Here is a 57671-nt window from a genome sequence, read left to right as displayed (position 1 = left end):
TTGCACAAGGTAATAATCAACAGATTTCACAGCTAATACTGTGGTTAGAGCATGGTGGACCGCGATCTGCTCGCATTACCCAAATTAATATGAGTGAATTACCACTCCAAGAAAATTTAACTTCTTTTAATGTCAGATATTAATTTAATGAAAAATGCAGTAAAATATCTTAAATTTCTGGCTTAATTAAATAATATTTTTTCCTAACTTGTGAATAACTTTATGAGCGTAATTGACTTCTGTTATGAATAAAAAAAACTTAATCTGTATTTTACTTCTCATTATTGTGATTGGCGTTTACTATAATTATCAGAAAGATAATGATGTTGTCACTCAACCTGTTACAGATTTATCTAATACGCCTATTTATCAAAGTGATGAAATGATAACTAAAATTTATGATTTGTCAGGAGAAATTATTTATAAAATTGAATCAGCACATGTCCGTTATTTTGATGATACGGATAATACCGAATTTGATTTACCTAATTTTACCCTTTATGATGCCGATCATGTTGCCACTTGGCATATTAAAGCAAAAAAAGCAACCTTGACTGATGATAAATTGATTTATCTTTATCAGGATGTTCAGTTAGATAATCTTGTGCCAGATGCTCAATTGCAACAAGTAAAAACGGATAAAGCGGTGGTTGATTTAAATACACAACATGTCACATCTAAAGACCCTGTAATACTCAAAGGCATTGGATTTTACTCAACAGGCATTGGGTTAGATGGTGATTTACAAGCCAAAACGGCTAATATCCTTGAAAATATAAAAACGTATTATAATACTGAGGCAAAATAAAAAATGAGTTCGCAAAAAAAAGTTATTCTTCCATTATTTTTACTATTATCTGTGTCATTTTGTTGTTTTGCGGATCAATCCAATATTCAAATTTCAAATGAAAATCAAGAACAAACGCCAAAAACAACAATTAACAATAAACCGATTGCTATTGATGCCGATAATCAACAAATTGATATTGAAAAAAATACCATTACTTTTAGTGGTAATGTGAATATTGTTCAAGATGAATTAACTATTATTGCAGATAAAGTTGTTATTACAGATATGCAAGATTCATCAAAACAAAAAATCACTGCTTATGGCAAACCAGTAAAGTTTAAGCAAATCTTACCTGAAAAAAATAAAATTGTAACAGGTCACGCTTCACAAGTAATCTACAGTGTTAAAGACAATAAGGTAACATTGCAAGGTAATGCCCACATGTATCAACAAGATAATCATGTTAGCAGTGAACTCATTACTTATGATGTCAAAAAACAATACATTACTGCACATTCAAATAATAACGCACGAGTTAAGAGCACTATCTTACCTAATCAAGTAAAAGAGATGAATAAATAAAATGTCAATATTAAAGGCAGAAAATTTAGCCAAAGTTTATAAAAAACGGCGCGTTGTGGAAGATGTGAGCTTAACAGTCAATTCGGGCGAAATAGTCGGATTGCTAGGGCCTAATGGCGCAGGTAAAACAACCACATTTTATATGGTCGTTGGTATAGTGGCGTTAGATGCGGGTAAAATCTATCTGGATGACGATGATATTAGTATTTTACCATTACATGAACGTGCTCAAAAAGGAATAGGTTACTTACCTCAAGAAGCCTCAATTTTCAGAAAACTATCTGTTATTGATAATATCATGTCGATTTTAGAAACTCGCCGAGACATAGATAAAAATGAAAAATTAGAAAGAGCAGAAGAACTGCTTGAAGAATTTCATATTACGCATATTCGGGATAGTATTGGTCAATCTTTATCGGGTGGTGAACGGCGACGAGTTGAAATTGCCAGAGCTTTAGCGGCTAATCCAAAATTTATTTTGTTGGATGAACCTTTTGCTGGCGTTGACCCGATTTCAGTAATTGATATTAAAAATATAATAAAACATCTACGTGATCGTGGACTTGGTGTTTTAATCACTGATCACAATGTACGTGAAACTTTAGATGTCTGCGAAAGAGCTTATATCGTCAATAAAGGTCATTTGATTGCCGATGGAACACCAAGTAGTATCTTAAGTAACGAATATGTCAAACGCGTTTACTTAGGAAATGAATTTAGACTATGATAAAACCTAGTTTTCAGCTGAAAGTATCCCAACAATTATCGATGACGCCACAATTACAACTTGCTATTCGATTACTTCAGTTGTCAACTTTGGAATTACAACAAGAAATTCAAACCGCACTTGAAAATAATCCTTTATTAGAAATTGCTGAACACTATGACGAAATTAACGTTGACGAAAGTGCGGTGACTGAAAATTTAGATACCCGTGAAGCATTAGATAGCCCAGAAATACCTGAGGATATACCATTAGATGCATCCTTAGATGATATTTATTCAGCTGGGACACCGTCTGGTACTTATTCGGATTATCGTAACGATGAATTACCTATCTATCAGGGTGAAACTCATGAAACGCTATACGATTATCTAAAATGGCAACTTGATCTTACCCCTTTTAGCGAGACTGATCGCGCCATTGCAATTTCAATCATTCAAGCCATTGATGATCGCGGTTATTTAACGGCGACAACTCAAGAACTGCTTGAAGCGCAAGGTAATGCTGAAATAGAGCTTGATGAAATTGAGGCTGTTTTAAAGCGGATTTGGCATTTTGACCCAATTGGCGTGGGAGCCAGAACGCTACAAGAGTGTCTGTCAATTCAAATTCAATATTTAGATGCCCCAAAATTAGTTAAACAGATAATTGATAATCATTTGGAATTATTGGCAAGCCGTGATTATCGAACATTGAAAAAATTACTCAATGTGAGTGAGGAACAACTTAAAGCATCGATTGAATTTATCAAGCATTTACATCCTTATCCTGGTGACCTGCTGAATACGACGCAACCTGATTATGTTGTTCCCGATGTACTAGTTAAAAAAGTGGCGGGTAAATGGCAGGTTGAGTTGAATACTGATACCATACCCAACCTACGCATTAATCAACACTATGCGAAAATGGCAAAATCGGCTAATGATAGCGATAGTCAATATATTCGTGCAAATTTGCAAGAAGCGAATTGGTTTATAAAAAGTATTGAAAGTCGCAATGAAACTTTATTCAAAGTGAGTCAATTTATTGTTGAACATCAACAAGCTTTTTTTGAGCATGGAACAGAGCAGATGAAACCGTTGATTTTATCTGATGTTGCCACGGCAATTGATATGCATGAATCCACTGTTTCGAGAGTAACATCGCAAAAATATTTGCAATGTCCGAGGGGAATATTTGAACTCAAGTTCTTTTTCTCCAGCCATGTTAATACGGAATCAGGTGGCGAAGCCTCATCTACTGCAATTCGAGCTTTAATCAAAAAATATATTTCAGCAGAAGACCGAAAAAAACCATTAAGTGATAGTAAGTTAGTCTCAATATTTGAAGATCAGGGTATTATTATTGCACGCCGTACCGTCGCCAAATATCGAGAAGCGTTATCTATTCCACCGTCAAATCAGCGTAAACAACTTTAGTTATACCGTTAATTTTATTCAATCATCATTTAGGGGGGATAACTTTACTGACTGGTGATGAAGCAAAAACTATCAACCATTGAAAATGATCGCTAGATTGTTTAATTGAATTCACTCATCTTGATGATTTATTGTCATATTCTTTGTTACTTTTTATTCCTTATGAACAATTTATGGTCATAATTTTCTGATGTAAAAATAAGTTGCGGAAATATATATTATATTGGTCATCTAAGTGAAGTGTTATTGGTTGACTTATTTTAAAAAAAGGTGATATACCATCGCTTAAATAGTAATAAGCGATGATATCTTCATTAAGAGCTTATGCTAAAAAAGAAGGGATTTTATATTCAAATGCACTGATTGCATCTTCATGTTGTAGCGTTAAACCAATATTATCTAATCCATTTAATAAACAATGGCGTTTAAATGCATCAATTTTAAAAGGATATTGCTTATCGCCTGCAATCACGACTTCGTTAACCAGATCGATAGTAAATTCGATTCCTTCATTGGCTTCAACAATTTTGAAAAGTTGATCAATATCTTCTTCTGACAGATTCACTAACAATAGTTGATTGTTAAACGAGTTGTTATAAAAAATATCGGCAAAACTCGATCCGATAATCGTTTTAAACCCATAATCTGCTAATGCCCATGGTGCATGCTCACGAGAAGATCCACAACCAAAGTTTTCACGAGCTAATAAAATACTTGCCCCCTTATAACGAGGTTTATTTAACACAAATTCTGGATTTGGTTGTTCGCCAATATCATCTAAAAAACGCCATTCATGAAAAGCATGTTTACCAAATCCAGTACGAGTTACTTTTTGTAAAAATTGTTTTGGAATAATCGCATCGGTATCAACATTAGCCGCATCTAAAGGAACGACTAGTCCTGTGTGTGTTGTAAATTTTGCCATGACCGTCTCCTTAAAATGGTTTGCGAATATCTGTAAAATAGCCAGTGATTGCTGCTGCGGCAGCCATAGCAGGACTGACTAAATGCGTTCTGGCGTCTCGACCTTGTCGCCCTTCAAAATTACGATTACTGGTCGATGCACAGCGATCCCCCGGTGCTAATTTATCATCATTCATGGCTAAACACATTGAACACCCAGGTAGACGCCACTCAAAACCCGCATCGATAAAAATCTTATCTAAACCTTCGGCTTCAGCTTGTTGCTTCACAGGCCCCGAACCAGGCACCACCAAAGCTTGCACCCCGTTAGCGACTTTACGTCCTTGAGCAATTTTTGCCGCGGCACGGAGATCTTCAATTCGAGAATTAGTACAGGATCCAATAAAGACTTTATTAATCTTGATATCACTCATTTTTGTCCCTGCGGTTAATCCCATATAGGTTAATGCACGCTGAGCAGACTGTTTTTCAATGGGATCGGCAAAATCATTTGGGTTTGGCACGGCGGCATCAATGGATGTGACCTGTCCGGGATTGGTTCCCCAAGTGACTTGTGGGGCAATATCTTTGGCTTCAAGAGTAACAACACGATCAAAATGTGCACCGTCATCGGTTTTTAAGGTTTTCCAATAATCTACCGCTTTGTCAAAATCGTCCCCTTTTGGTGAAAATTGGCGACCTTTTAAGTATGCAAAGGTGACTTCATCGGGTGCTACCAGACCAGCCTTAGCTCCCATTTCAATTGCCATATTACATAGTGTCATACGGCCTTCCATTGATAAGGCTTTAATGGCCTCACCGCAAAACTCAACGACATGCCCTGTGCCACCAGCACTGGTTGTCTTACCGATAATGGCTAAAATAATATCTTTAGCGGTAATGCCGTCGGCCACTTGACCTTTCACTTCGATTCTCATGGTTTTAGCACGACCTTGTTTTAAGGTTTGCGTTGCTAATACATGTTCAACTTCTGATGTGCCAATACCAAAAGCGAGTGCGCCAAATGCGCCATGTGTTGCAGTATGTGAATCCCCACAAACTATTGTCATACCGGGTAATGTCATCCCTTGTTCTGGGCCGACAACATGGACGATACCTCGCAATGGACTGTGTAGCCCATAAAGTGAAACACCAAATTCTTCAGCATTTTTGGCAAGTTCAGTTAATTGAATTTGAGCCATTTCGCTACATGCATTTAAATCATTACTTTTGGTTGAGGTATTATGATCCATGGTTGCAAAGGTTTTATGGGGTTGTCTCACTTTTCGATTCATCGCTCGTAAACCATCAAAAGCTTGAGGTGAGGTCACTTCATGAACTAAGTGACGGTCGATATATAAAATAGGTGTTTCATTTGGCGCTTCATACACAACATGCGCATCATATAATTTTTGATACAATGTTTTTGGGTTTGTTGACATTGCTTTATTCCTTTATTGTTATCCTGAAGATTAACCGAATTTTTTCAACTTAAGCATATTAAATTTTGTTAGATAAAACGGCAGATAGCATCGCCCATTTCATCGGTTGAAACATACTGACCGCCTCGAGCTAAATCAATTGTTCTGATGCCTTGTTCCAGCGCTTGATTAACTGCATTTTCAATTGCTTTAGCAATATCATCACGTTTTAAGCTATAACGGACTAATAATGCTAAAGAGAGTATTTGGGCGGCTGGATTGGCAATATTTTTTCCTGCTATATCGGGCGCACTACCACCAGCAGGTTCATATAACCCAAAACCTTGCTCATTTAGACTCGCAGAAGGTAGCATTCCCATTGAACCGGTTATCATGGCACATTCATCCGATAAAATGTCGCCAAATAGGTTTGAACATAAAATCACGTCAAATTGTGAAGGGTCTTTCACCAGTTGCATAGTGGCATTATCAATATACATATGTTCAAGCGTGACATCGGGATAATCTTTAGCAATTTCAGTGACAACTTCTCGCCATAATATTGATGTTTGTAAAACATTGGCTTTATCTACCGAGGTGACTTTTTTACGTCTAATTTTAGCTGCTTCAAAAGCCATTTTTGCGATACGTTCAATTTCAAATCGATGATAGACTTCGGTATCATAAGCTCTTTCTTGGGCACCTGTGCCTTCACGTCCTTTGGGTAAACCAAAATAGATTCCGCCAGTTAATTCCCGCATACATAAAATATCAAAGCCACGTTTAGCAATGTCTTCACGTAAAGGACAAAGTTCTTCTAAACCTTGATAAAGACTTGCTGGTCGCATATTAGCAAATAATTTGAAATGTTTACGTAGTGGTAATAATGCACCACGTTCTGGCTGTTGATCAGGGGGTAAATGTGTCCATTTAGGCCCGCCAACAGATCCAAACAATATGGCATCGGCTTTTTCACAACCTTCCAGTGTGTCATTAGGTAGTGGACAGCCATGAATATCAATCGCTGCGCCACCCACATCGTATTCACTTGTGGTAATAGAAAGTTGATATTTTTGACGGATAATATCAAGCACTTTATAGGCTTGTTTCATGACTTCTGGCCCAATTCCATCCCCAGGTAATACTGCAATATGGTAATTTTGTGACATGTTTTTATTCCTTAACAATCTCATTAAAATTGGTTATTTTGTTCCTGATGAACAAAACAAGATTCGTTCTCAATCATGATGTAATTTTTGTTTTTCCTCGGCAACTTGGTTTGCTCGATAAACATTATTCAAGACATTTATCAATGCTAAAGCTGACGAATGCACAATATCGGTAGCTAGCCCAACGCCGTGAAATTTTCGACCTTTATATTCAGCAACAATATCAACCTGACCTAGCGCATTTTCGCCTTGACCTTTTGATGCCAATTGATATTTAACAATTGAAATAGGTTCGCCAGTAATACGATTTATTGCTTGATAAACGGCATCGACGGGGCCATTACCAGTTGCTGCATCAGAGAATTTTTGATCACCAATAATTAAGCTTACTGATGCAGTCGATACGACCGTGGAACCTGATTGAACATTAAAGTAATCTAATTTGTAATGATCTTGTTCATCTTTCAATTGATTAATGAATATTAATGCTTCAAGATCATAATCAAAAACTTGTCCTTTTTTGTCTGCCAATTCAAGAAAAGCTTCATAAACTTGATCTAAATTATAGTCTGTATCATGGTAGCCTAATTCTTCTAAGCGATGCTTAACCGCTGCACGCCCTGAACGTGAAGTAAGATTCAATTGAATTTGGTTTAACCCAATTGATTCGGGGGTCATGATTTCGTAGGTTTCTCGGTTTTTTAGAATACCATCTTGATGAATACCGGATGAGTGCGCAAAAGCATTACTGCCAATAACGGCTTTATTCGCCGGTATTGGCATATTGGTAATTTGACTGACAATTTGACTGGTACGATAAATTTCTTGATGATTGATGTTAGTATGAACATTTAGGATATTTTGACGAACTTTGATCGCCATAATCACTTCTTCCAAAGCGGTGTTTCCTGCTCGTTCACCTAAACCATTCATCGCCCCTTCAATTTGCCGAGCACCTTCTTGAATCGCGCTAATCGAGTTAGCCACCGACATACCCAAGTCATCATGACAATGAACAGAGATAATCGCTTTATCAATGTTCGGGACACGTTCAAATAAGGTACGAATAATGCCACCAAATTGATAAGGAACAGTATAACCGACAGTATCTGGGATATTGATCGTCGTTGCCCCGGCTTTAATTGCCGCTTCAACGATCCGACATAAGTTATCAATTGGGGTACGACCTGCATCTTCACAAGAAAACTCCACATCATTAGTATAATTACGTGCACGCTTAATGCAGTGCACAGCCCTGTCAACGACATCATCAAATGTCATTTTTAATTTATCTTGTACATGTAACGTCGATGTTGCCATAAATGTATGAATGCGAAACTGATCCGCAACTTTCAATGCTTCAGCTGCAACATCAATATCCTTATCAATACAGCGTGATAGCGCACAAACCCGACTATCTTTGATGGTTTTTGCAATGGTTTGTACCGATTCAAAATCACCGGGAGAAGAAACAGGAAAACCAACCTCCATAACATCAACTCGCATACGTTCTAAAGCTAATGCAATTTGCAATTTTTCTTTTACACTTAGACTTGCTTGTAATGCCTGTTCGCCATCACGTAATGTTGTATCAAAAATAATGACTTGGTTGCTCATTGTTTTTTTCCTTTTCTTATTTGCGCTATCTCGGTGTTTAGCGTTATAAAACAAAAAACCCGCACTTTAGCGCGGGTTATTGTTAATTTGTCGAGTATTTTATATTTAAAACTTTTACTCCAAACACAAGCTATCCGCGCAAGATGATGCGAGGAGGAGGCTGAGGTTGTAAGTTAAAAAGTTAATAAACATAAAAATCTCTAAATTCAACAGTTATACAAAATAAATTGGTGTTATTTTTACCAAATGCTGATGAATGTGTCAACGATTATTTGTCAATGAATAAAAAATATTCTAAACTAAAATTGTCTATGCCTTATTCTAACTATTATTCTCGACTAATTTTCAAAGTTCGTCCTATCAAAATAATATATTGAGCGTCTTATCATTCTGGTTATACTATTTCTTATGGTATTAATTATTTAAATCATTAATTAAGGACATTAAAATGAACATAGTTGAAATTTCAGAAAAACGTTATACCACAAAACATTATGATCCAACTAAAAAAATTCCGGCTGAGGTGATTGAACAACTTTTAACAGTATTAAGAAACAGTCCATCTTCGGTTAACTCTCAACCGTGGCATTTTTATGTTATTGATAACGAAGCCACTAAAAATAAAATTTTGCCAGCAATAGCTGATTTTAATCAACCACGTGTCACCGGCTCATCACATACTATTGTTTTTTGCATTAAAACCCCGTTGGATGAAGCCCATTTAGTCAATCTCCTTAATCAAGAAGAGAAAGACGGACGTTTGCCTTCGGCGGAATTAAAGGCGTCTCAAGATCAGGGTCGACGTTATTTTGTAAATTTAAACAGCAAGACACCTGAATCGCAACAGTGTTGGGAAGGTAAACAAGCCTATATTGCGTTAGGGCAATTGCTTTTTGCCGCTGCGGCAATTGGTGTGGATTCTACTGCAATAGAGGGTTACGATTCTGCAAAAATGGATGAAATTTTAGATCTTAAAAACAAAGGATTGAAAAGCATTGTGGTTGCAACATTAGGTTATCGTGCTCAAGATGATGGTAATGCGCATCGTCCTAAATCACGTCTGCCGAAAGATCAAATCTTCACCTTCTTATAATCTGATTAACATCCCACCTCGTATTAGGTGGGATGAGTAAAAAGGGTATGGTATTACTTCTCTGAATAATTGCTATAGTGTTTCAGTTTCTCTTCCAGCACTTGTTGTTGTTTAAAAGAAAACTCTTCATAAAAAAAGAAATAACCCATATCTTGCTGTATAAAAAACGCATAACCTTTTGGTGTTTTCTCGATTTTGAAAAATTCAGCATAGTTAATATTAAAATAATTTTCTACTCTTTTTTGGTAATTGAATGCTATATGATCATTATAAAAAATACAGGTCATACTGCGAAAGCGTTCATTTAATGTTAAAACCTGTTTTCTTGCTTGCTGTTTAAGACTAAAATTAAGTATCGTAGGTAATAAAATAATAGCTAATATGAAAGCTAATACAGACAGTGGCAAATTTTTTATAATTGCCGCCAACAAACCTAAAACGGAAAAGAAAATAGATAAAGTCAACGTAGTTTTGTAATGATTGCGAGATATATGACGAAATAAAACATATAATCGTTGATAGTCAAATTGATAATTTATCGTTGCTATTTCGGGTTGTTGATTTTTGCTTAAATAAGGAGCCAGATAATCTTTTAGCAGCAGTAACTCATCCTGTTGAAACAGATCATAACGAACAAATTCAAAAATTATCTTATTATAAAAAAAAAATAACCCAGTTGTGGTTTCTTTTATTTGATATAGATCAGAGTAATAGAAAGTACTGACTTCGTTTTTATCGTTATTTAGCTTCACTATTTTTTCATTATCGAAGGTGAAGGTAAAATTACGCATATTATCAGCAATTGAATCATCTATTTTTTGTGTAAACTCATCATCCAAACAATCTTGCAGCGCGTAATAAGTATCGACAATATATTGTCGATCAATATGGCAATTAACTGTGATGTTACTCATTCTTGCTCCTAAAATGGTCTTTATCACTCATACTGTCAATTTAATAGGTTATTAATTATATATAAAACCAATTATATTGCATGTTAAACATAAAAGAGAGTGAATAAATCTAATCAATTCGACAAATAACCCTAGACCCCATTGACAGAATCGTTACAATATACGGCATGACTTTTATAGTAAGTAAAATTAACTTGGCTATGATTAATTTAACAAACGGATGATGTTTTATGGCGCAATATGTTTATACCATGAATCGTGTTGGGAAGATTGTTCCTCCTAAACGTTATATTTTAAAAGATATCTCTTTAAGTTTTTTCCCTGGTGCTAAAATTGGTGTTCTTGGCTTAAATGGGGCAGGTAAATCGACATTACTACGAATTATGGCAGGAGTGGATACCGAAATTGAAGGTGAAGCTCGTCCACAGCCGGACATAAAAATAGGTTATTTACCGCAAGAACCTAAACTTGATCCTAAGCAAACTGTACGTGAAGCAATTGAACAAGCTGTTGGTGATGCCAAAAAAGCATTGGCTCGTTTAGATGAAGTTTATGCGGCTTATGCTGATCCAGATGCTGATTTTGACAAATTAGCCAAAGAACAAGCTGAACTTGAAGCAATTATTCAATCGCAAGATGCGCATAATCTGGATAATCAATTAGAACGAGCTGCCGATGCGCTACGCCTGCCTGATTGGGATGCAAAAATCGAAAATTTATCGGGTGGTGAGCGTCGCCGTGTTGCTATTTGCCAGTTATTGCTGGAAAAACCGGACATGTTATTAATTGACGAACCGACTAACCATTTAGATGCTGAATCTGTGGCATGGTTAGAACGCTTTTTACATGACTATGAAGGCACTGTAGTCGCTGTAACCCATGACCGTTACTTCTTAGACAATGTTGCTGGTTGGATTTTAGAGCTAGACCGTGGCGAAGGTATTCCATGGGAAGGTAATTACTCATCTTGGCTTGAACAGAAAGATCAGCGATTAGCGCAAGAAGCAGCAACCGAATCTGCTCGCCGTAAATCGATTGAAAAAGAGCTTGAATGGGTACGCCAAAATCCAAAAGGTCGCCAAGCAAAAAGCAAAGCCCGTCTAGCCCGTTTTGAAGAGCTTAATAGCAACGATTACCAAAAACGTAATGAAACTAATGAACTCTTTATTCCGCCTGGGCAACGTTTAGGTGATAAAGTTATCGAAGTGCAAAACTTAACTAAATCCTATGGTGATCGAGTATTAATCGATAATCTGTCATTTAGTATTCCTAAAGGGGCGATTGTTGGGATCATTGGTCCAAATGGTGCGGGTAAATCGACGCTATTTAGAATGCTATCGGGTAAAGAACAACCAGATTCAGGAACTATCACATTAGGTGATACCGTACAACTTGCCTCTGTCGATCAATTCCGTGACAGTATGGATGATAATAAGACTGTTTGGGATGAAATTTCAAATGGGCAAGATATTATGCGTATTGGTAACTTCGAAATTCCAAGCCGTGCCTATGTTGGTCGTTTTAATTTTAAAGGCGTTGATCAGCAAAAAAGAGTTGGTGAGTTGTCTGGTGGTGAACGTGGTCGGGTGCATTTAGCTAAGTTATTACAAGTTGGTGGTAATGTACTATTACTCGATGAGCCAACCAATGACCTAGATGTTGAAACACTGCGAGCGCTTGAAAATGCGTTATTAGAGTTTCCGGGCTGTGCATTAGTTATTTCGCATGACCGTTGGTTCTTAGATCGTATTGCAACCCATATTTTAGACTACCAAGATGAAGGGCATGTGGAGTTCTTTGAAGGTAACTTTACCGAATATGAAGAGTGGAAAAAACGGACTTTAGGGGCAGAAGCCTTAGAGCCGAAACGTGCCAAATACAAACGTATAGCAAAATAGGTTGTATCGACTTCCGCCGATAACCACGGCGGAATATGACAGGGACTTAACTGGCTATAATGTTGGATCGAGATTATTTGAGGCTTTAATTATTTTCGAAAAAGCGTCAATTAAAAGAGGAGGAATCGATTTTACTCCTCTTGATTTTGCATCATCACAAACTGCAATCGCTAAATCAGGTTTTGAGCTATTATGGATCGCTTTTTGAATAATTTTATGGACGGGCAAATCAATATATTCAACAGTATGATAGGCCGCTAATTTATACACATGGCTAAAACCATTTTTAAAAAGAAAATTCTCGATGTCTCGAGCGGGCAAAATAGTTAAATACTCATTCGGGTCTTTATCCGAAGGACACAAAGATTTTAACGTTTCAGCATATTTTTTACCTGCCATATCGCCGTCGGTAATGACATACCAGTGAATCCCCATTTTATTGGCATACTTAATTAATGGTTTTAAACCACATTGAGCAAATTCCAGTAACTGCACGCCTTCAGAACTAAGATGATATCCGCTTTGTTCTGCGAGTTCTCGTAGTAACCAGACTTCCGTTTCACCCTCCACTAATAGCCAGCAACGTGCAAAGATAGCACTTGCCCGTCGATAGAGAACATGAAATAAGATTCGACGGTTATCATCAACACTTAATGAATTTGGTGCAATATATTTTGTCACTATCTGATCAGGTAGACGAATCAACCGATAAATATTTTCTAATGGAAAGAGAGAAACGAGATCACTTGAATTGGAGGTGATGATTTTTTGTGTAGGTAGATTTTTTAGTAATCGGAAACCAATTGATAAAATAATTGGATGAAGTTGGCTTTCTGGCTCTTCTAAAATTAAAATTGGTACTGCGTTTTGCGTTAAAGGATTATCACTTTTGGCAATCATAATAGAGCCGAAAATATCTAACAAAGCTGTCCGTAAATAGCGATTATCAAGCTCATCTAAAATATTATTAATGCGTTCAAGTGAATTCCAATCTTCACTACGAGGGCTATTTTTCTTTGCGACATTTTGATAACGTTGTTCAGGATTGCCAAAATAGTATTCTAATAAAGCACGTCCAGCTTTTAAGCCTTGTTGCAATTCATCTTGACTTAACTGTGCTGAGTGTTCGTGTAACTGTTTAGAAAGTTGATCTATAAAATATTCTGATAAAGGTTGATTGGTGACAGGTAGGTTAGGCGTATTCGTTGCATTTTTAAGGGCGACTACTGGATTAAGTTCAATAAGGGTTGCAATGAATGAATCTGGATCGGAAAGCGTATAGCGCTTGTTGTGATAATCAACTAAATTATGTTGGCTAATAATATTTGTATTGTGTTTATTAGCCGTGAGTTGATAAGTAATTCGTCTAAAATTATCTTGTTCTATTTGATAAGCAACAGCTTGTAAAGGTTGATGACTTTGGTTATTCAGCTCATTTTCATAAGATTCGCAATAAGTTGCAGTAATACTAATTTTATTGCCATAATTTTCATGTTTATCGTGATAAAAATCGGAATCAACAAATTGATAAAATTTTTTATCCAGTGATAAAAGGGTTAGTGCACGGATTAAGCTTGAACGTCCCCAACGGTTTTCACCAATCAGAACACTGGCTTGTGAATTTAATTTTAATGATAATCGGCTTATTCCTTGAAATCCTTCAATATCGATTTGTTCAATAAACATAGTATCTCCTTATTGCTAAAGATGATATTTTTCCGTACGTTTACGAATTCTTTCTGCTTTTTGTTGAGTGTGACTAATCAACTTGTGTTCATCTCGTAAAATTGTTTTTAACGGCTTATTAAAATAAACTTTTAAAAATAGCCAAATATCTCGCGTTGTTAAGCCAATATTGCGGGATGAAAAATAGAGTCCAATCAGATCTTTATCACGCCAGCGGGTGGGTACTTGCTGACGAATTTGTGCTCGATGTAAGTCAATAACCGACAATTTTAGTTGTTGATGATTTTCAAACAGTGGTAAATCAAGTAAAAAATGGCACAGATAACAATCACGATGATTAACACCTGCTGCATGCATATTGGCGATCATTTTTGCCAGATAAATAATTAATGAACGCTTTAAGTGATAACTAGGCGGTGTTGTCGCCCATGATTGTGTGAAATCTTCTAAACTAATAGCAGGATTAAGATCATGGGTAATAATAAAGGAGTGACGGGTAAAAGGATTGAAACCTTTACGCCCAAAAGCGCGTCCATCCATCGTATTGACACCCACTTGCTCTAAACGATGTATTGCATCCCATTCTTGTTTGGCATCTAAAACGGGCAATCTGAATGATAACAGATTTTTTAAGATCTCTTTTATTGTTGTACCACGATGAATTTTAATAAAATATGATTGTCCATCTTGTTCAAAATTTAATGTTTTTCGTTGATTAACTGCTCGATAGATAGTGCCCGAAATCAATTCAACTTCAGTAAACGGATCTTTATTTTTCCATATCTGATCGAACGGTGATTTAAGTTTGATTTCATTCATAATGTCTACAACCTAAAATAATGTCTGTGGCACGTTCAGCCAAATGATATAAATCCGCTGTTTCGCCATAGTGGATGGCATTATTATGCCAAGTTAACAATTGTTGTTTATCCGTGATGGCATGATAGACGGCTTGATTGAGTTCAGATTGAACAAACGGTTCGTTAAGTACAACGCCAGCATTAGCATCGTGGATATGATAGGCATAACCTGAAATGCCAGATACAATGACCGGTACACCTGCTGCTAATGCTTCAACTAATACCATACCTGCGGCTTCTTGTCTTGCCGGATGCAGCAGTAAATCGGCTGAAAATAGAAAATCAGGAATATCATCACGACCCGAAAAAAAGCGAACTCGCGGTAAAATACCAAGCTGTTTAGCTAATTTTTGATAATCATCAGCTTTGTCTTGTCCTACAACTAAGTAAACCAATTTTTGTTTTAAGTCTTCAGGCAATGCAGCAATCGCATATAATGTACGGTCAACCCCTTTACGTTTAAAGTCTGAACCAATTTGTACTATGACAAAATCATCCTGATTTATCTGATTGGTTTGTCTAAATAGTTGACGTTTTATTGGTGAATCAGAATTATATTGACGATTTTGTGCAATACCAGGTGGTAGTAATGAAAAACGTGAAGGTTGGGTGTAATAATACTTTTCAAAGTCATGTATTTGCTGTTTAGTAAGAGCCATTATTTGTGTGTGGTGATGTGGATTAAATACCGCATCTTCAAATGCCAAGTAATGCTTACAGCGTGGTAATAATTGATAAAAAAAGCCCTTATGTGACACTTTTTCTGCAAAACAAGTATCGCCTGCAAAATAGACATCCAAATTAGGCATTTTATTAAAACCAACAACACAATCAGCAGGATGCGTTTGTAAATGTGTTTTTACCCAATAATAATAATTTTGGTTTCGATGATGGTTTGAAAGCCCTTTTTTGGGTACTAAGATGATATCAAAATTGACAGGTTTATCGCCTTGCCAGTCCATCACATAGACACGAACTTTATGTCCACGAGCTAAGCAAGCATTAGCAATCTGCAAAAAATCACGTTGCAGACCACCAAAAGGAAAATATTTATAGATACAAAAAGCGAGTTGCATGCACATTGCCTCAAGTGTGAAAGGCATATTATATACTTGTTGCTAGACAAGGTACAAAAAATAGATTTTATCGTTAGTTTTTAGCGAAAAAATAGGTCGTTTTTTGCTTGCGCTTTTAATTTAAAAATATGATGAATTTTATTGTTTGAATGATTTTTAAATGATAATATTCTGCGCCCATAAAGTTAACTCTTTATTTTTATCTAAAAATTATAACAAGGAAAAAAATGGTCGTACATCAATTCAAACAATCACTGCTAACGCCTTGGCAGAAAACTAAAATTGAAATTAATGATGATGTTGTCAACATTGATGAATTAACTAATTCTTTTAGCAAGAATCCTTTATCCAATCTTGCCGGTAAAAAAAGAGAAATTCCAATAAAAAGTATTCATTCTCTTTCCATTACTCGTACATATAATCTTAAAGGCGGATTGATCGGCGCAATAATAGTCTGTTTAGGAATAAAAGAAATTATCGATTTGTTTTCACATTTTGGGGATATTGGGCAAATCATTCTATCTATTTTACTACTGCCATTAGGATTATTAGTATTATTTTGTAGTGTTAATGAAACATTATGCATTAAGTATGATAACAAAGAGTGTGAAATTGATATTTCTCTTTTAGAGCGTGAAACATTATCTAAAATTGTCAGCGATATAAATGAACGTTTAGACAATCATTCAAAAGTTTAGATTTGAATCATTTTTATTGAAAATCCCCCTAAATCTTAATGAACCAAAGCGATGTTAAATGATTTTAAATCGGTAATTTCGCTTTGGTTATTCTTTATTTCGGTTCCACAATCTAACGATCTTTACACTTTTATTTTAATTCATACTAATACGTTAACATGCATTGTTGTGGGCAATTCTATCAACGTTGATATTGATTCTTAATGCCGTTTTAGATCCTTTTTAATAGCATAAAGGATCTAATTTTCACAAAATTGTACTCCAAAGCTTTATTAGCAAAATTAAACCTTAATGGGGCTGTTAAAAACAAATTATCTAAACAGACTTTTTAATTTTACCTTTAGCACCAATTGAAACGCAAATAAAAAGACCACAAAAGATAGATAAGCACAATTAACATATATGTGTATCGGATCATTTTATTTTTGAGTAAAAATAAAATAAGAAAGCAGGGAATTAAAACAATGATGGGTTCAGTTGTTAATCGTCCACCTACTGGTAATTGACATAGATTATTGAACACGCCTGAATCGACCAACCATTCATATTTATCTGCTGAAAAAATCTTTATTAAAAAAAATAAAAAAATACAGTATATAAATGGAAGAATATTAACTTTAACAACGCTTGCAAATCTTTTAGATGCAATGTTAACTCTTGATGTTTTCATCCTTAAAAAATAGAATCCTTAAATTATGTTGTTTTTTTAAAATCTTTGTTAGGAATTAAACCGCTAACTGCCTAAATTGTCAATTGAATCTTTAGATTGCTTACAATGATATGTGTCGTTAATCGCGCTACCTTGAGCACCAAATTTCCTTAAATTTTGGTCTACAGCATTCATTGATTGCCAGTGATTTTCGCACCAATCAGGGGCAAGTAAGGTAGGTTTACGAGCATTGGCAGAGATGCGGTGATACAAAATATGGGCTGGTGTTTGCCTAATAATATCGCCAGCAATATCGACATACTGCTCTAAAGAGAGTATGTCAAGCCGACCTGCACGCCACACTTTAGCCATAATACTGCCTTCAACGATATGTAACGGATGCAGTTTTAAACCATCTACACCACTATTTAACACTTTATCAAGCGTCATTAAATTATCCTGCTTGGTTTCTTTAGGCAGACCAATGATCAAGTGAGTACAAACTTTTATACCAAGACGACGAGCCTTTTGCACCGTTTGATGATAGACATCAAATGTATGTCCACGATTAATATTGTGTAACGTTTTATCGTGAGCCGTTTGTAAGCCAAGCTCAAGCCAAACTTCGAAGCCTTTTGCTTGATAACTGGCAAGTAAATTCAGCGCTTCATCTGGCACACAATCTGGGCGAGTACCGACACAAAGACCGACAATATCCGCACTATTGAGTGCTTCTTCATACATATTTTTGAGTATTTCAACTTCGGCATAAGTGCTGGTATAGGCTTGAAAATAGGCAAGATAGCGCTTGGATTTTTTCATCTGATGCGCTTGTTGGGCAAGCTGCTGTGAAATCGTTTTTACTTGAATGGACTCATCAATGATCGAGGCGACATTACAAAAGGTACAACCACCAACACCGATAGTTCCGTCACGATTAGGACAACTAAAACCACCATGTAAAGTCAGTTTATAAATTTTTTCGCCGTAACGGCGTTGCAGGTCAGAACCAAATGTATTAACGACTAAATGAAGTTGCATAATCAGCCAAAAATAAAATTTTGGCTATTTTACGAAGCAAATGAATTAAATTCAACTTGTGGCAAATTTTTTCTATTCTTGTACGCATTTGCTAATAAAAATCTACCTTTCAAAAGGACTTTTATCAATGTCCCTAGCCTGCAAACAAAGATTTCGAGAAGAAGCATTTAATTTTGAATTAAAAATTGTGTAAATGATAACAAAGTGTCTATAACATTTCAGTAATAAATAAGATTAAAGTTAGTTATAAAAAAATTTAAGTAAAGGTAATTTAATCGGATTAAAGGTATTAACGTTTTTTTAAAAAATAGGTGATTACAAATCAATACGTTAAAAAATTATCGCTAATTTTCTTATTACTTTAATGATAAAAATGATAGTTTGTATTGATAATTGGAATTATTAGCAATAAGATAGCACCTCCATTAGATTACAAAAATGTCAGAGGTAATTATGCAGTATATTGTGCGAAAAATAGTTGTCATTTTATTCTCATCATTATTTTCTATCTCTCTATGTTATGCCGATATTACTTTACCTGCTCCTCAAACAAAAGATGGCATGAGTTTATTTGAAAGTTTAACAAAACGGTCATCAACACCTGGTCCTGGTTTTCCTAATGGACAAATTTCGGATGAAGAGCTTTCTACTGTGCTTTGGGCTGCAAGTGGCTTGAATCGAGGAACAACGGGATGGACTGTTCCAATGGGTACGGGTAAACAACCTTATGTAAGAATCTATGTTGCAAGTGAAAAAGGAACCTTTTTGTATGAGTGGGAAGGGCACTATCTAAAAGAAATAAACAATAAAGATATTCGTGCCGATGTTGGTTTACAAAATTTTGTAAAACGAGCTAATTATGTGCTGATTTTCGTTACTGATTCAGCCGCATTTAATAATATCAAAGAAGAAAAAGCTAATAATTTTGGCAATATTGCTGTAGGTGCGATGAGTCAAAACGTCTACTTGGCTTCAGCGGCTTTGGATTTAAGTGCACGTTATATTCATGCCATCAAACCAGACGTTATTAGTCAAGAATTGCAGTTACCTTCAGACAATAAACCAATAGGTTTAATGTTATTAGGAAAATAAGAGATTATGGCTGTGAAAAAATATTTAACGCTAACATTGCTATTTTTTGTTAGCGTAGTTGCTTTTGTTTCTTCATCTTATGCAGCTGAAAAAAAATATGAAACATGGAATGCGATTATTGACGAAATGGATGTCATTCTTAATGATGCCTATGATCTCTATTTTATGAAAGATCCTGAAAAGGCTAAAGCACGTGTTAATAATGCTTATTTTGGTTTTTATGAAAAACACGGTGTTGAACGCGCAGTTATGTCTTATATTTCGGGTAAGCGTGGAACCGATACTGAATATCAATTCGCAAAAATTAAGCGTTTAATGTCAGATGGTGCTTCAAATAAAACTGTTCGTGCCGAGATCGATGTCATTTTGAAAATGCTTCATGAAGATGCTAACGAATTAGACGGCAAAAAAGAGAGCGGTTGGAGTGTGTTGTTAGCTTCATTTATCATTATCTTCCGGGAAGGTTTAGAAGCAATATTAGTGATAGCTGCTATCTCGGCCTACTTAGTGCGTTCAGGAAATATTCAAATGGTGAAAGTTGTCTATATGAGTTCACTTTTCGCCGTTTTTGCTAGTGTCCTTGCTGCAATTGCACTTAATTCCATTGTCAATCTTAGCGGGGCAAATCAAGAGATTATTGAAGGTGTCGCAATGTTATTAGCGACAGTGGTCTTATTTTTCATAAGTAATTGGATGTTTTCAAAAGCTGAAGCAGAAGCTTGGAAAAATTATGTAGAAGGCAAGGTGAAAAGTGCTATATCTTCAGGCAGTAGTATTGCATTAGGATTTGCTGCCTTTTTAGCGGTTTTCCGCGAAGGTGCAGAAACAATCTTATTCTATCAAGCTATGTTGAGTGAAAGTAAAGAACACATGGACATGGTTTGGTATGGGCTAGCAATCGGAACGCTAGTATTAGCCGTAATCTTTATTATCATTCGTTTTGGAACAATGAGACTGCCTCTTAAACCATTTTTTATTGGCACGAGTATATTAATGTATATCATGGCTATTGCTTTTGCCGGTGGTGGTGTCAAAGAGTTACAAGAAGCTGATATTATCCATGTAACCCCCGTTGATTTTGTACGCTCAATTGAAGTGCTTGGAATATATCCAACTGTTGAAACATTACTCCCACAAATCTTCATGGTGATAGTCGTTGCATTTTCCATTTCGTACTATAAAACAAAGTATCTCAAAAGACGGAAAAAATAGAAAAAAAGCAAGTATTGGTAGCGATAGCAATTTAGTTATTTCGTAATAAAGAGTAGTTAAAATTAGAGGAGTTTGAAATGAAAAAAATATTATTAACCGCAGGAATTTCGTCAATACTTGCAATATCTTCGTTTGCGTATGCTGCATCAGCGCCAGCACCTGGTGAAGAAAAAGGGTTTGAAGAGTTTCCTATTGGTGATGAAGTGACGGTAGGGCCTTTGCATATCGGTGCCGTATATTTCCAACCAGTGGATATGGAACCCGCTGGAATGGGAGGACTACCTGCATCAAAATCGGATATGCACCTTGAAGCTGACATTTCAGCTACAGCTGATAATAATTTAGGATATGGTGTCGGTGATTTTGTTCCTTACTTAACCGTAAAATATAAAATTCAAAAACAAGGTAGTGATAAAACAATCGAAGGTAATTTCATGCCGATGAATGCTTCTGACGGTCCTCACTATGGTAATAATGTTAAACTTGATGGAGCTGGAAAATATAAAGTTACCTTCACTATTGAAAATCCAGAAAAACAAGGTTACTTATTACATGTAGACCAAGAAACTGGCGTAGAAGGTCGTTTCTGGAGCAAACCTATTGAAGTATCTTGGGACTTTGATTATATCCCACGAGCTTGGTAACTTTTGTTTTGTAACAATAAGAAAATTTTAAAAAAGTACTCCATTATTGACGAGATTTAAACTCGTCAATAATAAATTGTAATGGCTAGGCAATTATTATGCTTCAATACCTTATCAACGTCACTGATAATACTTTTGTTCCCGCAATTATGATAGCGTTGCTTTGTGCGCTACTGACTAAATTCAATCCCCGTCCTATCAAAACATTTATCGTTGTCGGTTTTATTTTAGGCTCAATTGTTGCATTAACTTATACCATTTTAAAACGTAACACGGCATTTGCAGTGCGTGAATATTATGATCTTGGTGTCATTATTTGTTGGTTAGTTATTACTATCCCGTTGTTAATTATTATACTTATACAAGTCCGCTCGTCGGCGCTATTTTTTAACCGCATATTTAATGGTTTATTCATATTGGCAATTGGATTAATAATGGCACAGTGCTTACCTAATCTAATGCTTTATCCTTTCCAATTTGATGTAGGAATGGAGTCGATTTTTAATAATGATTATTTGTTTAAATGGATTGGTTATGGTTTTGCGTTGCTATTAGCGGTATTAATTGGTCAATTTACGTGTCGAATATGTGAACGGTTATCAACTAAATGGGTTATTACCATTTCTGTTTTATCCTTGCTGATATACACGATTGCAAACAGCATTAATTTACTTCAAATTTTAATTGTCCGACGTCTTATCTCCACACAAAAATGGATGATGGATTTAGTTATTTTTATTCTGGCACATGTCAATTTATTTACATTTATTTTTATGGCAATTGTGCTGTTATTCACGGTTATTTTATATATAAAATCTAAAACGACTTCGTTAGTAGGAAGTAATCCGGCTCAGATTCGTAAACTTAAAGCACAGCTACGCACAGATAGAAGAACCTCGTTATTACTCATGGCTGGCATGGCAATGACCGCTTATACCGTTACACGTGCGCGTTATATATTTGAAAAAGGGGTAGAGTTAACGCCAGCTGAACCGGTTTCAGCAAATAAAGAGGGCTTAGTTGTTATCCCACTTACTCAAGTCAATGACGGCAATTTGCATCGGTATGGTTTTCAAGCAAGCGATGGAACGCTAGTACGTTTTATCGTTATCAAGAAGAGTGAAAATGCTTATGGAGTAGGTTTTGATGCTTGTGATATTTGTGGTGCAAGTGGTTATTATCAGCGTGGCAATCAAGTCGTTTGTATTTTATGTGATGTCGTTATGAATATTGCCACTATCGGATTTTCAGGTGGTTGTAATCCGGTTCCACTTAAATATGAAATTATTGACGGAAACATGGTAATTCGTACAGCTCACCTTGAAGCAGAAAAAAGCCGCTTTAAGTAAATGGTTTCCCAAAGGAAGAAGATATGTTTCGCACAATGTTACTAAGCGTATTAGTTCGTCAAAAAAAGAAGCTGTTTTTGATAGCATTAACCGTTGCTTTAGGAGTATCGTTAGCAACCGCCATGTTGAATGTCATGTTTGATGTAGGTGATAAAGTGAATCAAGAACTTAAAGCCTATGGCGCTAATTTAAACATTGTGCCACGTGGAACGGCTTTGGTTAGTGAACTGTATCAAATTGATAATGATGAAAATCAAGCCACTATTCAATATATCAAGCAAGATGATTTAGTCAAAATTAAAATGATTTTCTGGGCATATAATATTGTTGATTTTGCCCCATATTTCACCACACAAGCAACCTTTAATGATAAACCAATTACTCTGGTCGGAACATGGTTTAATAAGCATCTTAATATTCCAACGGGCGATGAAGTGGATACGGGGATGTTAGCGATGAAGTCATGGTGGACGATTGAAGGAAGCGCCATGCAAGATGATAACTTGCAAGGAGTGATGGTTGGCGAGACAGTCGCTAAACAGTGGAATTTAAAAATCGGCGATACTATTGAACTGATTTCGCCACACACTAAAAATACGATTACATTGACCATAAATAACATTTTTCATAGTGGCGGAATTGAGGATTCTCAACTGTATGTTTCTCTCCCTGTTGCGCAACACTTAGCCAATAAAGAAGGGCTTGTTGAACGGGTCGAAGTGAGTGCATTAACAACGCCAGAGAATGAATTGGCTCGTAAAGCAGCGCAAGATCCCAATAGCTTATCAAGAGCTGAATGGGATACTTGGTATTGTACAGCATATATCAGTTCGATCGCCTATCAAATAGAAGAGTTGATGCCAGATGTGCGAGTAAAAGCCATTATGCAAGTCGCCGAATCAGAGGGATCTATTTTACAAAAAACGCAGTTATTAATGCTTTTATTAACGGTTCTATCGTTAATTTGTTCAGCACTTGCTATTTCTAATTTAGTGACTGCTAATGTCATTGAGCGGAGTACTGAAATCGGACTTTTAAAGGCACTTGGCGCAACCAATAAAGCTGTTGCAATGCTTGTATTAACCGAGATTTTTATTATTGCATTATTAGGCGGAATTTTCGGCTATTTTATCGGTCTTGGCTTTGCACAGATTATTGGTCACACGGTATTTGGTTCTTTTATTGAGCCTAAAATGCTCATCATCCCATTGGTATTGATTATGGTGAGTTTTATTACGTTTATGGGAAGTTTACCGGCATTGCGTTTTATGATGTTTTTACGCCCAACTGATGTTTTACATGGACGGTAATTGAAAGGTCAAAATCATGATTAATAAAAATCAGCGCTTTATCATCAAAACAATATTTAGCTCTCTTATTCGTCGCCGTTCACGTATTCTTATTGCTTTACTTGGTGTGGCAATAGGGGCAACAGTTTTACTTGGTATGATAACACTTTGTTATGATATTCCTCGCCAAATGGGAAAAGAGTTTCGCTCCTATGGCGCCAATATGTTGTTCTTGCCTGCTGATAATCAATCAATGATGACAATGGCAGATGTCTCACAAGCGGTAAGTTTATTACCCAAAGAAAAACTACTTGGCGTAACCCCGTTTCGTTATGAATCTATTCGCAGTAACCAACAGCCTTATATTATGGTCGGTACGGATTTTGAACAAGTGATTAAAACAAGTCCTTACTGGAAAATTGAAGGCGAACTACCTAAACGTTCCCATGAAATTTTAATCGGTACCGATATTGCAAACTTTGCCAAATTAACCATTGGTAGCACAATGCCGGTTTTAGGAAAAACCAAACAAGATTCTCGCTATAACGAAGAGTTAACAATTACGGGTATTGTTAAAACAGGACGCACTGAAGACGGTTATATTTTTATTGGTTTACATGATTTAGATAAAATTTTGAAAGATAGCGATAAAGCCGAAGTGGTAGAAGTGAGTATTACAGCTACACAAGATGAGTTAAAACACTATATTGATAAAATAAAAGCAAACTCTTTAACGGTCGATCCTCATTTAATCAAATGGGTAACACAATCTGAATCCTCCGTATTGGGTAAACTGTCTTCCTTACTTTATTTAGTCACTTTGGTGGTGCTAATACTGACCATGATCTGTGTTGCGACGACTATGATGACGGTTGTCATGGAGCGTCGAAAAGAAATTGGACTGAAAAAAGCCATTGGTGCAAATAACAAAAGTATCGCTAAAGAGTTTTTGGCCGAAGGGTTAATCTTAGGCATAACCGGTGGAGTGATAGGCGTGGTGTGTGGACTGATTTTTGCACAGGTGATAAGTACTAATGTATTTGGTCGATCTATTGTAATTGAGTTTTATCTTATCCCAATAACAATTGTTATTTCAGCTATTGTGACAGTCATTGCGTGTTTAATTCCCGTAAAACGTGCGCTTGAAGTCGAGCCAGCGCTTGTGTTACGTGGCGAATAGGAAATAAGTATGAATATACTCGAAGTTAATAATGTCTCTAAAATTTATGGTTCACTGCATGCATTATCGGAAGTGAATTTAACCGTGGAAGAAGGAAAATGGTTGTCTATAATGGGACCGTCGGGGAGTGGTAAAACCACGTTGATGAATATTATTGGTTGCATGGATAAACCTTCACTTGGATCAGTAATTCTTGATGGTCAGGATATTACTCAACTCTCATTACCACAATTAACCGAAATTCGCCGAGATAAAATTGGATTAATATTTCAGCAGTTTCATTTAGTCTCTTATTTAACGGCACTCGAAAACGTGATGGTAGCGCAATATTATCATAGTATGGTTGACGAAAACGAAGCTTTGCAGGCATTAGAACGAGTAGGGTTGGCAGCAAGAGCTAAACATTTACCGCGTCAGTTGTCTGGTGGTGAACAACAACGTGTATGTATCGCGCGAGCCTTAATTAACTATCCAAAATTAATATTAGCTGACGAACCTACTGGCAATTTAGATGAAAGTAATGAAGCAATGGTAATGAACTTACTTCATCAACTACATGAAGAGGGCAGTACTATTATTGTCGTAACACATTCGGTTGAAGTTTCAAAACATGCACAAACCACGGTTGTTTTAGAGCATGGCAAAGTTGCCCGTGTGATTAATAATTAATAAGGTTTCAATGATATGAAAAATCGAATAATTTTATCACTATTTATTATGTTTCTTGGATTGATGATTATCCTATTTCCGTTGTATATTTTACCTGTCTGTCCACATCCCGATACCCTAATAAATACGGCTAACGACATACATAATCAGGTTGCTAATACCGGACATAGTCATACAGGAGCTGGTAAAATTATGAAGTGCTTTTGGACAGCCCGAGCCGAATTAGGTATTGGTGCTTTGATTATCGCCATTGGCACATTAATGTTACTAAGTCGGACAATGTTTGTTCGTCTTGGTTTAAGTATGGCGTTAGCTTGTATCTCACTTTTGGCTATCGCCATTCCGACTGTTTTAATTGGGGTATGCTCAAACGAGATGATGCGTTGTAATATGGGCGCTAAACCAGCTTTAGTTTTACTATCTGGTGTTTTATTTTTGGTGTCTTTAATTAATGTATTCTATTTGAATAAAATCGTTAAAAAAATTTGAGTGTGAATTATAAGAATATTAAAAAATAGTAGATAGATGGATTTAAAACATGCAAGAAACCCCAATAACTATTGCTAATTTAGCATGGCGAAATATACAGCGTAGACCTTTTCGTAGCTGTAGTTTAATTATCATTATCATGCTATTTTCGGCGACGTTGTTTGGTGGTAGTGTCTTAATGAAAAACCTGAGTTTAGGGATTTCGGGTATGGCCGATCGTCTAGGTGCGGATATCCTGATTGTCCCTTATGGCTATGAAAAAAATCTTGAAGTTGCATTATTACGTGGAGAACCGAGTAGCTTTTATTTGAAAGTTGATTTAATGGAAAAAATCAAAAATATTAAAGGAATACAGTCCATTTCACCGCAACTTTTTATTGCTTCGCTAAACGCTGGGTGTTGCAGTTCTAAAGTGCAATTAATTGGGTTTGATCAACATAGCGATTTTGTTATAAAACCTTGGTTGCAAACCCAGCTAACTAAACCATTAAACGATAATGAAGTCGTGGTCGGCGCAAAAATTACATCAAATATTGGGGATGAAATTACGTTTTATAATCATCCCTATAAAGTGGCAGCAAAAATGGATTCAACAGGTATGGGGTTTGACACCTCGGTATTTATGACCATGTCAGCGGCACAGTCTTTAATGAAAGAAGCAAAATTAATTGAAGGTGATGTCGATCATTTTGCCAATTATGCCTCGTCGATTTTTATCAAGGTTGATCCCGATTCTCAACCTAAAGATGTCGTCAATCAAATCATGCCCAAATATGCTATAGATTATAATATTGACTTTGTTATGACTAAAGGTATGTTAAGCAATATAGCTAAATATTTAAACAGCTTTTCGACCATTGTGTATAGTCTGTCTGCTACTTTCTGGATACTGGCTATTGCGGTGATCTTTATCATTTTTTCTTCGACATTAAATGAGCGTAAACGAGAAATTGGACTACTGCGTATTTTAGGCGCCTCACGTCGTGATATTGTCAGCATGTTACTACGTGAATCATTAATTATTAGTGCATTAGGCGCTATTGCTGGAATTGTCATTGCTGCGGTGTTGTTATATGCGTTTAGCTTATTGATTTGCCAGTCTATTGGTTTGCCATGTATGAGCATTTCACTGTTAGATGCATTAATCTATGCCACAATAGTGTTTATTCTTACTTTAATTATAGGGCCATTTTCATGTATCTACTCTGCGTTATCCATAACTAAATTTGATACTTATCGCACATTAAGAGAGGGTGAGTAATGTTGTTGGAGATTAAAAATTTACGCAAGGATTATCAACGAGGTAAGCAAACTTTTTCGGCAGTAAATAACGTAAGTTTTACAATGAATAAAGATGAGTTTGTTTGCATAATGGGGAAATCAGGCAGTGGTAAGACAACTTTACTTAACATGATTGCCGGTTTACTTACGCCAACTCAAGGTAAAATCATACTTAATAAGACCAATTTATTTGAACTGGATGATCAGCAAGTGTCTGCGTTCCGTAATCAACAGATTGGTTACATTCCACAAGGTAGCAGTTTATTGCCAAATTTAACAGTATTAGAAAATATTCGCTTACCTTTTTATTTAACCAAACGCCAAAATCAACAGTGTTTAAGTTATGCACAAAGCCTACTTGAAAAGGCGAAGGTCAGTTATCTGCAAGATGCTTATCCTGCTAATATGTCAGGCGGTGAAATGCGACGTGTTGCTATTTTACGCTCACTGATTTGCCAGCCTCAAATCATTATCGCAGACGAACCAACAAGTGATTTGGATGACGAAAGCGCCGCCGATATTATGCAACTTTTATCCGATATACATCATCAAGGTACTGCGTTATTAATTGTCACTCATGATAATGATGTGGCAAGTTATAGCCAAAAAATCATGAAAATGTCAGCGGGTCGATTGACCGATGAATAAAGATAAGTCAGTGTGTTACTTAGTGAACACTGACTTATGAGATCAAAAGCGGATTATATCCCATTGTTATCATAATTTTATTCAATTTTAACAAGGGTAAACCCACTAACGAATTGATATCCTCACCCTCTAATTTATCAAATAAAGTAATGCCGAGCTCATCACATTTGAAACTACCAGCACAGTGTAATGGCATCTCTTTTAAAATATATGCGTCAATTTCAGCATCGGTTAACTGGCGAAAAGTAACTTTAAAAGGTTCACAAATTGTGGTGGATTGTCCATTGACGGTATTGATAACAGTCATACCAGTATAAAAATAAAACGCTTTACCACTGCTATTTCTTAATTGCATACGGGCGTTTTCGACAGTATGGGGTTTACAAACAATGTGATCATCTAAAACGCCTACTTGATCAGAACCAATAATTAAGCTATTTGGGTATTGAGCTACTAATGATTGGGCTTTAAGCTTTGCTAAACGCTCAACTAATTGTTTTGCAGATTCTCCTGGGAGTGGAGTTTCGTCACAAATAGGGGCCACGCACTCAAATGGAATGGCTAATTTTTCCAGTACTTTTTTTCGTGAAAGTGATGTGGATGCTAATATGATTTTCATGTTAAGTTATCTTCTAAAATCCAAGCTGAAGGAAGAGTATTAAACCCGATATGCTCCTTATAATCAATAGTCTTAGGGGTTGCGAATAATGTAATAAATTAATATTCATTGACATTTTGGGGATCTTCTTCTATTAATTGTTTACCTCTACGCTTTTTGTGATTGTTTACATCAATTGTAACATCGGCTGAATTGGTCTGGACAATAGATGATCTCAATTAGTCTCTTTTCCCCGATAAAGTAATCATAAAATTAACATTATCAAACATTGCTTGAAAGCGTAAAGTATCATCAATGATTCAGCGTTCACCTAAATTACATTTTTGAGATAACTTTATTGCTTACGATAAATTGATTTAGATCACCACGGTAAACCATTTTAACGATTAGGAACAAGATTGATGCCATAGTACCTAACATTTAGTTTTATCGAAAACAAGTTAAAACAGTAGTAAGTATCTACAAGCTTATTTATCGAAAAAACATTAGCGAATAAATTTAAAACTAGTATGATTATTTTCACTAACTCTATTTTTTAACATAAAGGATATGTTATCAGATGTTATTTGCGAGGTACTTATTATGTATAAAAAAATTCTAGTTCCGATTGATATTCTTGAAGATAATCTAACCAAAAAAGTGATTCCACATTTGGAATGTTTAGCCAAATTATCGAATGCAGACGTTATTTTTTTCCACGTTTTACCTATTGCATCCGCTATAGTAAATGCTTATTCATTTGGTTTTGATGAATTTAAAGATAAGGCAACGGTGCAAACAGAACAAGCATTTCACCGGTTACTCGATACCATCAATCTTCCGCGCGAAAATTTATCTTTTTCGATTGCATTTGGTAATCCACGTGACGAAATTTTATCAATAGCAAACGAAATCAAGCCAGACTTAATTATTTTAGGATCCAGACGTCCTAATATCACGACTCACCTGCTTGGATCGAATGCGTCAGGTGTTGTTCGTGGCGCACAAACCTCGGTTTTAGTGGTGCGCTAAAAAATTAAAAAAACAGTTAATTTAAGCAAATAGCAAAACAGACACTAAGGGATTAAGCAAACCCTCGTAAGAGGGTTTGTAATTATAGATGTTTGACAATAAAACAACAATGAATCTGTTTATTGCGTTTAAAGTCTAATGAGAGTGTTTTATTAGTGATTTCTTGAAAGGTTAAGCCCAATTTTTGCATACCGTGCGCATCCATTTTAAAACCTCGTTTATTATTCGAAAAGACAATAACGCCATTTGGTCTTAATAATCGTTTTAGATCGCTCATTAACTTAAGATGATCACGTTGAACATCAAATGTCTCATTCATGCGTTTAGAATTTGAAAATGTCGGGGGATCGATAAAAATGAGATCAAACTGTTCATTGCATTGTGCAAGATAGAGCAAACAATCAGCTTGAATTAAGCGATGTTTTTTACCCGTTAAACCATTTTGTTTTAAATTGCGATCTGCCCATTCCAGATAGGTACGTGACATATCCACGGTGGTGGTTGATTTTGCATTGCCCAACCCTGCGTAAACGGTGGCCGTTCCTGTGTAAGCAAACAGATTAAGAAAATCTTTATTATCACTCATATCACCTATCATTTTACGTGCCAAGCGATGATCTAAAAATAGGCCTGTATCTAAATAATCAGTCACATTTACCCAAAATTGGGTTTTACGGTGATTGATGGGGTATTCATGCACTAAAAAATAATCCTGCTTTTGAGCAAGTTTTTGATATTGTTGTTTACCTTTTTGCTTTTCCCGTGTTTTTAAGATCAGTTGATCGGCTGTTAATTCTAATACAGACATAGTCGCATTAATGATATCAAATAGCCGTTGCCGTGTTTTTTGAGGATCAATATTTTTGGGCGCTGCATATTCTTGCACGACAACTTTGTCTTTGTAACGATCAATGGCAACATTATATTCGGGCAGGTCAGCATCATAAAGACGATAACATTCCAATTGCTCTTGAGTAGCCCATTTTTCCAGTTTCTGCTTATTTTTACGTAATCGATTCGCAAAATCCGATGCCGGTAAATTAGGATTAGAAACCGCTAGCGTGTTATCACGCTTGGCAATAACATAATTTTTTTGCACACAATCAAGTGGGCCATTTTTTGCCTTAAATTGCTTATCTGCACGCATTTGTAAACAATCTAATAGTTGTGGTGCACCACTAAACAGTGAAAGGCGCCAACCACCAAAATGTTGTTTAATAAGTTGACCTAACGCAGTATGTAGGGCAATGAGTGCAGGTTCACTTTCTAAACGCTCACCGTAAGGCGGATTGCTGATAATCATGCCTGATGATTCGGATGAAAGTGGATTGATTAATTGAGTTACATCTTGTTTGGCAAAACTAATATAATCGCTCACGCCTGCATAACGTGCATTTTGTTGTGCGCGTTCCAACACTGTTGCATTATTATCATAACCAATAAAAACGCCTTTGGGTTGGCAAATGTTCTGTTTTGCTCTCAATAGCAGATCATTCCAAAGTGTAGGATTAAACCCTTTCCATGCTAAAAAGCCCCATTGTTTTCGATGAAATCCTGGTGGGATTTTAGCTGCAATCATGGCTGCTTCAATTAACAATGTACCCGAACCACACATAGGATCAAGTAGCGGTTCATCAATTTGCCAGTCTGATCGTAAAATGATTGCTGTCGCTAAACTCTCTTTTAGTGGTGCTTGACCTGTTTGTTGACGATAACCACGTTGATGCAGGCTCTCTCCACTTAAATCAAGGGATAGCGTAACACGATTTTTATGAAGATAAGCATGAATTCGAATATCGGGATCGTGTTTTGCAACATTGGGACGCCTATTGGTTTGTCGGACAAAATGATCGACAATTGCATCCTTGATTTTCAATGCGCCATATTGACTATTACGGATAAAATCATTTACCCCGACAAAATTGATGACAAATGAATTATCGACGGCAAAAATATCAGTCCATTTTAGATTAAAAACGCAAGAATAGAGATCCAAATCACTATATATATCAAATTCAGCAAGCGGTAATAGAATGCGTGATGCTAAACGAGACCATAATAAAGACTGATATAACGTTGTTTCATCGGCATCATAATAGACACCACCTTGAGTAATTTTACAATTGATCGAGCCTAACTCTTCTAACTCTTTCTTAAGTAACTCCTCAAGTCCGCGCGAGGTGCTGGCAAATAACGTTTTCATGAATAACCCAATTTACAATAAAATGGTGGCATTATACCGACTAAATGAAAGAGTGGGAAATAAAGCCGATCATTACTGCTAACTTTACCCACTTAAAATAATTTTTACGTTAAAAAGTCGGTAATAGACAGTTAATCATGATCTTTATGTTTGGGTTTATTACTAATTCGAAGTATAAGATCGGTGATCGCAATAATCAGTGCTGAACGGATCATTTGCTGATAACGATTTTGTAAAATGGATGATTTAAAATTATCGACAATCCCGAGTTCGGCAACTTGATCTTGTTGTAACACCCAATTTTGTGGTAACACCATATCATGTAATAAGCTTATAGGTCCAAGAATCTCGTCATCACTATAATGATAGTGTTTATCACTAAGATCCAGCTCATCTAAAATGGCAATAAGTAATTCGATATCTTCATAATCTGCACGGCTTAAAATGCCCAAAGCAAAAAGCAATTTTAAACAAACAGATGTATCATTTAAAGGCCCATTTTTACCAATAAGTGAAGGAATCACAAATTTAATGGCATGGGGTTCCTTACAAAAAATGTTGAGAATCAACCGATTCACACTTTTGTTGATCAGTTTAATGGCGACAGTCAGCAAACTGTGAATATCAGTTTGCTGATTGAGTTTTTCTAGTATTTTATCTTCTTGTAGCCTTTTATCCGACATCTTTTAATAAAAATTGATGATTTTGCATTGCAGTATAAAGTTCTTCGATTGGTTGAACAACTGGATTATGACTATCAATGCCCGAAATTTGACAAAAAGTGGGTATCACTCCATGATTAACAATCTGTTTTGCTAATTGCACTGCTTGTTCATCATCATTATTCCGATAGTTAAGGGCAGCAGCAATACCAATCAATAAATTACAATTGTTAATCTGATATTCAAATGTGCCAAGTAGCGGTTTTATGAGACGATCACTTGCTCCTAATTTTCGTATGGGTTGACGTCCAACTCTGGCGGTATCATCGTGTAAATAGGGATTTTCAAAACGGGATAAAATCTTTTCGATATATGCCATGTGTTTTTGATCATCAAAATTATAGCGATGAATCAATACTTGCCCACTTTCTTCCATTGCTCCACGAACAATGAAACGAATTTGATCATTCAATATTGCATCACGAATAGTTGCGAAATTGTAGTAAAAGCCCAAATAGGCCGTAATGGCATGCCCGGTATTGAGCGTAAATAATTTACGTTCAACAAAAGCCATAAGATTATCGACAGGCTCCATACCGGCTATATTCGGAATGGTGCCAATAAATTGTTTTTTATCGACAATCCATTCTGAAAAGGTTTCAACCGTTACGGCTAATATATCACCTGATGGTGATAGGGTCGGTGGCACAATGCGATCGACTGCGGAATCAACAAAACCAATATGAGTTTCTACCCATTGATGTAATGTTTTAGGTAATAATGCAAAGATTGCTTGCTTAAATTGAGTGGTACCACGAACCATGTTTTCACAGGCAATAATATTTAGCGGCGCTTGATTATCGTGTTGATATCTTTTCAAAATACCTTGAGCAACAATTGGGGCAATCTTATTCAATACTTGTGGACCAACAGCGGTTGTAATTAAATCAACCGTTGCAATGTGGTGGCAAATGTAAGGTGATGTACTGTTAATGGCATCGACGTGATAGACTATCTCAGTACTTGCTTCTTCTCCAACCACATTGACCGAATATTGATGACGATGTGCCAATTCATCAATAATTTGCTGATTGACATCAGCAAAAGTGACGTGAAATCCTGCATCAGATAATAATTTACCAATAAAACCGCGTCCAATATTACCCGCGCCAAAGTGTAATGCTTTCATAATTTATACCTTATATCTTGTGAGTTTCAATAATGTTCGAGTTTTCTTACCTAAACGTAAGGCGTACAAAAACAGCATTAGCCTAATAAGGCTAAAACCTCTTTCACGCTGTGAGTTGTTGTGAGTTTTGTAATGGTATTGGGGTTATCGAGAGCGTTGGTCAGCTTTGCAATCACGTCCAAATGTTCGTTGTTACGTGCAGCTATCCCAATAACAATTTTGGCGTAATCCTCTTTGTTATCACCGAACTGAACACCTGAGGGGTATTGGCAAAATACGATACCTGTATTAATTACACTGTTTTTAGATTCAATAGTGCCATGAGGGACAGCGATAAATTCACCTAAATAGGTTGAAGTCAATTTTTCACGTTCTAGCATCGATTCAATGTAGGCAGGGTCAACATAGCCATTTTCTACTAATTTTTGACCGGCAAAACGGATTGCTTCTTCTTTTGTTTTGGCGGTTAAATTTAAAAAAATATTTTTGTCGGTTAATTGGAAGAGAGGGGAATTATCGGAAGTTTGGGGGGCATTTTTTGTCGTTATCTTTTGTTCAATTCCTAATGCCTGGTTAAGTTGGTCGACTAATTGACTGTATAACTCACTATCTAAAAAGTTAGTTAACGAAATATGCCAAGCATTGGGGGCATACTGTCTGGCTCGGTGCGTTAAATCTTGATGCGTAATGACGATATCTACATCATCGGGCAGATCATTAATGGCTAGATTGCTAACATTGATTGCCAAGTTGGCATTTTCAATCTTCTTGCGTAAAACACCGGCACCCATTGCACTTGAGCCCATGCCTGCATCGCAAGCCACGATTATTTTTTTGACTTTAGTTAGATCAAACGTTTCATTTTTTCTTCCTTTAGCCTCATCTTTCATGCTTGAGAGACTTAATTTGGCATCATCAAGACTTTTAGATGATGTTTTGGTTGTTTTTAATAAAATCGCTGACATAACAAAAGAGACAGCCGTCGCCGCCATGACCGAAAGCGTTACGCCAAGATAGGAACCTTTTGCCATACTCATTACAGCAAAAATCGAACCGGGCGAAGCTGGAGCTGTTAAACCTGCATGAAAAACTGTTAACGTGAATATTCCGGTCATTCCGCCCATAATAACGGCAATAATCAAGCGGGGATTCATTAACACATAGGGAAAGTAGATCTCATGAATTCCGCCAAAAAAATGAATGATCGCAGCACCACTAGCCGATCCTTTTGCGACACCCTTACCAAAAAACATATAGGCTAATAAAAGCCCTAAACCGGGACCCGGATTGGCTTCAATTAAAAAGAAAATCGATTTACCGGTTTCTGCTACTTGTGTCACACCCAATGAGGTAAAGACACCATGATTAATGGCATTGTTGAGGAACAAAACTTTAGCCGGTTCGACCAAAATAGAGGTGAGTGGCAATAATCCATGATCAACCATAAATTGGACGGCGATAATCAAAATATTGGTTAACCAAGCCACGGCTGGACCAATAGCAAAATAAGCAATTAGTGCAAGCATCATACCAAGAATGCCAGCTGAAAAGTTATTGACTAACATCTCAAAACCACTTTTAACCTTACCATCTATTAAGCGATCAAATTGCTTGATCATAAAGCCGCCTAAAGGACCAGCTATCATTGCGCCTAAAAACATTGGTATAGATGACCCGACAATTACGCCAATAGTCGTAATCGCACCAACAACGGCACCACGGTCGTTATACATGAGTTTACCGCCGGTATAACCAATTAATAGTGGCAGTAAATAAGTGATCATCGGCCCAATAAACGATGTTGATACACGTTCATTTGGAAACCAGCCCCCAGCACTGGGATCCCTTGCATTGTATAAAAAAATAGCGGTGATCAACCCCCATGCGATAAATGCGCCAATATTTGGCATAACCATGTTGCTTAAAAAACGCCCAAAATTTTGGACTTTTACTTTTATGTTTGAACGACTCATTTTCGTTACCTTCCTTATTGATTGATGTCATTGAATTAACATTATTTTAGATACGTTCATGGCGTGGATTCATTAGAAAATGTCAGTAAACGTGATCAAGATCACGTTGTAAAAGGAGGGGTATTTTTAAAATTTGTGATATAAATCACATTTTAAGAGGATAAATTAAAAATATTCAAAAGCAGCAGGAAAAAAATCTGAAAAATTTCGAAAAAACAGTATGTAATATTTTTAATTGATAATTTAAAACGATAACAAAAATGATTATCAAAAAGACTGATTATAGTTGATCATGGTTATCTTAAAACGGTTTAAAATATAACCATTAATAAAAAATCATAATAATACTAAGTTAATATGGAAGAGGCGTATCAGTCTAATTTATAGCTATATTGTCACTATTTCTCATGGTGTTTTATTATCTAAAGGGGGAGATATTTCCAAGAATAATTCAGATTATAATTTTTTAATATGGTCAACATTTGTATTGTTTTTTATTGATTTTTTTGCGATATGGTGGGTTGAATATCCTAAAGAATTTAACAAAAAGAAAAAATGGAAATAAATCTTTATATTTTTTGCTTTTCATGCTTTCTAGTTTAATTTTTAACTTATTCAATTTTTCCGTTTTTACTATAAATTTAGTTATGATGGAGTTTTTTTATTTAATGCCCATTTTATTGTTTTAAATTGGTTCTTGTTTCATATATTGCATATGTTGATAGAGTAGTAAGTTTAAATACTGTAAATTTACGATATATTATTCTTCCGGTTGAGGTTTTATCCACATTTTCTGATTTTTAAAATCAATCTTAACGATATAACTATATAAAAAATCATTGCCAAGTATGCCATCAGCAGGCAAATCATCAGTTAACCCATCAAGTACTATAAAATCATCTTTGAAATTAGGAATATCGACAAACGATAGTTCCGTAATATAAAAAGGAAACTCCTTTAATTTTATTAATTCTTTGTTATTAGAAAGTTTTTTAGAACTAATTATATTTTTTCCTGCACCAGTATCGAATATTAATGCATAACTTTTGACATCATCAGTAGCATTTAAGATTAAATGTCCTTTTGAACCTTTAGTGAAAGGTATTTCTAACCAATCGTTTTCAATTTGTTTTGTAAAATTATCAGATAAAATGAGTTTGTTACTTATGATATCAAAAGTAACGACTTTATTTACAAAAAAGCCTAAACCAGCTACTGCAACATGTTGATAATCAAAATTTTGCTCTTTTTTTGCTTTTTTCTCTCCAGTATTTATATCTAAAATAGCTCCCCAAGGTTTATACTCTTCAATTTCTAATTTTTCATAAAATAAATTATTAATTTTAACGTTTCGTAACATAAATTGACGAGAATATTGGATGTTGCCTAGTATATCAGTACGCTTTCGTTTATCATCTTTTTCAACTTTATCTTCAATTTTATTAATAGTATCTATTGGTAAATTTAAGACCTCTGTAGTTCCTGTATCTAGTATACATGTAAGTTCTTCATCAAGATCATTAATTTTTAATGCTATAAATAGTAGACCTTGCTCATCTTCATCTAAGAACCATTCTAATTCTTGGGATTGTGATAAAAATGGAATTATTGCAGAAAAAACTACACTTAATAATATTTTTTTCATTTTAACTGTTCTATAATTTGTATGACAAAAAATTATGCAGTAAAAGTTTATATTACTGCATGAATATTAGTGAAACTCAGTTAGAATTTACCATGACGTGGTGACAGTAACACCACAATGCCATTTATTTTTACCATTTCCTCTTGAAATTTGACAACCGGTTTCAATGGTTCCACGACGACGACCACCGTTAACTAAATTTATCTCATTTTTCGGTAAGGTCATTTATTTGAGACCCATTGAGTTTAGGGGTGTATAGCATTTTTTTATATGAATAACAGTTTCTTATAATTAATGCGTAAATAAAACGTTAACAAAGTAAAATAAATGCTAATTTATTAAATTTTTAAAGTCAACGAAAATTTAAATTATTCGTTTATTTTTTAACATAGGTAAAAATTTAATTTTCAATCGTAGGAAATAATTATTTGAATTAGAAATGATATTATATTTTTGTATTTAATCAATATGTTAAATAGCTTTAAATGAGTTAAGAAAAATTAACTTCGTTATATGGTTTAATAATTTTTCTTATTTTTATATGAATTTAATCAGAAGGATATTTTAAGTAAATTTTTGCTGTCACCTTTTGTATAACTCCGTTTATCGGTTGTTGATTGTCATTGAATTACAATTCAAACAAGCTTTGCAGTGGTTCTTTAGCGAAATATTTTAGATAACCATTTGATTCTTTTAACTTGATGTAAAGTTAATTTCTGTTATCATTACTACCTGCCTTTACAAGGCAGTTTTAATATTTATAATTTCGAAAATGAAATATTCATTTTAGGATTAGTTTTTTACATTGAGGTATACATGAAAGCATTATCTATTATTGCATTAATCTTTGCAGCATTATCTATTTTTATTCCAGTTGGTGGTTTATGGATTGCTATGGGTTGTAGCATTTTAGCTTTGATCACATTTGTCCAATTCCCTACACTTTCAGGCGTTACATTCGGAATCAATATTATTAGTACTGCGTTTTTATCACCTTCATTATTACTAGCAAGTGCAGCTAATAATGGCGGAAATAGCGGTGTTTATTTTTTCTATGTAGGTTTCCATGTCATTTTAATGCTAATCGCATTCATTCTATTCTTTATATTCAAAAAGAAAAAAGCTACAGCTTAAACTTAAATAATTTTTGAATTAATCCATTTTTACTTAACCCAATCAGTCTAAGGATAATATTGGGTTATTTAAACTCGTTAAAAAAGAGGCTTGTCTGATAGGTCAATTTGGAATTTAAGACTGTTAGATAATATATTTAAAAAGCTATTCAACAGTCACCGATTTTGCCAAATTACGAGGTTGATCAACGTCTGTGCCTTTGATTAAAGCCACATGATACGCTAATAATTGAGTCGGTACGGTGTAGTAGATAGGTGCCGTTAACTCTTCAATATAAGGCAGGTTAAGGATATGCATTGTATCATCGCTTATAAATCCTGCATCTTGTTCGGCAAAAACATAAAGTTGACCGCCCCGAGCCCGAACTTCTTCAATATTTGATTTTAGCTTTTCTAGCATGTCGTTTGTGGGCGCCATCACGATGACGGGCATATCGGCATCAATAAGGGCTAAAGGCCCATGTTTTAATTCACCTGCTGCATAAGCTTCTGCATGGATATAAGAGATCTCCTTTAATTTTAATGATGCTTCCATGGCAATCGGGTATTGCTCGCCACGCCCTAAAAAGAGCGCATGATGTTTATTAACAAATTGTTCGGCCAGTTTTTTGATTTTCGGTTCCGCCATGAGTACTTGTTCAATACGATTGGGCAAGGTTTGGAGAGCATGGACAATTGCTTGTTCCGTACTTTGAGCCATTTGATTTAATCGGCCTAATTTTGCAACAAGTAGTAGTAATACAGTCAATTGAGTGGTAAATGCTTTCGTTGAAGCTACACCAATTTCAACTCCTGCTTTGGTTAATAATACCAGTTCGGCTTCACGTACTAATGTTGAAGCAGCGACATTACATATGGCTAAGGTGCTTAAATAGTGATTTTCTTTTGCTAACCTTAATGCGGCAAGTGTGTCAGCGGTTTCACCCGATTGAGATAGTGAAATGAATAAACTATTTTTACGCTTAGCAGGTTTACGATAGCGAAATTCTGAGGCTATTTCAATATCACAAGGAATCCCTGATAATGCCTCAAACCAATAGCGAGCAACCATACCAGCATTATACGCGGTACCGCAAGCAACAATTTGGATATGTTCAACTTGTTTCAGTATCGTATTAGATTGTTCGCCTAATTCAGATAAATTGACTTTGCCATGCTGTATACGACCTTCTAATGTATTTTTGATTGCATTAGGTTGTTCGTATATCTCTTTTTGCATGTAATGGTTATAGCCTGCTTTATTTCCAGCATCATATTTAACATCAGAGGAGACAAATGGGCGCTTAACTTGATTGTTATTTTTATCAAATATAGAAACGGTTTTGTGTGTAATCAGTGCAATATCACCTTCTTCTAAATAGATAAACTGATTGGTCACGGGTAATAAAGCAAGTTGATCTGAGGCAATAAAATGTTCAGCGATACCACAACCAATCACTAATGGGCTACCGGAACGAGCTGCCACAAGTTGGTCAGGGTTTCGTATATCCATAATTACGGTACCATAAGCTCCTCGTAGTAATGGTATGGCTTTTTTTACCGCATCAAATAATGAACAATTATCAGTTGAAACGATATCGTGAATTAAGTGGGCAATAACTTCCGTATCTGTTTCAGAGCGAAATTGATAGCCTTTAGCAATCAACTTTTCACGGAGTGGTTCATAGTTTTCAATAATACCATTATGAACAACAGCAATATAATCGGAAATATGGGGATGCGCATTGTGTTCTGTCGGTTCACCATGTGTAGCCCAACGTGTATGCGCAATGCCTATCGAGCCTTTTAATGGTTTGCTATCAAGTGCTTCTTTCAGTTTATTGACTTTTCCAACTCGCCTTACTCTTTGTAATTCACCTTGAGGCGATATAATGGCAAGACCAGCCGAATCATAACCCCGATACTCTAATCGTTTTAAGCCTTCTAACAGAATTTCTGCTACATCACGGTTAGCAATGGCACCGACAATTCCACACACAGTTTACTCCTCGCTATTTTGATTTGGTAGGTCGCTTCCAGCCACTAATTTGCCTTTGTTTAACACGACTTACCACAAGTTCATTGTCCCCCACGTTGCTAGTAACCGTTGTTCCTGCTGCAATGGTTGCGCCTTTCCCAATTTTCACAGGGGCAATTAACTGTGTATCAGAGCCAACAAAGACATCGTCTTCAATAATGGTTTCAAATTTGTTTGCACCATCATAATTACAAGTGATAGTGCCTGCACCGATATTAACGTTACTCCCTATTTCACTATCTCCAAGGTAACTTAAATGACCCGCTTTACTGGCTTTGCCTAAATGGGCTTTTTTAAGTTCAACAAAGTTGCCGACATGTGCCTTTTCATCGAGTTTTGAGCCTGGACGTAATCGAGCAAAAGGCCCTATCGTACATTGTTCAGCAATGATTGAATCTTCAATTATGCTATAAGGACTAATTTCACTATTATCGCCAATGATGCAGTTTTTTAAGATACATCCAGCACCGATAAAGACGTTATTCCCTAATTTGACATTGCCTTTGATGATGACGTTACAATCAATGGTGACATCCATACCATGTGAAAGAGTGCCTCGTAAGTCAAATCGCTCGGGATCAAGTAGAGTCACGCCTGCGTTAAGTAAACATTTTGCTTGTTGCTGTTGATAGTGGCGCTCTAGCGTGGCCAATTGTAGACGATTATTAACTCCCTCAACTTCAAATTGTTCAATAGGGTGAGCAGTAATAATGTCATATCCATCTTGATAAGCAAAATTGATAATATCAGTAAGATAGTACTCTTTTTGTGCATTATGATTGGTTAAACGAGATAACCAGTTTTTCAATAGTTTTCCTGTTACGATCATAATGCCCGTATTAATTTCATTAATTTTTTGCTGTTCTGGCGTGGCATCTTTTTGTTCAACAATGGCGGTCACTTTGCCATTATTACGCTCAATACGTCCATAACCAGTTGGATCATCCAGTTTAACGGTTAACAGTGCAATACCTTGTTTGGGTTTATTGTTAATTAAAGTTTGCAATGTTTGAACCGATATAAGTGGCGTATCACCATATAAAATCAAAATATCTTCTTCATCTTGAATATAAGGTATGGCTTGCTGGACTGCGTGTCCTGTTCCAAGTTGCTCAGCTTGAAAAACAAGATTTACAGATTGATTTTCCAGTGCCTTTTCAAGCTGATCTTTGCCATGTCCATAGATAATATTGATATAATGGGGATTAAGTTGTTGAACAGTATCAATAACATGTTGTAACATCGGTTTATCGCCGATTTTGTGTAAAACTTTAGGAAGGTTGGAATACATCCGTGTGCCTTTTCCTGCCGCCAAAATAATTGCACTCAGTTTTGGAGGTGAAATCGTCATATTCAGTTCCGGTCTGGTTAAATTAGCTTAATACTATAATCAAAGTTTTGCATGAAATCATCCCGAATTTGTTAATTTTTATCATAAAAAAAGTAATATTGATAATTAGTCGATATTTAAAATAAAGAGGCAATGTTATGACCACTGCTATTAAAGTCTTGTTACTTTATACTACGCACGAAAAACAAACACTCAAAATTATGGAGCGAATAAAAAATCGTTTGGGTCACAAGTGTGATTGTGACGTGATTGAGTTATTACCGGATACCAAAATCGATTTAACACCTTATCAAGCAGTGCTTCTTGGAAGTTCAATTCGTTATGGTTTTTACAGTAAAATAATGAAAAAATTTATTGATGCTCATTATCAGCAATTAAATCAAATAAAGTCTGGATTTTTTGGGGTGAATATGGTGGCAAGAAAGCCCAATAAAAATACCCCTGAAACCAATTTATATACCAGAAAGTTTTTAGCTAAAATATTATGGAAACCGACCATCAAAGCTGTCTTTGCCGGGGCACTTTATTATCCACAATATAATTGGTTTGACCGTAATATGATCCGTTTTATTATGTGGCTTGGAAAAGGTGATACCGATGTAAGTAAACCCATGATTGAATATACAGATTGGTCAAAAGTAGAAGAGTTTGCTGATCAGTTTTATGCCGAAGTGTGTTAATAATCTAATTTTTTGTAATATAATTTAAAAATTCTAAATGGTTATCAATTTATTGCACTCTTTTAAAGAAACTTTATGATATAGATCAACATTTGGATCAAAAAGGTGTACAATATTGCGCCTAAAGAATCTGTCTCCTAATTGGGATTTTAATTGTGATTGAAAATTTAAGAAACATAGCCATTATTGCTCACGTTGACCATGGTAAAACAACTTTGGTTGATAAATTGTTGAAACAGTCAGGTACACTTGATAATTTGCGTGGTGACGATAACGAGCGAATAATGGATTCAAATGCGCTTGAAAAAGAGCGTGGTATTACCATTTTAGCTAAAAACACAGCGATTGACTGGAATGGTTACCGTATAAATATTGTTGACACCCCAGGACATGCTGATTTTGGTGGTGAAGTTGAACGTGTTATGTCTATGGTGGATTCTGTGCTATTGCTGGTTGATGCAATGGACGGCCCAATGCCACAAACACGTTTTGTGACACAAAAAGCGTTTGCTCATGGTTTAAAACCAATCGTTGTTATTAATAAAGTTGACCGTCCGGGTGCGCGTCCTGATTGGGTTGTCGATCAAGTGTTTGACTTGTTTGTCAATTTAGGTGCGACTGATGAACAATTAGATTTTCCGATTGTTTATGCTTCAGCTTTAATGGGAATCGCAGGGCTTGACCATGAAAATATGGCTGAAGATATGACGCCATTATTCGAAGCGATTGTAAAATATGTTGAGCCACCGAAAGTTGATCTAGACGGCCCATTCCAAATGCAAATTTCACAACTTGATTATAATAATTATGTTGGCGTTATAGGCATTGGTCGCATTAAACGAGGTCGTGTAAAACCAAATCAACAAGTCACTATTATTGATAGTGAAGGGAATAAACGAACGGGTAAAGTAGGGCAAGTTTTAGGTCATTTAGGCTTGCAACGTTATGAAGCAGAAGTTGCTGAAGCTGGTGATATTATTGCTTTAACCGGATTAGGTGAGTTAGGTATTTCTGATACGATTTGTGATAATAGTTGTGTTGAAGCTTTACCTGCTTTAAGTGTTGATGAACCAACTGTAACGATGTTCTTTAATGTCAACAGTTCACCTTTTGCCGGTAAAGAAGGTAAATATGTCACTTCACGTCAAATTTTAGAACGTTTAAGAAAAGAACTCGTGCATAATGTTGCGCTTCGTGTAGAAGAAACGCCAGATCCGGATGCATTTAGAGTATCTGGTCGAGGTGAATTGCATTTATCTGTATTAATCGAAAATATGCGTCGTGAAGGTTATGAATTAGGGGTATCACGCCCTAAAGTTATTTATCGTGACATTGACGGTAAAAAACAAGAACCATTTGAACAAGTGACGCTTGATATTGAAGAGCAACATCAAGGTTCAGTGATGGAAGCACTTGGTTTACGTAAAGGCGATTTAACCAATATGTTACCTGATGGTAAAGGACGTGTACGTTTAGATTATGTGATTCCAAGCCGTGGTCTTATCGGTTTTAGAACTGAATTTATGACAATGACCTCGGGTACCGGTTTACTTTATTCTACATTCAGTCATTATGATGATGTGCGTCCGGGTGAAATTGGACAACGTAATAACGGGGTAATGATTTCGAACGGTACGGGTAAAGCATTAGCGTATGCGCTTTATAGCTTGCAAGATCGTGGTAAATTATTCTTAGGTCATGGTGCTGAAGTTTATGAAGGTCAAATTATTGGTATTCATACTCGATCAAATGATTTAACGGTTAACTGTTTAACAGGTAAAAAATTAACCAATATGCGTGCGTCAGGTACTGATGAAGCGACAACACTTTCACCACCTGTTAAGATGTCATTAGAACAAGCATTAGAGTTTATTGATGATGATGAATTAGTCGAAGTTACACCATTATCGATTCGTATTCGTAAACGTCATTTAACTGAAAATGATCGTAAACGAGCATTCAGAAGTGGCAATAAAGACTAATACATGTTTGATGTTAACCGAATGAATAATTGGTTGGCATAGAGTCTTAAATAAAAACCTCGCTACTTAGCGAGGTTTTTTTTGGCTTTTACTCTGGCAATCGCATCAGCAATTGACTGTTTACGATCGGTTTGATTGACCGATTTTTGAGTATTACTTGTTGGCACAGTGCGAGGAAATAATATTGTCGGTGGAACTAACTGATTGTGATTGAGCCGTTGCTGTTTTTTCTGCGTTAACTGTAACTCTTCTGCGTCACTTAGTCTCACGCCTAAAGTGCTTAAAGTAATACAGTCCGTTGGGCAGGTATTAATACAATTACTACATGCGGTACATAATTGTGGCAAAATGGAATGTAAAACTTGTTTACTGCCAACAATTGCATCGGTTGGACAAACGCGAATACATTTGCCACAGCCAATACAGTTTTGTTCATCTATAAATGCTTTATATTGTTGTTTGGTTTGCATAATCACTTCTTGCATTAGCTTAAACCTATAATATTACCATCTTTGTCAATATCAATTTGCCTATATGCTGGATTGGTACCAAGTCCAGGCATGGTCATGACGTTTCCTGCATAAACTCGAATAAAACCAGCACCAGCGGATATGGCTAGATGACTGATATCGACATCAAAGTTAGTAGGGACATTTTTTAAGTTGGCATCAGCACTAATTGACATAGGAGTTTTAGCAATACAAAGTGGCAGATGATCCAGTTTCAATGCTTCGATCTCTTTAATGTTTTCCAATGCTTTAGCGGATAAGTTTGCTTTATTAGCACCATATTTTTTTACCATAGTTTGAATCTTATCAATCAATGGCATGTTATCTGGGTAGGGCAATTGAATTTTACTCGGCATAGCGCAAGCTTTGATAACATGCTCAGCCAGTTTTTCAGCACCTTTACCACCTTGTGTAAAGACTTCACTAATTTCACACGCCAATGCGCCATGTTCAACCGCGTATTTTTGTAAGAAAGCAAGTTCTTTTTCGCTATCATGTGGAAAGCGATTTATAGCTACAATGACTTGTAAACCATAACTTTTGGCATTATTAATATGCCATGCCAAGTTAGCTGCACCAATTTCAAGTAATTCAACATTAGATTCCGATATCTCTTTTGGAATGGGTTGACCCGGTTTAATGTTATATTTACCACTGTTAGATTTTAAACTTCGTACAGTCGCTACCAATACAACACAATCGGCTTTGATTCCTGCTTGGCGATATTTGATATTGAAGAATTTTTCCATCCCCATATCCGATCCAAATCCTGCTTCAGTCACCACATAGTCAGCAAGTTTTAATGCAATGCGATCCGCAATAACAGAAGAGTTACCATGCGCAATATTAGCAAAAGGCCCGGCATGAATTAAAACCGGTGTATTTTCGACAGTTTGCATCAGATTTGGGTTAATGGCATTTTTAAGTAATACTGTCATTGCACCTGCAACTTCAAGTTGCTCAGCCGTTATTGGTTCGCCATTAGTATTATAAGCTAAAATAATACGTCCAATGCGTTCACGCATATCTTGTAAATCCGAAGCTAAAGCTAAAATTGCCATAAGCTCAGAAGCAGCGGTAATTTCAAATCCATCTTGACGTTCAACGCCATTTACACCGCCACCGACGCCAACAGTAATTTTACGTAATGCTCGATCGTTATGATCAATGACGCGTTTCCAAACAATGCGATGAATATCAATATTTAAACGAGGTAATCCCGTTTCGTTTGTGAATTCATCACCAAGACGATCTTCGTGATAAAGTCGTGAATCTAATGCTGCCGATGCTAAATCATGCGCTGCTGTTATCGCATGGATGTCACCCGTTAAATGTAAATTTAATGTCTCCATCGGTAATACTTCGGCTTGCCCACCACCGGCTGCGCCACCTTTTACACCAAATACCGGTCCAAGACTGGGTTGACGAATGCAAGCAATCGCTTTTTTGCCTAAGTAATTCAATCCTTCACTTAGCCCAATGGTATTGACCGTTTTACCTTCTCCAAGGGGAGTTGGCGTTATAGCAGTAACAAGTACCAATTTGCCTGTTGTTTTGTTTTGATTTTCTTTGATAATGGATAAATCGATCTTGGCTACATGTTTACCATAAGGAAGGACAAATTCTTCAGGTATATTACAGTGATTGGCAATTTCGGTAATTGGGCGTAAAGACATATTCGTTCTCATATAACAATAAATTGGGCTAACAGTATAAATAATTTGAATTGCCGAATAAAGCGACAATTTTTATCTTTGTTGATTTTCGGCACAATCCTCAATTATATTGTTATAATAAATAAAATATTCAATCAAAGGATAATTATTAAATGAATTGGTTTTCAGTATATTCTCTTTTCTTAGCTGAAACAGCTACTGTTGTTGTTGCAATTTTAGCCGTGCTGATCTTCATATTAAGTCAGCGTCGCAAATCGGCAACGATTGCTGGTCGCTTATCGGTAAAAGATGTCAGTCAAGAGTATGAACAAGTTAAAGATGAAATGTTAATGTCGAGCATGGACGAGCTCGAAGCTAAGCAGTTTATGAAAGATCTCAAAAAACAGAAAAAGCTTGAGAAGAAACAGGCAAAATTAGCAGCTAAGCAAAAAAAGAAACAGGAAAAAGCGGGCGAACAGCCTAAAGCAGGGATCTCCGAAGATTCGTCTGATTCACAGACCATTAACCAAACGGACGAAAAGACCAAACCCAAACTATTTGTGTTATCTTTTAATGGTAGTATGGATGCGCACGAAGTTGAAGAATTACGTCAAGAAATTACGGCGGTATTAGCGATTATTAAACTTGAAGATGAAGTTGTGATTAAACTTGAAAGTCCTGGTGGTGTTGTACATGGTTATGGATTAGCTGCGTCACAGTTATTACGTTTCAGAACTCGTAATATTTCTTTTACTGCTGTCGTTGATAAAGTGGCTGCGAGTGGTGGATATATGATGGCATGTACTGCCAATAAAATTGTTGCAGCACCTTTTGCTATCGTTGGTTCGATTGGCGTGGTTGCTCAGATTCCTAACTTTAATCGCTTACTTAAAAAGCATGATGTGGATATTGAGTTACAAACAGCAGGGGAGTATAAACGGACGTTAACTATGTTTGGTGAAAACACTGATGAAGGTCGCCAAAAATTCAAACAAGAACTTGAAGAAACTCATCTGTTATTTAAAGATTTTGTTAAAGAGTATCGTCCCAATATCGATATCGATCAAGTGGCAACGGGTGAACACTGGTTTGCAACACAAGCAAAAGATAAAGGCTTGGTGGATGAAATCAGTACCAGTGATGATTTTATTTTATCTCACTTGGATTCGCATAAGATTATTTCTGTCAGTTATCAACGTAGACAAAAACTTTCTGAGAAAATCTCAAAAAATGTGGTAAAAAGCGTTGAAAGATTGTTTTTCAGGCAAGGAAATGGCCTGTAATGCCCTTTTTATTCGCCTGAAACTGAGTATTAATTACTTCCCCCTAGAAAATAACAACTGTAATTAAGTTATACAGTTGTTATTTTTAAAAAAACTAGATACGTTTAATAATAATTGAAGTGTTGATACCGCCAAAAGCAAAATTATTGGTTTGCATATATTCAATATCCAAATTTCGACCTGAACCGACAATATAATCCAAGTCACCACAAGCAGGATCGACATTTTCAAGGTTAATAGTTGGGTTGAACCAACCACTATGCATCATTTCGACAGATAACCAAGCTTCAATTGCACCACAAGCCCCAAGTGTATGTCCAAAATAGCTTTTTAATGACGATATTGGGGTTTGGTTACCATAGATATTGGCAACAGCATTACTTTCGGCTATATCACCTCTGGCGGTAGCTGTACCGTGAGCACTAATGTAACCAATTTGTTTAGGATCTAATCTTGCTTGTTGTAAAGCTTGTTCCATACAGATTTGAATGGTTTCTTGGCGTGGTTGTGTGATATGACTAGCATCGCAATTGGTTTTAAAACTGATAATTTCACCATATATTTTAGCACCTCGGGCTTTGGCATGTTCATACTCTTCCAGTATAAGTACACCGGCTCCTTCACCAATAACCAGTCCGTCTCTATCCCGATCATAAGGTCGTGGTGATTTTTCTGGTTGATCGTTTAATTGGCTTGTTGCGAATAAAGTATCAAATACAGCAGCTTCGGAAGGGCATAACTCTTCAGCGCCTCCAGCAACCATAATAGTTTGCATCCCGTATTTAATGGCTTCATAAGCATATCCAATAGCTTGGCTTCCAGAAGTACAAGCACTCGAGGTTGTTATCAATCTACCTTTTAATCCAAAAAATAAGCCAGTGTTTACCGCTGTTGTATGTGGCATCATTTGTATATAGGTGGTCGCCGTTATGTTGTTAGTATGTTTTTCGTTTAACATAGTTGCAAATTCAGCAACCGGCTGAGTGCTTCCTGTTGAAGAACCAAAAGCGATACCTGTTTCACCATTCGTTAGGATTGGATCATCTAATAATCCTGCTTTTTCTAACGCTAGTTCTGTTGCTTTGGTCGACAGTAATGATACTCTACCCATAGAGCGAGTTTTTTTACGGGTATAATGTTCTGGCAAGGTAAAATTGTCGATAGGGGCACCCAATTTTGTGTGTAGTCCGTCATAAATTTCCCATTCAGGCATATATCTGACGGCATTATTTAATTGCTTTAAATTTGTTTGTACACTTAACCAGTCATTGCCAAATGCCGTGACACCACCCATACCTGTTATAACGACTCTTTTGGTCATATCATTCCTCCATTGATTGAAATGACTTGGCGTGTGATATATCCTGCTAAATCTGACATTAAATAGCTGGCAAGCCCCGCAACTTCTTCAACCTGTCCCATTCGTTTTAATGGAATCATTTTCATTGCTTCTTGCAGTGCAATGGGCTCCATATCTAATATGCCAGTATCAATTAATCCCGGAGCAATACAATTAACAGTGATTTTTCGTTTAGCCAGTTCAAGTGCTAATGCTTTACTTGCGCCGATTACCCCCGCTTTTGCTGCGCTATAATTAACTTGCCCTCGATTGCCTGCTATGCCAGAGACAGATGAGATAACAATAATACGCCCGCCACGGCGTAGTCCAATCATTGGCATAATACAAGGATGAAGAACATTATAAAAACTGTCGAGATCTGTATGAATAACATCTTTCCAATCATTTTCTGTTAGTGCAGGGAAGGCGCCATCTCGTATGATTCCTGCATTGTTCACAACACCATAATAGGCGCCGTTAAGTGCAATATCTTGCTCAATCGTTTGTTGACATTGCGAATGGTTACTGACATCAAATTGTATTAAACGTGCTTTACCACCCAATTTTTCAATGGTAGCTAGAGTATCAAGTGCGCCTTGCTTATCACTGTGGTAATGAACGGCGATAGTGAAACCATCTTGTGAAAGTTTGTAAGCAATCGCTTGACCAATTCCTTTACTTGCCCCAGTGACAAGTACTGTTCTTTCCATTATTGTTCTTCTCCTATCCAAATCGCTGTTGACCAAATAAATTGTCTAATTCGCATTCATCTGGTTCATAAACATTTAATTTTCCGGTTGTAACGATTTCTTGATTGATCATAATTTTGCATTCAAAATTAGCCAATTTGGCATCATTAAGTACCAAATTTGCATGAATCATTAAATGACTATTGCATGGAAAGGCGTTTAACGTACTTTTAATTGCGCGTCCGCCTAATAACATACCAAGTGTGGGTTTTTTATCACTCACCATGCCATGATAACCATTCCATACACCTATAGTTTGAGCCATTAACTCAACGGCATAAAAATTTGGTAACGTATCATCTTCATTTAAAAAAGGGGATAGTATGCCTTGTTTATTTACCTCAACACTGCAAATGCATTGCTGTGCATCAACAAAGTGAACCTTTTCAATCATGACCATTGGTTTTTCGTGTGGTAAATAATAACTTGCTAAATGATATTGCATTAAACTTTTCCAATTATAAGTGATGTATTATTGCCTCCAAATGCAAAAGAATTTGACATTATAATAGGTTTTTTTAACATCATTTCTTGAGTAACTATGTTGATTTTATCCAGATTTTCATCATATTGCGATATTGAAAAATCTTGTTTAGGTAGATAAATATTTTGTTCAAGTAATAAATAACTAATAGCTAATTCGGTGGCAGCCGCACTACCTAAAGTATGCCCGGTCAGATGTTTTGTTGAGCTACAGGGTGGTAATGTTTGATTAAATAATCGGTAGACTGCTTTACTTTCAGCGATATCATTCAATATGGTTGCTGTACCATGTAAATTAATATAACCAATTTGGCTTGGTTGCAATTTTGCATCATTAAGAGCTAATTGCATCGCTTGTTCAGCGCCAATGCCTTCGGGATGAGGTGAAGATATATGATAAGCATCGGAGGATTCGCCTGTACCTAAAACGGCAATGTTACTCGTTTCGGTTTTCGTTAATAAAAATATTGCGCCTGCTTCACCAATATTTATTCCGTTACGATTTTGGGCAAAAGGCATACAAGGATTTTCTGATAGAGCTTCTAGGGCATTAAAACCATTAATAGGCATTCTGCCAAGACTATCTGCACCGCCCACTATTGCAGCATCAACAATACCTGCTTCAATAAGTCGTTTACCACTGATAATTGCTCTGGCGCTCGACGTACAAGCAGTTGATATGGTATAGCTTGGGCCTTGTAATTTTAGTAAAGCCTTAAGGAAGGAAGACGGATCCCCCAACTCTTGTTGATTGTAGGTAAATAAGTTTTGTTGATTATTATTGGTTAAACAATGTTTAATATAAATATCACCTTCATGAATTCCTGATGTGCTGGTTCCCATTATGATAGCAACACGTTGAGTACCGTATTTTTCGATAGTTTGATGAATTTCATGCTGAATTTGTAAATAAGCTGCATACAATAATTGATTATTGCGCGTTCCATATTGGGATAAATGTTCTGGAATATCAGGCAAGTTGTCTTTCACTTTGCCTAACCAGGTTTTTTTACCATTTAATAACCAGTGATTTTCTTCAACCAGACAGTGTCTGGCGCCAGATTTTTCTGTTAAATTTTGTTTTATCTCTGTAAGGTTATTACCTAAAGCATTAATTGCACCAAGTGCCGCTATATATATCATTTAGCTGTATCCATACTTTGTATAATAATTTGATATCCAAATATTTGATGTTCAATTCGGATCGGTTTGCGGATCTGATCAGACAGTTTTTCTTGATAAGTTATGGTCAGTATAGGTTCATTTTTATCATCTGATAAGATTCGGTTAAATTCATTATCAACCAGAATCCAACCTTTCGGTAATGAAGATTGCCACTCTTTGGTTGGTAAAATGCTAAACAAAATATCTGATAGAACTTGCTCTGGAGGAGGCAGTTCTTTAACAAAAATGTTCTGTTTAGTTTTAACATTTTTTCCGTCATATTCAAGTTCAAATAGCCGCACTCCTAATGCAGATAGTGCCACAACTTTCAATTGATTTTGATTCGCATCCACTAACGTAATAATTGAATTTTCGTGATTGTGGTATTTAAATTTAAGAAGTTGTTGGTCGTGATAAGGTTGATTAAATTTGGGCGATGGCAATTTGATATTAATTTGCTTAGTTAACCAAGCTTTTGGTTGTTCAGATTGATGTGCGCACGCTGAAATGAGTGTTGTTAGTGCTAAAATCAGTAAAACTAAATATTTCTTCATCCAAAAATTCCTGATATTTCTATTTATTTGTGTTTTATGTTTTATTTCTTATAACAAGTGGAGCAAATAAAAAAGCGCCAAATATGCCACTTGTTAAAACTAAACCAAATCCCATAATTGCACTAGTATGGCTAATAATGAGTAGACCAAACGATAATAATGTTGTTAAGGCAGCCAAAGTCACTGCCAATAGTGCACTTTGAGTTTGGCTTTTATCATTACTTAAAAATAGACTATAGTCGATACCGATGCCAATGACAAGAATCAGTGCTAACATTGAGAATAAATTTATTGTTTGCCCTATTATACCATGTACCGATAGCGCGATACCAATTGATAACAGTGTAGGTAATGTGCTTTTTAACGCAAATTTTAAACCTTGTTTGAAATTATAAAAAATAAAGCACAAACAAATAATTAATACGGCTCCAACCATTAATTGTGATAAATGGATTCGATAATGGGTAAACATGGTATTAAATTCTGAACGGCGATCTAACCAATAAATACCTTGATCTGGTTTGGATAACGCCTTAAGTTCACTTAATTGCTCAATACCACTAATGGGAATTAATGTTGCACTTTTCCCATCTTTTAATGATAACCAGAGTAACTTTCTACCTTGACTAATTGCACTTTGTTGCCATTGTTCGGGGGTGATAACATCAATAGGGTGCACAATGTTTGGTGTATTTGCATTAATTCCTAATTGTTGCAATGAAGCTAGGATTTTAGGGGCATTTTGCTGAATTAGCGCAACATTTTTTTGCTGTTTTTTAATAGAAGGCAAATTAATCGTTTGATATTGTGTAAATACGCCTTGTTGTTTTGCATGTTCTAATTGCGGGATAAAATTTTCAAGCCGCTGTAATGTTTGTTGAGCATTATCGCCAAAAACAATAAACCACTTTTGTTCGTTTGATTGGTGTGTAATACTCACTATCTGTTTTTCCTGTTGTTGTAGTTCGGCTGGCAAAGTTTGTAATTTACTAATATCATCATCAACTTTTAAATGTTTTAATCCATAAACAATAAAGATTAACGCAAAAATAACCATGCCCCATTGCATCACGCTCGATTGCCAAAGTTGAAGCCAAAATGTTAATAAATGTTGACCAACTTGTTCACGAACAGGTAATTTTTTAACTAAAAAAGGATACCAACATACGACTGTTAAAAATGCACCGGTTAACCCAAATACAGCAAAAACAGAAAGTTGTTTTAAACCAGGAAATGGGGCAATTAATAAAATAAGATAGGCAATAAAGCTGGTGCATAATGCAATGGACAATGTAGAAATTAATTTTTTTAAACTGCATATTGCTGATTCACGGTTGCCATGAAGCAAACGCTCGGTTAGATAATGCAAAGAATAGTCAATTGTGATGCCAATGATACTGGTACTCATGACAAGTGTCATAATATGAATTTCACCAAATATTGAGAGAACCGCAACTAATCCACAAATCATACCAATAAAAATTGATAACAATGAAAGAAAAACAGGTCTGACAGAGCGGAATACCGTAATCATTAATATAATAATGCCAATAATGGATAAACTGCCAATCGTGGTAATATCTGCTTTTGCCTCAGTACTTGCGTGATCACTATAGAACAGTACGCCCCGTTTTAAAATTTGAGTATCAGGCCACTTTGTTTTTAACTGTTCAGCTAACAAATTAAGTTGTGTCACCATTTGATGTGAAGCGTTCATATTAAACGATGAACCGTTTAATTCGGCATAAATCATATACCAAATGTCACCTTGTGCATCTTGGGCTGCTAGCCAATTATTTTTTATTGTTAAATGATGCGTGTCACTTAGTTGATTTAGTTGAGATGAACGGGTAAGTAATAAGGGATCGTGGTTAAGTTCGGCTGCACTAACACCACTAAATGGCGAATAAAGTTGGCTTTGAATCCAACTAAATTGAGTACCAGTTTTAAGTCGTTCAATGGTTTTTGCATCCAATAATTGATAACGATATTGATAAGTAAAAGTCCCCCAATTTTGCTGAAAATTTTCATCAATTAGCCCATTAACTTCAGCGATGAAAGACTGTTGTTTTAGATTTTGGTACCACCATGTTATGGGGGCTAAATTATGGGGATCTGTCGATTTGATTAACCAAACCAGTTGTTTATCAAGCCTGTCTTGAAATCCATTAATAAGTTCTGTCGGCACATCGTGAGTTTGTTCTTTCGGTAACAGTGATAGGACACTACTGTTAAGTTTGCTATTCAAAATAAGATAACCGAGCGCAAGCATTAAACCCATAACGACTAACAGCCACCAAAAAGCTCGTTTTTTTGATTTCATTGAATTATTTGAATAATGATAGTTCATGTTCTGTCAAATTAGCCGTTTGATGTTTTGAAAAAGTGATCACTGTTTTATCATGTTGCATATCATTGAGTGTTATCGTATTTAAATGTTTATGACCAGTCAGAATTATCTCTTTAAATATTTTGTTCAATGGCGCAAGTTTGGGGGTAAGGATAAGTGTCCATTGATGCTCTTGTTCTGACAAATTTATCATGAAGTTATTTTCTAACTTTTGTTTATCAGCAGTGAAAATAGCTGTTAGCAAATGGTTAAATTCGAATAATTGAGGTTGATTTTCAGCGGTAATAATTTGAGGCGTTTGATCATCGATGAGTTGCTCCATTCTTTGATTATTCATTTTCAAAGTCATCGTAAAGGGTGTTTGTTGTTGCCACCATAATCCCCATTTTTGGGATAAAATCATCTTTCCGGTTGAATGAAGCGGATTGGATAATCCATTTATATAACGATTTTGCGTAAAATCCGCTCGAATCACCTCATTTTTACTGAATTGGTGTTGCAGTTCATTAAGTGTGATAGCGTAAGTTAGGCTTGAAAAAAATATTGCAAGGGTAGTCAATAGGAGCGCAATAAATTTATTCATTTTTATAATCCAAATTGATTTAAGAAAATTTGAGGGGTGATAAAGCTCATTTCTTGTGTTGAAGCAGAAACGGCAACTTGTATGGTATAGCCTGATGTCATTTTTTTTTCGGTTTTAGCATCTAAAATGAGATAATTAATTTTTATCCGATGTTCGTATTCTACCAAGGTAGCAACGATTTTTAATGTTTGTTCTGCTATCGTCGGCGATATGTATTTTATTCGCGTATCAACAATCGGCCACAAATAGCCAGAGTCGATCATTTCTTGATAACCGTAATTAAATTTTTGGAATAGGGCTTCTCTTGCTTTTTCAAAAAATTTTAGATAATTACCATGCCATACCACTCCCATTGCATCTGTATCATGGAATGAAGTGGTATATTCAATTGTTACGCTGTGTTTCAAATCATTTTTCATTGCTTTTATTTCTTATATTTAATTTATTGGGATCGGGTTGACTGAATTGCCAAAAATCAAAGAAATTAAACCAGTCTAAAGGGGATAAAAGGCAGTAATATTCTAATCTTTTTGCATAGTTTTGAATGATCATTTCAAGTTCAGCTTGGCGATTTTTTCTTGATGTAATCAGTTTATCAGCAAAATGCTCTAAATAGACTTGATAACGCCCATTGGGTTTCAGCCCCCAAACTAAATAGACAGGGTAACCTAAAGCTGATGCCAAAACAAAACTACCTTTAGGAAATGGCGCTGGTTTACCCAAAAAATCAGCCCAGATTACGCTGTTTTCTTGAATTCTTTGGTGAGGATTGCTTGATGTTCTATCACCCACAATAGCGACCCATTCACCGGCTTCAAGCTTTTGTTTAAGTAAGATTGCTGTATCTGGCCCTAAACTATCAACTTCAATTAAATTAAAGGTTGAGGCTTGATTGACTTCTTTTAATACTTGGTTAAATCGTGCGGCATTTTTTTTTAACACTAATGCATTAATTTTTACATCATGTGAACATTCTGCAATGGCTCGGCACATTTCTATGTCACCGAGATGTGAGCAGATTAACACTATGCCTTGTTTTTCATTTATTAAATCGAAAAATATTTGTTTGCTGGATGAATAAATATCTTGAATGTTGATATCCCCTTGCCAGCTGGCTAATTTATCTAAGAGTGAATCGCCAAAACGCTGAAAATGCCGAAAAGAAGTCAGTTGTTTTTTATCAACTAACGGGACATTTTCATAAAATTGTTTAACTTGTTGCAAATAGTTTTTTGATGCTTGACGTTGTTTTTTTCCAGTTAACCAAAAATAACTTATAACCGGAAACATGATCGTTTTTGCTACTTTTTTGCCAAAAATTTGGTAAAGTTTGAGGATCAATTTGATTCCCCAAAGACCTTTTCTTTCTTCTATCTGTGACCAATGTGACGGTGAAGCCTTTTGGGATGTGTTTCGTTTAATTAATGTTGGGATACGTGGCAACATTCCAAAAACTAATCGGGTATGCATCCATGTGATGAGTAAATTATCTTTTAATGGTTTAAAGTGTGAAATCCCATTTTCAGGATAAGTGACTTGAGTAGGAACAAAAATCGATGGCATACCTTGCCAGTACAACCTCACCATAATATCTGTATCAAAATCCATTCTTTTTCCAATTTGATAATGCGCAATTAAATTACATGTTTGTTGCAAAGGATAGATACGTAATCCGCACATGCTATCTTTAATTGAAAATGATAAGGTTTCAACCCAGACCCAAAAATGAGTAATATATCGGGCAATGAGCCGATGTTTAGGAACAGAGCTATCATAAACAGGGCAACCCGAGATAAGTGCATACGGATTTGATTGTGACTGATGAATCAATTCGGCAATAATGTCGGTATCATGTTGTCCGTCTGCATCGATTTGTATCGCATAGGTATAGCCTTGATTTAAAGCATAATTGAACCCAGCCATAACCGCCGCTCCTTTACCTTGATTAATCGGTAAATGAATTAAGGTTACCCAAGTAAATTGGCTCGTGATTTGTTTAAGTTGCTGCGCTGCATCGGGGTCGCTACCATCATCGACTAAAATACAAGTTAATTGATAAGATTCAATGCGTTTAAGTACGTCTGATAGCGTTTGGCTATGATTATAACAAGGAATAACAAAGCAATAATCTGTTGCTGGATGTAA

General features: G+C 35.9%; 53 protein-coding genes (2 of these 53 running past the window's edge). 23 read left to right on the top strand and 30 right to left on the bottom strand.

Going from position 1 to position 57671, the window contains the following annotated elements:
- From yccX to ACGH6R_RS03765, 5 genes are all read left to right on the top strand, one after another.
- Positions 1-143 carry the 3' portion of an acylphosphatase gene (gene yccX / locus ACGH6R_RS03785; RefSeq protein WP_267351719.1) on the top strand. Its footprint begins 136 nt before the window's first position, so the window shows 143 of its 279 coding nt (coding positions 137-279); the start codon falls outside the window, past its left edge; the stop codon is at positions 141-143.
- Positions 144-244: 101 nt separating this feature from the next.
- Positions 245-808 carry an LPS export ABC transporter periplasmic protein LptC gene (gene lptC / locus ACGH6R_RS03780; RefSeq protein ID WP_267359066.1) on the top strand — a complete coding sequence of 188 codons (564 nt, stop codon included), beginning with the start codon at positions 245-247 and terminating at the stop codon, positions 806-808.
- A 3-nt stretch (positions 809-811) separates the two neighbouring features.
- Positions 812-1372, top strand: a complete 561-nt coding sequence (gene lptA, locus ACGH6R_RS03775; RefSeq protein ID WP_065559063.1) for a lipopolysaccharide transport periplasmic protein LptA — start codon at positions 812-814, stop codon at positions 1370-1372.
- 1 nt (position 1373) lies between these two features.
- Complete coding sequence (gene lptB / locus ACGH6R_RS03770) at positions 1374-2099, top strand: LPS export ABC transporter ATP-binding protein (RefSeq protein WP_065559064.1); 726 nt, start codon at positions 1374-1376, stop codon at positions 2097-2099.
- On the top strand, positions 2099-3514 hold the full coding sequence (locus ACGH6R_RS03765; protein ID WP_411598968.1) for an RNA polymerase factor sigma-54: 1416 nt from the start codon (positions 2099-2101) through the stop codon (positions 3512-3514). Before lptB ends, ACGH6R_RS03765 begins: the two co-directional genes overlap by 1 nt.
- Positions 3515-3836: 322 nt before the next feature.
- Here ACGH6R_RS03765 and leuD read toward each other — a convergent pair whose 3' ends face one another.
- The 4 genes from leuD to leuA form a co-directional block, all read right to left on the bottom strand.
- Positions 3837-4439, bottom strand: coding sequence for a 3-isopropylmalate dehydratase small subunit (gene leuD / locus ACGH6R_RS03760; protein WP_411598939.1), 603 nt, complete (start codon positions 4437-4439; stop codon positions 3837-3839).
- Between the two features lie 10 nt (positions 4440-4449).
- Positions 4450-5859, bottom strand: a complete 1410-nt coding sequence (gene leuC / locus ACGH6R_RS03755; protein ID WP_411598938.1) for a 3-isopropylmalate dehydratase large subunit — start codon at positions 5857-5859, stop codon at positions 4450-4452.
- A 68-nt stretch (positions 5860-5927) separates the two neighbouring features.
- Positions 5928-7007 (bottom strand): 3-isopropylmalate dehydrogenase, encoded by a 1080-nt coding sequence (gene leuB / locus ACGH6R_RS03750; RefSeq protein ID WP_267351712.1) that lies wholly within the window; start codon positions 7005-7007, stop codon positions 5928-5930.
- A gap of 69 nt (positions 7008-7076) precedes the next feature.
- A complete protein-coding gene (gene leuA, locus ACGH6R_RS03745) occupies positions 7077-8624 on the bottom strand; it encodes a 2-isopropylmalate synthase (protein WP_411596951.1) in 1548 nt (515 codons plus the stop codon).
- 448 nt (positions 8625-9072) lie between these two features.
- Here leuA and nfsB point away from each other — a divergent pair, with 448 nt between their 5' ends.
- Complete coding sequence (nfsB, locus tag ACGH6R_RS03740) at positions 9073-9717, top strand: oxygen-insensitive NAD(P)H nitroreductase (RefSeq protein ID WP_267351708.1); 645 nt, start codon at positions 9073-9075, stop codon at positions 9715-9717.
- Positions 9718-9770: 53 nt separating this feature from the next.
- Here nfsB and ACGH6R_RS03735 read toward each other — a convergent pair whose 3' ends face one another.
- Positions 9771-10631, bottom strand: a complete 861-nt coding sequence (locus tag ACGH6R_RS03735; RefSeq protein WP_411598937.1) for a hypothetical protein — start codon at positions 10629-10631, stop codon at positions 9771-9773.
- A 230-nt stretch (positions 10632-10861) separates the two neighbouring features.
- Between ACGH6R_RS03735 and ettA the strand changes: the two genes are divergently transcribed.
- Positions 10862-12529: an energy-dependent translational throttle protein EttA gene (gene ettA / locus ACGH6R_RS03730; protein ID WP_267351704.1), complete on the top strand. Its 1668-nt coding sequence runs from the start codon at positions 10862-10864 to the stop codon at positions 12527-12529.
- A gap of 54 nt (positions 12530-12583) precedes the next feature.
- On the opposite strand, the gene ACGH6R_RS03725 is transcribed toward ettA, so the two are convergent.
- Genes ACGH6R_RS03725 through ACGH6R_RS03715 form a run of 3 tightly spaced genes read right to left on the bottom strand, consistent with a single transcriptional unit; the run spans position 12584 to position 16151 of the window.
- Positions 12584-14215: a DUF2813 domain-containing protein gene (locus ACGH6R_RS03725; protein WP_411598936.1), complete on the bottom strand. Its 1632-nt coding sequence runs from the start codon at positions 14213-14215 to the stop codon at positions 12584-12586.
- Between the two features lie 15 nt (positions 14216-14230).
- Positions 14231-15034 (bottom strand): lipopolysaccharide core heptose(I) kinase RfaP, encoded by an 804-nt coding sequence (gene rfaP / locus ACGH6R_RS03720; protein ID WP_411598935.1) that lies wholly within the window; start codon positions 15032-15034, stop codon positions 14231-14233.
- Entirely contained in the window at positions 15027-16151 is a 1125-nt protein-coding gene (locus tag ACGH6R_RS03715; RefSeq protein WP_267359084.1) for a glycosyltransferase family 4 protein, read from the bottom strand. The genes rfaP and ACGH6R_RS03715 overlap by 8 nt, the downstream gene beginning before the upstream one ends.
- Before the next feature lie 227 nt (positions 16152-16378).
- Here ACGH6R_RS03715 and ACGH6R_RS03710 point away from each other — a divergent pair, with 227 nt between their 5' ends.
- Positions 16379-16849, top strand: a complete 471-nt coding sequence (locus ACGH6R_RS03710; RefSeq protein ID WP_267351697.1) for a hypothetical protein — start codon at positions 16379-16381, stop codon at positions 16847-16849.
- A 340-nt stretch (positions 16850-17189) separates the two neighbouring features.
- Here the strand turns inward: ACGH6R_RS03710 and ACGH6R_RS03705 are convergent, their stop codons facing one another.
- Positions 17190-17519, bottom strand: coding sequence for a DUF2645 family protein (locus ACGH6R_RS03705; RefSeq protein WP_411596944.1), 330 nt, complete (start codon positions 17517-17519; stop codon positions 17190-17192).
- A gap of 63 nt (positions 17520-17582) precedes the next feature.
- Complete coding sequence (locus ACGH6R_RS03700; RefSeq protein ID WP_267351695.1) at positions 17583-18539, bottom strand: TIGR01212 family radical SAM protein; 957 nt, start codon at positions 18537-18539, stop codon at positions 17583-17585.
- Positions 18540-18992: 453 nt separating this feature from the next.
- Between ACGH6R_RS03700 and ACGH6R_RS03695 the strand changes: the two genes are divergently transcribed.
- The 10 genes from ACGH6R_RS03695 to ACGH6R_RS03650 all read left to right on the top strand — a co-directional run bounded on the left by ACGH6R_RS03695 (position 18993) and on the right by ACGH6R_RS03650 (position 28392).
- Entirely contained in the window at positions 18993-19631 is a 639-nt protein-coding gene (locus ACGH6R_RS03695) for a nitroreductase family protein (RefSeq protein WP_065559077.1), read from the top strand.
- 6 nt (positions 19632-19637) lie between these two features.
- Positions 19638-20843 (top strand): FTR1 family protein, encoded by a 1206-nt coding sequence (locus tag ACGH6R_RS03690; RefSeq protein WP_411598934.1) that lies wholly within the window; start codon positions 19638-19640, stop codon positions 20841-20843.
- A 77-nt stretch (positions 20844-20920) separates the two neighbouring features.
- Positions 20921-21487, top strand: coding sequence for an iron transporter (locus ACGH6R_RS03685; RefSeq protein WP_267351689.1), 567 nt, complete (start codon positions 20921-20923; stop codon positions 21485-21487).
- 98 nt (positions 21488-21585) lie between these two features.
- Positions 21586-22836: a Fe-S-containing protein gene (locus ACGH6R_RS03680; protein ID WP_411598933.1), complete on the top strand. Its 1251-nt coding sequence runs from the start codon at positions 21586-21588 to the stop codon at positions 22834-22836.
- A gap of 23 nt (positions 22837-22859) precedes the next feature.
- A complete protein-coding gene (locus ACGH6R_RS03675) occupies positions 22860-24146 on the top strand; it encodes an ABC transporter permease (protein WP_267351686.1) in 1287 nt (428 codons plus the stop codon).
- Positions 24147-24162: 16 nt separating this feature from the next.
- Positions 24163-25305 (top strand): ABC transporter permease, encoded by a 1143-nt coding sequence (locus ACGH6R_RS03670; protein ID WP_411598932.1) that lies wholly within the window; start codon positions 24163-24165, stop codon positions 25303-25305.
- Between the two features lie 9 nt (positions 25306-25314).
- Entirely contained in the window at positions 25315-25974 is a 660-nt protein-coding gene (locus ACGH6R_RS03665; RefSeq protein ID WP_267351683.1) for an ABC transporter ATP-binding protein, read from the top strand.
- Positions 25975-25989: 15 nt separating this feature from the next.
- Positions 25990-26463 carry a DUF4418 family protein gene (locus ACGH6R_RS03660; RefSeq protein ID WP_267377917.1) on the top strand — a complete coding sequence of 158 codons (474 nt, stop codon included), beginning with the start codon at positions 25990-25992 and terminating at the stop codon, positions 26461-26463.
- A 49-nt stretch (positions 26464-26512) separates the two neighbouring features.
- Positions 26513-27724, top strand: coding sequence for an ABC transporter permease (locus ACGH6R_RS03655; RefSeq protein WP_411598931.1), 1212 nt, complete (start codon positions 26513-26515; stop codon positions 27722-27724).
- Positions 27724-28392 carry an ABC transporter ATP-binding protein gene (locus ACGH6R_RS03650; protein ID WP_267351679.1) on the top strand — a complete coding sequence of 223 codons (669 nt, stop codon included), beginning with the start codon at positions 27724-27726 and terminating at the stop codon, positions 28390-28392. Before ACGH6R_RS03655 ends, ACGH6R_RS03650 begins: the two co-directional genes overlap by 1 nt.
- A gap of 34 nt (positions 28393-28426) precedes the next feature.
- Here the strand turns inward: ACGH6R_RS03650 and ACGH6R_RS03645 are convergent, their stop codons facing one another.
- Positions 28427-29011 carry a Maf family protein gene (locus ACGH6R_RS03645; RefSeq protein ID WP_411598930.1) on the bottom strand — a complete coding sequence of 195 codons (585 nt, stop codon included), beginning with the start codon at positions 29009-29011 and terminating at the stop codon, positions 28427-28429.
- A 582-nt stretch (positions 29012-29593) separates the two neighbouring features.
- Here ACGH6R_RS03645 and ACGH6R_RS03640 point away from each other — a divergent pair.
- Positions 29594-30022 (top strand): universal stress protein, encoded by a 429-nt coding sequence (locus ACGH6R_RS03640; RefSeq protein ID WP_065559088.1) that lies wholly within the window; start codon positions 29594-29596, stop codon positions 30020-30022.
- 82 nt (positions 30023-30104) lie between these two features.
- Here ACGH6R_RS03640 and rlmKL read toward each other — a convergent pair whose 3' ends face one another.
- From rlmKL to ACGH6R_RS03610, 6 genes are all read right to left on the bottom strand, one after another.
- Positions 30105-32225: a bifunctional 23S rRNA (guanine(2069)-N(7))-methyltransferase RlmK/23S rRNA (guanine(2445)-N(2))-methyltransferase RlmL gene (rlmKL, locus tag ACGH6R_RS03635; protein WP_411598929.1), complete on the bottom strand. Its 2121-nt coding sequence runs from the start codon at positions 32223-32225 to the stop codon at positions 30105-30107.
- A 131-nt stretch (positions 32226-32356) separates the two neighbouring features.
- Positions 32357-32908 carry an MltR family transcriptional regulator gene (locus ACGH6R_RS03630; protein ID WP_220215665.1) on the bottom strand — a complete coding sequence of 184 codons (552 nt, stop codon included), beginning with the start codon at positions 32906-32908 and terminating at the stop codon, positions 32357-32359.
- Positions 32898-34076, bottom strand: a complete 1179-nt coding sequence (locus ACGH6R_RS03625) for a mannitol-1-phosphate 5-dehydrogenase (RefSeq protein WP_411598928.1) — start codon at positions 34074-34076, stop codon at positions 32898-32900. Before ACGH6R_RS03625 ends, ACGH6R_RS03630 begins: the two co-directional genes overlap by 11 nt.
- 77 nt (positions 34077-34153) lie before the next feature.
- Positions 34154-36049, bottom strand: a complete 1896-nt coding sequence (locus ACGH6R_RS03620) for a PTS mannitol transporter subunit IICBA (RefSeq protein ID WP_411598927.1) — start codon at positions 36047-36049, stop codon at positions 34154-34156.
- A gap of 760 nt (positions 36050-36809) precedes the next feature.
- A complete protein-coding gene (locus ACGH6R_RS03615) occupies positions 36810-37694 on the bottom strand; it encodes a hypothetical protein (RefSeq protein WP_411598926.1) in 885 nt (294 codons plus the stop codon).
- Positions 37695-37781: 87 nt separating this feature from the next.
- Positions 37782-37919 (bottom strand): hypothetical protein, encoded by a 138-nt coding sequence (locus ACGH6R_RS03610; protein WP_411598925.1) that lies wholly within the window; start codon positions 37917-37919, stop codon positions 37782-37784.
- 591 nt (positions 37920-38510) lie between these two features.
- Between ACGH6R_RS03610 and ACGH6R_RS03605 the strand changes: the two genes are divergently transcribed.
- The gene (locus ACGH6R_RS03605) at positions 38511-38828 is read left to right on the top strand and encodes a hypothetical protein (RefSeq protein ID WP_267377941.1); all 318 of its coding nucleotides are present in this window, start codon (positions 38511-38513) and stop codon (positions 38826-38828) included.
- A gap of 144 nt (positions 38829-38972) precedes the next feature.
- On the opposite strand, the gene glmS is transcribed toward ACGH6R_RS03605, so the two are convergent.
- The gene (glmS, locus tag ACGH6R_RS03600; protein ID WP_411598924.1) at positions 38973-40805 is read right to left on the bottom strand and encodes a glutamine--fructose-6-phosphate transaminase (isomerizing); all 1833 of its coding nucleotides are present in this window, start codon (positions 40803-40805) and stop codon (positions 38973-38975) included.
- A 13-nt stretch (positions 40806-40818) separates the two neighbouring features.
- Positions 40819-42195 carry a bifunctional UDP-N-acetylglucosamine diphosphorylase/glucosamine-1-phosphate N-acetyltransferase GlmU gene (gene glmU / locus ACGH6R_RS03595; RefSeq protein ID WP_411598923.1) on the bottom strand — a complete coding sequence of 459 codons (1377 nt, stop codon included), beginning with the start codon at positions 42193-42195 and terminating at the stop codon, positions 40819-40821.
- A 137-nt stretch (positions 42196-42332) separates the two neighbouring features.
- Here glmU and hemG point away from each other — a divergent pair, with 137 nt between their 5' ends.
- Together hemG and typA are read left to right on the top strand one after the other, a co-directional pair.
- The gene (gene hemG / locus ACGH6R_RS03590) at positions 42333-42875 is read left to right on the top strand and encodes a menaquinone-dependent protoporphyrinogen IX dehydrogenase (RefSeq protein WP_220216641.1); all 543 of its coding nucleotides are present in this window, start codon (positions 42333-42335) and stop codon (positions 42873-42875) included.
- Positions 42876-43030: 155 nt separating this feature from the next.
- Positions 43031-44857, top strand: a complete 1827-nt coding sequence (gene typA / locus ACGH6R_RS03585; RefSeq protein WP_065559098.1) for a translational GTPase TypA — start codon at positions 43031-43033, stop codon at positions 44855-44857.
- Between the two features lie 62 nt (positions 44858-44919).
- Here the strand turns inward: typA and ACGH6R_RS03580 are convergent, their stop codons facing one another.
- Positions 44920-45342, bottom strand: coding sequence for an RnfABCDGE type electron transport complex subunit B (locus tag ACGH6R_RS03580; protein WP_411596925.1), 423 nt, complete (start codon positions 45340-45342; stop codon positions 44920-44922).
- Complete coding sequence (locus ACGH6R_RS03575) at positions 45342-47042, bottom strand: formate--tetrahydrofolate ligase (RefSeq protein WP_411598922.1); 1701 nt, start codon at positions 47040-47042, stop codon at positions 45342-45344. The genes ACGH6R_RS03580 and ACGH6R_RS03575 overlap by 1 nt, the downstream gene beginning before the upstream one ends.
- 152 nt (positions 47043-47194) lie before the next feature.
- Here ACGH6R_RS03575 and sohB point away from each other — a divergent pair, with 152 nt between their 5' ends.
- Positions 47195-48304, top strand: a complete 1110-nt coding sequence (sohB, locus tag ACGH6R_RS03570) for a protease SohB (protein ID WP_411598921.1) — start codon at positions 47195-47197, stop codon at positions 48302-48304.
- Positions 48305-48398: 94 nt separating this feature from the next.
- Here sohB and ACGH6R_RS03565 read toward each other — a convergent pair whose 3' ends face one another.
- The 9 genes in view from ACGH6R_RS03565 to ACGH6R_RS03525 are tightly spaced (at most 34 nt apart) and all read right to left on the bottom strand, a layout consistent with a single transcriptional unit that may run on beyond the window.
- Positions 48399-49625 carry a beta-ketoacyl-ACP synthase gene (locus ACGH6R_RS03565; RefSeq protein ID WP_411598920.1) on the bottom strand — a complete coding sequence of 409 codons (1227 nt, stop codon included), beginning with the start codon at positions 49623-49625 and terminating at the stop codon, positions 48399-48401.
- The gene (locus tag ACGH6R_RS03560) at positions 49622-50353 is read right to left on the bottom strand and encodes a 3-ketoacyl-ACP reductase FabG2 (RefSeq protein ID WP_267351656.1); all 732 of its coding nucleotides are present in this window, start codon (positions 50351-50353) and stop codon (positions 49622-49624) included. The genes ACGH6R_RS03565 and ACGH6R_RS03560 overlap by 4 nt, the downstream gene beginning before the upstream one ends.
- A gap of 13 nt (positions 50354-50366) precedes the next feature.
- Positions 50367-50837 carry a 3-hydroxy-fatty acyl-ACP dehydratase gene (locus tag ACGH6R_RS03555; RefSeq protein WP_411598919.1) on the bottom strand — a complete coding sequence of 157 codons (471 nt, stop codon included), beginning with the start codon at positions 50835-50837 and terminating at the stop codon, positions 50367-50369.
- Complete coding sequence (locus tag ACGH6R_RS03550) at positions 50837-52018, bottom strand: beta-ketoacyl-[acyl-carrier-protein] synthase family protein (protein ID WP_411598918.1); 1182 nt, start codon at positions 52016-52018, stop codon at positions 50837-50839. Before ACGH6R_RS03550 ends, ACGH6R_RS03555 begins: the two co-directional genes overlap by 1 nt.
- Positions 52015-52593 (bottom strand): DUF3261 domain-containing protein, encoded by a 579-nt coding sequence (locus ACGH6R_RS03545; RefSeq protein ID WP_267351650.1) that lies wholly within the window; start codon positions 52591-52593, stop codon positions 52015-52017. Before ACGH6R_RS03545 ends, ACGH6R_RS03550 begins: the two co-directional genes overlap by 4 nt.
- 34 nt (positions 52594-52627) lie before the next feature.
- Positions 52628-54916: an MMPL family transporter gene (locus ACGH6R_RS03540; protein WP_411598917.1), complete on the bottom strand. Its 2289-nt coding sequence runs from the start codon at positions 54914-54916 to the stop codon at positions 52628-52630.
- A gap of 4 nt (positions 54917-54920) precedes the next feature.
- Positions 54921-55526 (bottom strand): outer membrane lipoprotein carrier protein LolA, encoded by a 606-nt coding sequence (locus ACGH6R_RS03535; protein ID WP_411598916.1) that lies wholly within the window; start codon positions 55524-55526, stop codon positions 54921-54923.
- Between the two features lie 2 nt (positions 55527-55528).
- On the bottom strand, positions 55529-55945 hold the full coding sequence (locus tag ACGH6R_RS03530) for an acyl-CoA thioesterase (RefSeq protein WP_065559108.1): 417 nt from the start codon (positions 55943-55945) through the stop codon (positions 55529-55531).
- Positions 55935-57671, bottom strand: the 3' portion of a protein-coding gene (locus ACGH6R_RS03525) for a glycosyltransferase family 2 protein (RefSeq protein ID WP_411598915.1). The gene runs 15 nt beyond the window's last position; only the last 1737 of its 1752 coding nucleotides appear in the window; its start codon lies beyond the right edge, outside the window; the stop codon is at positions 55935-55937. Before ACGH6R_RS03525 ends, ACGH6R_RS03530 begins: the two co-directional genes overlap by 11 nt.

Source organism: Gilliamella sp. CG13 (assembly GCF_046635805.1).
GTDB classification, from domain to species: domain Bacteria; phylum Pseudomonadota; class Gammaproteobacteria; order Enterobacterales; family Orbaceae; genus Gilliamella; species Gilliamella apicola_I.
The sequence above is the reverse complement of the archived record's forward strand: the minus strand, read 5'-3'. Positions and strand labels throughout refer to the sequence as shown.

Excerpts from the sequence above, each read along its gene's own strand:
- lptC (WP_267359066.1), top strand. The coding sequence starts at position 245 with ATGAATAAAAAAAACTTAATCTGTATTTTACTTCTCATTATTGTGATT.
- lptA (WP_065559063.1), top strand. The coding sequence starts at position 812 with ATGAGTTCGCAAAAAAAAGTTATTCTTCCATTATTTTTACTATTATCT.
- lptB (WP_065559064.1), top strand. The coding sequence starts at position 1,374 with ATGTCAATATTAAAGGCAGAAAATTTAGCCAAAGTTTATAAAAAACGG.
- leuD (WP_411598939.1), bottom strand. The coding sequence starts at position 4,439 with ATGGCAAAATTTACAACACACACAGGACTAGTCGTTCCTTTAGATGCG.
- leuC (WP_411598938.1), bottom strand. The coding sequence starts at position 5,859 with ATGTCAACAAACCCAAAAACATTGTATCAAAAATTATATGATGCGCAT.
- leuB (WP_267351712.1), bottom strand. The coding sequence starts at position 7,007 with ATGTCACAAAATTACCATATTGCAGTATTACCTGGGGATGGAATTGGG.
- leuA (WP_411596951.1), bottom strand. The coding sequence starts at position 8,624 with ATGAGCAACCAAGTCATTATTTTTGATACAACATTACGTGATGGCGAA.
- nfsB (WP_267351708.1), top strand. The coding sequence starts at position 9,073 with ATGAACATAGTTGAAATTTCAGAAAAACGTTATACCACAAAACATTAT.
- ACGH6R_RS03735 (WP_411598937.1), bottom strand. The coding sequence starts at position 10,631 with ATGAGTAACATCACAGTTAATTGCCATATTGATCGACAATATATTGTC.
- ettA (WP_267351704.1), top strand. The coding sequence starts at position 10,862 with ATGGCGCAATATGTTTATACCATGAATCGTGTTGGGAAGATTGTTCCT.
- ACGH6R_RS03725 (WP_411598936.1), bottom strand. The coding sequence starts at position 14,215 with ATGTTTATTGAACAAATCGATATTGAAGGATTTCAAGGAATAAGCCGA.
- rfaP (WP_411598935.1), bottom strand. The coding sequence starts at position 15,034 with ATGAATGAAATCAAACTTAAATCACCGTTCGATCAGATATGGAAAAAT.
- ACGH6R_RS03715 (WP_267359084.1), bottom strand. The coding sequence starts at position 16,151 with ATGCAACTCGCTTTTTGTATCTATAAATATTTTCCTTTTGGTGGTCTG.
- ACGH6R_RS03710 (WP_267351697.1), top strand. The coding sequence starts at position 16,379 with ATGGTCGTACATCAATTCAAACAATCACTGCTAACGCCTTGGCAGAAA.
- ACGH6R_RS03705 (WP_411596944.1), bottom strand. The coding sequence starts at position 17,519 with ATGAAAACATCAAGAGTTAACATTGCATCTAAAAGATTTGCAAGCGTT.
- ACGH6R_RS03700 (WP_267351695.1), bottom strand. The coding sequence starts at position 18,539 with ATGCAACTTCATTTAGTCGTTAATACATTTGGTTCTGACCTGCAACGC.
- ACGH6R_RS03695 (WP_065559077.1), top strand. The coding sequence starts at position 18,993 with ATGCAGTATATTGTGCGAAAAATAGTTGTCATTTTATTCTCATCATTA.
- ACGH6R_RS03690 (WP_411598934.1), top strand. The coding sequence starts at position 19,638 with ATGGCTGTGAAAAAATATTTAACGCTAACATTGCTATTTTTTGTTAGC.
- ACGH6R_RS03685 (WP_267351689.1), top strand. The coding sequence starts at position 20,921 with ATGAAAAAAATATTATTAACCGCAGGAATTTCGTCAATACTTGCAATA.
- ACGH6R_RS03680 (WP_411598933.1), top strand. The coding sequence starts at position 21,586 with ATGCTTCAATACCTTATCAACGTCACTGATAATACTTTTGTTCCCGCA.
- ACGH6R_RS03675 (WP_267351686.1), top strand. The coding sequence starts at position 22,860 with ATGTTTCGCACAATGTTACTAAGCGTATTAGTTCGTCAAAAAAAGAAG.
- ACGH6R_RS03670 (WP_411598932.1), top strand. The coding sequence starts at position 24,163 with ATGATTAATAAAAATCAGCGCTTTATCATCAAAACAATATTTAGCTCT.
- ACGH6R_RS03665 (WP_267351683.1), top strand. The coding sequence starts at position 25,315 with ATGAATATACTCGAAGTTAATAATGTCTCTAAAATTTATGGTTCACTG.
- ACGH6R_RS03660 (WP_267377917.1), top strand. The coding sequence starts at position 25,990 with ATGAAAAATCGAATAATTTTATCACTATTTATTATGTTTCTTGGATTG.
- ACGH6R_RS03655 (WP_411598931.1), top strand. The coding sequence starts at position 26,513 with ATGCAAGAAACCCCAATAACTATTGCTAATTTAGCATGGCGAAATATA.
- ACGH6R_RS03650 (WP_267351679.1), top strand. The coding sequence starts at position 27,724 with ATGTTGTTGGAGATTAAAAATTTACGCAAGGATTATCAACGAGGTAAG.
- ACGH6R_RS03645 (WP_411598930.1), bottom strand. The coding sequence starts at position 29,011 with ATGAAAATCATATTAGCATCCACATCACTTTCACGAAAAAAAGTACTG.
- ACGH6R_RS03640 (WP_065559088.1), top strand. The coding sequence starts at position 29,594 with ATGTATAAAAAAATTCTAGTTCCGATTGATATTCTTGAAGATAATCTA.
- rlmKL (WP_411598929.1), bottom strand. The coding sequence starts at position 32,225 with ATGAAAACGTTATTTGCCAGCACCTCGCGCGGACTTGAGGAGTTACTT.
- ACGH6R_RS03630 (WP_220215665.1), bottom strand. The coding sequence starts at position 32,908 with ATGTCGGATAAAAGGCTACAAGAAGATAAAATACTAGAAAAACTCAAT.
- ACGH6R_RS03625 (WP_411598928.1), bottom strand. The coding sequence starts at position 34,076 with ATGAAAGCATTACACTTTGGCGCGGGTAATATTGGACGCGGTTTTATT.
- ACGH6R_RS03620 (WP_411598927.1), bottom strand. The coding sequence starts at position 36,049 with ATGAGTCGTTCAAACATAAAAGTAAAAGTCCAAAATTTTGGGCGTTTT.
- ACGH6R_RS03615 (WP_411598926.1), bottom strand. The coding sequence starts at position 37,694 with ATGAAAAAAATATTATTAAGTGTAGTTTTTTCTGCAATAATTCCATTT.
- ACGH6R_RS03610 (WP_411598925.1), bottom strand. The coding sequence starts at position 37,919 with ATGACCTTACCGAAAAATGAGATAAATTTAGTTAACGGTGGTCGTCGT.
- ACGH6R_RS03605 (WP_267377941.1), top strand. The coding sequence starts at position 38,511 with ATGAAAGCATTATCTATTATTGCATTAATCTTTGCAGCATTATCTATT.
- glmU (WP_411598923.1), bottom strand. The coding sequence starts at position 42,195 with ATGACGATTTCACCTCCAAAACTGAGTGCAATTATTTTGGCGGCAGGA.
- hemG (WP_220216641.1), top strand. The coding sequence starts at position 42,333 with ATGACCACTGCTATTAAAGTCTTGTTACTTTATACTACGCACGAAAAA.
- ACGH6R_RS03580 (WP_411596925.1), bottom strand. The coding sequence starts at position 45,342 with ATGCAAGAAGTGATTATGCAAACCAAACAACAATATAAAGCATTTATA.
- ACGH6R_RS03575 (WP_411598922.1), bottom strand. The coding sequence starts at position 47,042 with ATGTCTTTACGCCCAATTACCGAAATTGCCAATCACTGTAATATACCT.
- sohB (WP_411598921.1), top strand. The coding sequence starts at position 47,195 with ATGAATTGGTTTTCAGTATATTCTCTTTTCTTAGCTGAAACAGCTACT.
- ACGH6R_RS03565 (WP_411598920.1), bottom strand. The coding sequence starts at position 49,625 with ATGACCAAAAGAGTCGTTATAACAGGTATGGGTGGTGTCACGGCATTT.
- ACGH6R_RS03560 (WP_267351656.1), bottom strand. The coding sequence starts at position 50,353 with ATGGAAAGAACAGTACTTGTCACTGGGGCAAGTAAAGGAATTGGTCAA.
- ACGH6R_RS03555 (WP_411598919.1), bottom strand. The coding sequence starts at position 50,837 with ATGCAATATCATTTAGCAAGTTATTATTTACCACACGAAAAACCAATG.
- ACGH6R_RS03550 (WP_411598918.1), bottom strand. The coding sequence starts at position 52,018 with ATGATATATATAGCGGCACTTGGTGCAATTAATGCTTTAGGTAATAAC.
- ACGH6R_RS03545 (WP_267351650.1), bottom strand. The coding sequence starts at position 52,593 with ATGAAGAAATATTTAGTTTTACTGATTTTAGCACTAACAACACTCATT.
- ACGH6R_RS03540 (WP_411598917.1), bottom strand. The coding sequence starts at position 54,916 with ATGAAATCAAAAAAACGAGCTTTTTGGTGGCTGTTAGTCGTTATGGGT.
- ACGH6R_RS03535 (WP_411598916.1), bottom strand. The coding sequence starts at position 55,526 with ATGAATAAATTTATTGCGCTCCTATTGACTACCCTTGCAATATTTTTT.
- ACGH6R_RS03530 (WP_065559108.1), bottom strand. The coding sequence starts at position 55,945 with ATGAAAAATGATTTGAAACACAGCGTAACAATTGAATATACCACTTCA.